The sequence below is a fragment of the Bacillus sp. FSL M8-0077 genome (genome assembly GCF_038050255.1).
Taxonomy (GTDB): domain Bacteria; phylum Bacillota; class Bacilli; order Bacillales; family Bacillaceae; genus Bacillus; species Bacillus altitudinis.
Genome location: NZ_JBBPAF010000001.1, coordinates 942,501 through 1,000,171 on the forward strand (window position 1 = coordinate 942,501; position 57,671 = coordinate 1,000,171).

Annotated in this window: 56 protein-coding genes and 4 tRNA genes (2 of these 60 cut by a window edge); 46 read left to right on the plus strand and 14 right to left on the minus strand. The window is 40.4% G+C overall.

All coding sequences use genetic code 11. The features are described from left to right. The 6 genes from NST57_RS04720 to NST57_RS04745 form a co-directional block, all read left to right on the plus strand. A tRNA-Cys gene (locus tag NST57_RS04720) sits at positions 1–18 on the plus strand; it begins 53 nt to the left of the window's first position. 13 nt (positions 19–31) lie between these two features. After that, positions 32–120, plus strand: a tRNA-Leu gene (locus tag NST57_RS04725). A 37-nt stretch (positions 121–157) separates the two neighbouring features. Continuing rightward, positions 158–239 (plus strand) — tRNA-Leu (locus NST57_RS04730). A gap of 235 nt (positions 240–474) precedes the next feature. Beyond that, positions 475–900: a hypothetical protein gene (locus tag NST57_RS04735; protein WP_341298152.1), complete on the plus strand. Its 426-nt coding sequence runs from the start codon at positions 475–477 to the stop codon at positions 898–900. 420 nt (positions 901–1,320) lie between these two features. Further along, complete coding sequence (locus tag NST57_RS04740) at positions 1,321–2,115, plus strand: phosphotransferase (RefSeq protein ID WP_341298153.1); 795 nt, start codon at positions 1,321–1,323, stop codon at positions 2,113–2,115. Positions 2,116–2,234: 119 nt separating this feature from the next. Beyond that, a complete protein-coding gene (locus NST57_RS04745; RefSeq protein ID WP_341298154.1) occupies positions 2,235–2,939 on the plus strand; it encodes a hypothetical protein in 705 nt (234 codons plus the stop codon). Positions 2,940–2,969: 30 nt separating this feature from the next. Here the strand turns inward: NST57_RS04745 and NST57_RS04750 are convergent, their stop codons facing one another. The 5 genes from NST57_RS04750 to NST57_RS04770 all read right to left on the minus strand — a co-directional run bounded on the left by NST57_RS04750 (position 2,970) and on the right by NST57_RS04770 (position 5,748). Beyond that, a complete protein-coding gene (locus tag NST57_RS04750; RefSeq protein WP_142154537.1) occupies positions 2,970–3,515 on the minus strand; it encodes a histidine phosphatase family protein in 546 nt (181 codons plus the stop codon). 69 nt (positions 3,516–3,584) lie between these two features. Then, positions 3,585–3,776 carry a hypothetical protein gene (locus NST57_RS04755; protein WP_142154538.1) on the minus strand — a complete coding sequence of 64 codons (192 nt, stop codon included), beginning with the start codon at positions 3,774–3,776 and terminating at the stop codon, positions 3,585–3,587. Positions 3,777–3,918: 142 nt separating this feature from the next. Beyond that, positions 3,919–4,173, minus strand: coding sequence for a hypothetical protein (locus NST57_RS04760; RefSeq protein ID WP_341298155.1), 255 nt, complete (start codon positions 4,171–4,173; stop codon positions 3,919–3,921). Between the two features lie 63 nt (positions 4,174–4,236). Next, positions 4,237–4,926: a DUF1963 domain-containing protein gene (locus NST57_RS04765; RefSeq protein WP_142154540.1), complete on the minus strand. Its 690-nt coding sequence runs from the start codon at positions 4,924–4,926 to the stop codon at positions 4,237–4,239. 18 nt (positions 4,927–4,944) lie between these two features. Continuing rightward, positions 4,945–5,748 (minus strand): DUF2262 domain-containing protein, encoded by an 804-nt coding sequence (locus tag NST57_RS04770; RefSeq protein ID WP_142154541.1) that lies wholly within the window; start codon positions 5,746–5,748, stop codon positions 4,945–4,947. A 533-nt stretch (positions 5,749–6,281) separates the two neighbouring features. Between NST57_RS04770 and NST57_RS04775 the strand changes: the two genes are divergently transcribed. Both NST57_RS04775 and lepB read left to right on the plus strand, forming a co-directional pair. Then, positions 6,282–8,225 carry a sulfatase-like hydrolase/transferase gene (locus NST57_RS04775; RefSeq protein WP_142154542.1) on the plus strand — a complete coding sequence of 648 codons (1,944 nt, stop codon included), beginning with the start codon at positions 6,282–6,284 and terminating at the stop codon, positions 8,223–8,225. Positions 8,226–8,381: 156 nt separating this feature from the next. Beyond that, on the plus strand, positions 8,382–8,948 hold the full coding sequence (gene lepB, locus NST57_RS04780) for a signal peptidase I (RefSeq protein ID WP_142154543.1): 567 nt from the start codon (positions 8,382–8,384) through the stop codon (positions 8,946–8,948). Between the two features lie 41 nt (positions 8,949–8,989). On the opposite strand, the gene NST57_RS04785 is transcribed toward lepB, so the two are convergent. After that, positions 8,990–10,282 carry a homocysteine synthase gene (locus NST57_RS04785; protein ID WP_142154544.1) on the minus strand — a complete coding sequence of 431 codons (1,293 nt, stop codon included), beginning with the start codon at positions 10,280–10,282 and terminating at the stop codon, positions 8,990–8,992. 265 nt (positions 10,283–10,547) lie between these two features. On the opposite strand from NST57_RS04785, the gene NST57_RS04790 reads away from it, so the two are divergent. The 8 genes from NST57_RS04790 (at position 10,548) to NST57_RS04825 (ending at position 15,996) form a co-directional block, all read left to right on the plus strand. After that, entirely contained in the window at positions 10,548–10,703 is a 156-nt protein-coding gene (locus NST57_RS04790) for an FbpB family small basic protein (RefSeq protein WP_038475053.1), read from the plus strand. A 669-nt stretch (positions 10,704–11,372) separates the two neighbouring features. Further along, on the plus strand, positions 11,373–11,585 hold the full coding sequence (locus NST57_RS04795; protein ID WP_008358673.1) for a hypothetical protein: 213 nt from the start codon (positions 11,373–11,375) through the stop codon (positions 11,583–11,585). 115 nt (positions 11,586–11,700) lie between these two features. After that, positions 11,701–12,447, plus strand: a complete 747-nt coding sequence (locus tag NST57_RS04800) for an ATP-binding cassette domain-containing protein (protein WP_142154546.1) — start codon at positions 11,701–11,703, stop codon at positions 12,445–12,447. Then, the gene (locus tag NST57_RS04805; protein ID WP_341298156.1) at positions 12,425–13,891 is read left to right on the plus strand and encodes a hypothetical protein; all 1,467 of its coding nucleotides are present in this window, start codon (positions 12,425–12,427) and stop codon (positions 13,889–13,891) included. The genes NST57_RS04800 and NST57_RS04805 overlap by 23 nt, the downstream gene beginning before the upstream one ends. Beyond that, positions 13,875–14,780, plus strand: a complete 906-nt coding sequence (locus tag NST57_RS04810; protein WP_142154547.1) for a PqqD family peptide modification chaperone — start codon at positions 13,875–13,877, stop codon at positions 14,778–14,780. Before NST57_RS04805 ends, NST57_RS04810 begins: the two co-directional genes overlap by 17 nt. Further along, positions 14,777–15,058 (plus strand): hypothetical protein, encoded by a 282-nt coding sequence (locus tag NST57_RS04815; RefSeq protein WP_142154549.1) that lies wholly within the window; start codon positions 14,777–14,779, stop codon positions 15,056–15,058. The genes NST57_RS04810 and NST57_RS04815 overlap by 4 nt, the downstream gene beginning before the upstream one ends. Before the next feature lie 80 nt (positions 15,059–15,138). After that, positions 15,139–15,795, plus strand: a complete 657-nt coding sequence (locus NST57_RS04820; protein ID WP_142154551.1) for a hypothetical protein — start codon at positions 15,139–15,141, stop codon at positions 15,793–15,795. Between the two features lie 127 nt (positions 15,796–15,922). Continuing rightward, a tRNA-Gly gene (locus NST57_RS04825) sits at positions 15,923–15,996 on the plus strand. Positions 15,997–16,092: 96 nt separating this feature from the next. Here NST57_RS04825 and NST57_RS04830 read toward each other — a convergent pair. Next, on the minus strand, positions 16,093–16,593 hold the full coding sequence (locus NST57_RS04830; protein ID WP_341298157.1) for a hypothetical protein: 501 nt from the start codon (positions 16,591–16,593) through the stop codon (positions 16,093–16,095). Between the two features lie 179 nt (positions 16,594–16,772). Here NST57_RS04830 and queG point away from each other — a divergent pair, with 179 nt between their 5' ends. The 9 genes from queG (at position 16,773) to NST57_RS04875 (ending at position 26,612) form a co-directional block, all read left to right on the plus strand. After that, positions 16,773–17,921 (plus strand): tRNA epoxyqueuosine(34) reductase QueG, encoded by a 1,149-nt coding sequence (gene queG / locus NST57_RS04835; protein WP_142156146.1) that lies wholly within the window; start codon positions 16,773–16,775, stop codon positions 17,919–17,921. Positions 17,922–17,982: 61 nt separating this feature from the next. Further along, positions 17,983–18,885 (plus strand): amidase domain-containing protein, encoded by a 903-nt coding sequence (locus NST57_RS04840; RefSeq protein WP_341298158.1) that lies wholly within the window; start codon positions 17,983–17,985, stop codon positions 18,883–18,885. Positions 18,886–18,928: 43 nt separating this feature from the next. After that, the gene (gene trmL / locus NST57_RS04845; protein ID WP_003211950.1) at positions 18,929–19,402 is read left to right on the plus strand and encodes a tRNA (uridine(34)/cytosine(34)/5-carboxymethylaminomethyluridine(34)-2'-O)-methyltransferase TrmL; all 474 of its coding nucleotides are present in this window, start codon (positions 18,929–18,931) and stop codon (positions 19,400–19,402) included. A 441-nt stretch (positions 19,403–19,843) separates the two neighbouring features. Further along, complete coding sequence (locus NST57_RS04850) at positions 19,844–21,739, plus strand: PrkA family serine protein kinase (RefSeq protein WP_017360374.1); 1,896 nt, start codon at positions 19,844–19,846, stop codon at positions 21,737–21,739. 140 nt (positions 21,740–21,879) lie between these two features. After that, positions 21,880–23,043: a sporulation protein YhbH gene (gene yhbH / locus NST57_RS04855; RefSeq protein ID WP_142154559.1), complete on the plus strand. Its 1,164-nt coding sequence runs from the start codon at positions 21,880–21,882 to the stop codon at positions 23,041–23,043. Positions 23,044–23,405: 362 nt separating this feature from the next. Continuing rightward, on the plus strand, positions 23,406–24,038 hold the full coding sequence (locus tag NST57_RS04860) for an HlyD family efflux transporter periplasmic adaptor subunit (RefSeq protein ID WP_142154561.1): 633 nt from the start codon (positions 23,406–23,408) through the stop codon (positions 24,036–24,038). A gap of 39 nt (positions 24,039–24,077) precedes the next feature. Then, positions 24,078–25,697 carry a DHA2 family efflux MFS transporter permease subunit gene (locus NST57_RS04865; protein WP_142154563.1) on the plus strand — a complete coding sequence of 540 codons (1,620 nt, stop codon included), beginning with the start codon at positions 24,078–24,080 and terminating at the stop codon, positions 25,695–25,697. A 17-nt stretch (positions 25,698–25,714) separates the two neighbouring features. Then, the gene (locus tag NST57_RS04870; RefSeq protein ID WP_008358701.1) at positions 25,715–26,239 is read left to right on the plus strand and encodes an NAD(P)H-dependent oxidoreductase; all 525 of its coding nucleotides are present in this window, start codon (positions 25,715–25,717) and stop codon (positions 26,237–26,239) included. A 13-nt stretch (positions 26,240–26,252) separates the two neighbouring features. After that, the gene (locus NST57_RS04875; protein ID WP_017360371.1) at positions 26,253–26,612 is read left to right on the plus strand and encodes a hypothetical protein; all 360 of its coding nucleotides are present in this window, start codon (positions 26,253–26,255) and stop codon (positions 26,610–26,612) included. A 115-nt stretch (positions 26,613–26,727) separates the two neighbouring features. Here NST57_RS04875 and cspB read toward each other — a convergent pair whose 3' ends face one another. Beyond that, complete coding sequence (cspB, locus tag NST57_RS04880; protein ID WP_003212277.1) at positions 26,728–26,928, minus strand: cold shock-like protein CspB; 201 nt, start codon at positions 26,926–26,928, stop codon at positions 26,728–26,730. Positions 26,929–27,139: 211 nt separating this feature from the next. Then, positions 27,140–28,231, minus strand: coding sequence for a diguanylate cyclase (locus NST57_RS04885; RefSeq protein ID WP_142154565.1), 1,092 nt, complete (start codon positions 28,229–28,231; stop codon positions 27,140–27,142). A 94-nt stretch (positions 28,232–28,325) separates the two neighbouring features. Between NST57_RS04885 and NST57_RS04890 the strand changes: the two genes are divergently transcribed. Beyond that, positions 28,326–28,706, plus strand: a complete 381-nt coding sequence (locus tag NST57_RS04890; RefSeq protein ID WP_341298159.1) for a hypothetical protein — start codon at positions 28,326–28,328, stop codon at positions 28,704–28,706. A 233-nt stretch (positions 28,707–28,939) separates the two neighbouring features. Here NST57_RS04890 and NST57_RS04895 read toward each other — a convergent pair whose 3' ends face one another. Further along, positions 28,940–29,353, minus strand: coding sequence for a spore coat protein (locus NST57_RS04895; RefSeq protein ID WP_142154569.1), 414 nt, complete (start codon positions 29,351–29,353; stop codon positions 28,940–28,942). A 152-nt stretch (positions 29,354–29,505) separates the two neighbouring features. On the opposite strand from NST57_RS04895, the gene NST57_RS04900 reads away from it, so the two are divergent. Continuing rightward, positions 29,506–30,012: a YhcN/YlaJ family sporulation lipoprotein gene (locus NST57_RS04900; RefSeq protein ID WP_142154571.1), complete on the plus strand. Its 507-nt coding sequence runs from the start codon at positions 29,506–29,508 to the stop codon at positions 30,010–30,012. Positions 30,013–30,168: 156 nt separating this feature from the next. Next, a complete protein-coding gene (locus NST57_RS04905) occupies positions 30,169–31,044 on the plus strand; it encodes a hypothetical protein (protein ID WP_142154573.1) in 876 nt (291 codons plus the stop codon). A gap of 29 nt (positions 31,045–31,073) precedes the next feature. On the opposite strand, the gene NST57_RS04910 is transcribed toward NST57_RS04905, so the two are convergent. Next, positions 31,074–31,718, minus strand: a complete 645-nt coding sequence (locus NST57_RS04910; protein WP_251185308.1) for a spore coat protein — start codon at positions 31,716–31,718, stop codon at positions 31,074–31,076. Positions 31,719–31,862: 144 nt separating this feature from the next. On the opposite strand from NST57_RS04910, the gene NST57_RS04915 reads away from it, so the two are divergent. The 3 genes from NST57_RS04915 (at position 31,863) to NST57_RS04925 (ending at position 38,817) form a co-directional block, all read left to right on the plus strand. Further along, complete coding sequence (locus NST57_RS04915; protein WP_341298160.1) at positions 31,863–35,234, plus strand: CheR family methyltransferase; 3,372 nt, start codon at positions 31,863–31,865, stop codon at positions 35,232–35,234. A gap of 77 nt (positions 35,235–35,311) precedes the next feature. Then, positions 35,312–38,218, plus strand: coding sequence for a 5'-nucleotidase C-terminal domain-containing protein (locus tag NST57_RS04920; protein ID WP_341298161.1), 2,907 nt, complete (start codon positions 35,312–35,314; stop codon positions 38,216–38,218). Between the two features lie 32 nt (positions 38,219–38,250). Further along, positions 38,251–38,817, plus strand: a complete 567-nt coding sequence (locus NST57_RS04925; protein WP_341298162.1) for a class D sortase — start codon at positions 38,251–38,253, stop codon at positions 38,815–38,817. Between the two features lie 34 nt (positions 38,818–38,851). On the opposite strand, the gene NST57_RS04930 is transcribed toward NST57_RS04925, so the two are convergent. Further along, positions 38,852–39,754, minus strand: a complete 903-nt coding sequence (locus NST57_RS04930) for an RluA family pseudouridine synthase (protein ID WP_142154586.1) — start codon at positions 39,752–39,754, stop codon at positions 38,852–38,854. 108 nt (positions 39,755–39,862) lie between these two features. Here NST57_RS04930 and NST57_RS04935 point away from each other — a divergent pair, with 108 nt between their 5' ends. The 3 genes from NST57_RS04935 (at position 39,863) to NST57_RS04945 (ending at position 42,730) form a co-directional block, all read left to right on the plus strand. After that, positions 39,863–40,204 (plus strand): DUF5365 family protein, encoded by a 342-nt coding sequence (locus NST57_RS04935; RefSeq protein WP_142154588.1) that lies wholly within the window; start codon positions 39,863–39,865, stop codon positions 40,202–40,204. Between the two features lie 307 nt (positions 40,205–40,511). Continuing rightward, positions 40,512–41,177, plus strand: coding sequence for an HAD family hydrolase (locus tag NST57_RS04940; protein WP_341298163.1), 666 nt, complete (start codon positions 40,512–40,514; stop codon positions 41,175–41,177). Positions 41,178–41,191: 14 nt separating this feature from the next. Then, complete coding sequence (locus tag NST57_RS04945; RefSeq protein ID WP_007497061.1) at positions 41,192–42,730, plus strand: bifunctional GNAT family N-acetyltransferase/carbon-nitrogen hydrolase family protein; 1,539 nt, start codon at positions 41,192–41,194, stop codon at positions 42,728–42,730. A 45-nt stretch (positions 42,731–42,775) separates the two neighbouring features. Here NST57_RS04945 and NST57_RS04950 read toward each other — a convergent pair whose 3' ends face one another. Next, entirely contained in the window at positions 42,776–43,192 is a 417-nt protein-coding gene (locus tag NST57_RS04950) for a hypothetical protein (RefSeq protein ID WP_142154592.1), read from the minus strand. Positions 43,193–43,358: 166 nt separating this feature from the next. Between NST57_RS04950 and NST57_RS04955 the strand changes: the two genes are divergently transcribed. The 11 genes from NST57_RS04955 to NST57_RS05005 all read left to right on the plus strand — a co-directional run bounded on the left by NST57_RS04955 (position 43,359) and on the right by NST57_RS05005 (position 56,873). Beyond that, positions 43,359–43,775: a VOC family protein gene (locus NST57_RS04955; protein WP_142154593.1), complete on the plus strand. Its 417-nt coding sequence runs from the start codon at positions 43,359–43,361 to the stop codon at positions 43,773–43,775. Positions 43,776–43,858: 83 nt separating this feature from the next. Beyond that, on the plus strand, positions 43,859–44,776 hold the full coding sequence (locus NST57_RS04960) for an AEC family transporter (RefSeq protein ID WP_142154595.1): 918 nt from the start codon (positions 43,859–43,861) through the stop codon (positions 44,774–44,776). 28 nt (positions 44,777–44,804) lie between these two features. Then, positions 44,805–46,397: a PucR family transcriptional regulator ligand-binding domain-containing protein gene (locus NST57_RS04965; protein ID WP_142154597.1), complete on the plus strand. Its 1,593-nt coding sequence runs from the start codon at positions 44,805–44,807 to the stop codon at positions 46,395–46,397. Between the two features lie 240 nt (positions 46,398–46,637). Further along, positions 46,638–47,975, plus strand: a complete 1,338-nt coding sequence (locus tag NST57_RS04970) for an aminotransferase (protein ID WP_142154599.1) — start codon at positions 46,638–46,640, stop codon at positions 47,973–47,975. A 163-nt stretch (positions 47,976–48,138) separates the two neighbouring features. Beyond that, a complete protein-coding gene (locus NST57_RS04975; protein WP_142154601.1) occupies positions 48,139–48,696 on the plus strand; it encodes a glycerol-3-phosphate responsive antiterminator in 558 nt (185 codons plus the stop codon). A 216-nt stretch (positions 48,697–48,912) separates the two neighbouring features. Beyond that, positions 48,913–49,728 (plus strand): MIP/aquaporin family protein, encoded by an 816-nt coding sequence (locus NST57_RS04980; protein ID WP_008349011.1) that lies wholly within the window; start codon positions 48,913–48,915, stop codon positions 49,726–49,728. Positions 49,729–49,743: 15 nt separating this feature from the next. Continuing rightward, a complete protein-coding gene (gene glpK, locus NST57_RS04985; RefSeq protein ID WP_142154603.1) occupies positions 49,744–51,240 on the plus strand; it encodes a glycerol kinase GlpK in 1,497 nt (498 codons plus the stop codon). A 139-nt stretch (positions 51,241–51,379) separates the two neighbouring features. Further along, positions 51,380–53,041: a glycerol-3-phosphate dehydrogenase gene (glpD, locus tag NST57_RS04990; RefSeq protein ID WP_341298164.1), complete on the plus strand. Its 1,662-nt coding sequence runs from the start codon at positions 51,380–51,382 to the stop codon at positions 53,039–53,041. A gap of 144 nt (positions 53,042–53,185) precedes the next feature. Then, complete coding sequence (locus NST57_RS04995; protein ID WP_341298165.1) at positions 53,186–54,931, plus strand: phospho-sugar mutase; 1,746 nt, start codon at positions 53,186–53,188, stop codon at positions 54,929–54,931. 149 nt (positions 54,932–55,080) lie between these two features. Beyond that, on the plus strand, positions 55,081–56,226 hold the full coding sequence (locus NST57_RS05000) for a GAF domain-containing sensor histidine kinase (protein WP_250027060.1): 1,146 nt from the start codon (positions 55,081–55,083) through the stop codon (positions 56,224–56,226). Continuing rightward, the gene (locus tag NST57_RS05005; protein WP_341298166.1) at positions 56,223–56,873 is read left to right on the plus strand and encodes a response regulator transcription factor; all 651 of its coding nucleotides are present in this window, start codon (positions 56,223–56,225) and stop codon (positions 56,871–56,873) included. Before NST57_RS05000 ends, NST57_RS05005 begins: the two co-directional genes overlap by 4 nt. 167 nt (positions 56,874–57,040) lie before the next feature. Here the strand turns inward: NST57_RS05005 and NST57_RS05010 are convergent, their stop codons facing one another. Continuing rightward, positions 57,041–57,289: a YhdB family protein gene (locus tag NST57_RS05010; RefSeq protein ID WP_008349000.1), complete on the minus strand. Its 249-nt coding sequence runs from the start codon at positions 57,287–57,289 to the stop codon at positions 57,041–57,043. 128 nt (positions 57,290–57,417) lie between these two features. On the opposite strand from NST57_RS05010, the gene NST57_RS05015 reads away from it, so the two are divergent. Further along, positions 57,418–57,671 carry the 5' portion of a YqzG/YhdC family protein gene (locus NST57_RS05015; protein WP_142154611.1) on the plus strand. It continues 130 nt past the right edge of the window, so only the first 254 of its 384 coding nucleotides appear in the window; the start codon lies at positions 57,418–57,420; its stop codon lies beyond the right edge, outside the window.

Consider the following 57,671-nt stretch of genomic DNA (forward strand, 5'->3'; position numbering starts at 1 on the left):
CAAATCCGGGTGTCGCCTTTTTGAAAAGACTGCCGGGGTGGTGGAATTGGCAGACACACAGGACTTAAAATCCTGCGGTAGGTGACTACCGTGCCGGTTCAAGTCCGGCCCTCGGCACCATTGTTTTTTATGATAAGTTGCGCTCTTTAATGATCATGCCGGTGTGGCGGAATTGGCAGACGCGCACGACTCAAAATCGTGTTCCTCACGGAGTGCCGGTTCGACCCCGGCCACCGGTATCTAGTTTTAGATATTCTTTATTATCGGGAATATTAAAGTTTAAAACGTCTTTCTACAATTTGTAGGAAGGCGTTTTTTATTTGTTGTTTAGCTGATTTTTCATACGAAAAAATTACTTCAAATCGTGTTCAAAGAAGATGAACTTTTACTTTATTGATGGTTACCTTATGATTAAACTAAAGGGGCAGGACAATTGAAGAAGGATTGGATGAATTGTACATAGGAGGTGTTGGAATGATTACGGTTAAAAATGCTGAAAGTTATCTTAAAGATAGCATCGGTGAAGATACCGATGAGATAAAAAAGGTTTGGGAAACATTTAAGGCTTTTTCAAAGGAGACAGTTGAGGGCGAAGAAGATAAAGAAATTTTATTTCAGTGTGGTGTCTATGATTTTACAGGAGAGGAACTATTTCATCTTGATTTTGTACGTCAGTTTACAATTTATGAAGAAGATGATTATTCTCACATGGAACAACTGCACTGTGAATTTTTATTTAAACCAACAAACGAGTTAAAAAAGTTAAAGGTGGTAGAAGAATGGTCAATGGATTATGACGATATAGATCATTTTTTTCATCATATTGAAAGTATTCATGAGTTTAAAATTCCATTGATTTTAAAGCCGATAAAATCAGCAATATATCAAGAAGAACTTTAATTCTTATTTCATTACGGCTGCTTTACTTTAAGAGGGTATACCTTGCCTTTTTGGAATCATTTATCACGGAGTGCCGGTTCGACTCCGGCCACCGGTATTAATTACAAGTTTCATGATTGGTTTTTACCATGAACCTAACGTTTCACCCTTGTGGTGAAACGTTTTTTTGTGGTTTAAATGAGTTATTTAGATGAAAATAGAATCCTATTAGAATAGAATGAGCATGTACTACTTTTAACAGAATAAACTTTAGATGATTTGCAACATTTGGTACGATACATTTAACCATATAAGGAAACAAAACGGATTAGCGCATTCACATAAAACTGGGAATTACCTTTGTGTAACTAAATGAATATTTGTGGGTACATCACATCTTTAGCTGGCATCATCATTGTGACCCAGTTTGGGGGAGAATTTATGAAAAAACAAAATGATCATGAAGAGTTATTGACAGGTGGAAATGTCTCGAACGTATATCGTTCGGGAGATACGGTTCGCAGAGAGGTAAAGTCAGACAATATGAATATACAAAAGCTGCTAAAGCATTTAGAAAAAAAGAATTTCTCCTATGCTCCAACATTTTTAGGGGTTGATGAAAAAGGTAGAGAGATCTTGTCCTTCATTGAAGGTGTGGCCGGTCATGATCCCTTAAAAGAATACATGTGCTCTCACAATGCTTTAAAAGAAATAGCGAAAATGCTTAGACTGTATCATGATGCTGTATGTGATTTTCCCATTTCAGACGATTGGGAACGAATGGACAATACGCCTAATAACATAGAGGTTGTGTGCCATAATGATTTTGCGATGTACAACATCATTTTCAACAATAAAAAGCCAGTGGGAATCATTGATTTTGATGTAGCTGCTCCTGGCCCAAGGCTTTGGGATATTGCATATACCCTTTATACATGTGTGCCCCTCAGTAGACTTTTTCGTACTGAAACAGGGGAGGTCGTAAATTATCATTCATTAGAACATGCAGGCCATATAAAGTATAGAGTCAAACTGTTTTTTGAAGCTTATGGTGAGGACATAGCAGAAGATTATGTGGATATGGTGCTGCTGCGTTTAGAAGGTTTATGTCAATACATGAAGCGAAAAGTGAGTGAAGGGGATAGAGCTTTTCAAAAAATGATTCATGAGGGGCACTTTGAACACTATCAAAAAGACATACAATTCATTCATGAGCACAGAAAAGAATGGGTTTGAGGATGCCAAGGGTTTTATAAAAGAAAAAGGACAACTCATCTTTTTACTAGTTTCATGTGGATGTTACAATTGGTTATAATAGTTCAATAGAATGAATGTAAAGAGGCGGAGTTGTTATCTTGCAAACGAAGACGATATTACAGACTATTATTGAAGATGAGCGATCACATGATTATCCGCTTTTTAGACAGTACTGTGTCAGGAAAGAACAGGGTCTGCGTAAAGATGCGTTAAAGGTTCTTCAGTCTTTTGTTGAAGAGATGAATAAGAACGAATTTACAGCACGGCGTTCATTTGTTGCTTGGCTGTTTGATTACATTGAACGTTTTGAGGATGGTCATCATTTGCTTGTGTATCCATTGGTAAATGGGGTGATCCACCCTGTTCTTCAAGAGTGGGAAAATATTGATCCAATGGATGCCAGACCGTATCGCTGGCAAGGCTTGTTTGTGCATCAGGGGGAAGGGCTGCCCTATTTATTGAAGGCATTAGAGATGGGAGGCAGCAAAGAGCAGCGAGTGATTGTTCAAATTTGCGAAACCTATTTCTCGGCTTTGTGGTATTCGTTTCATCATATACATGAAGATCTTTATTTAAGCACCTATGAGAAAGATCATGAGCGAATTCAAGGAATTCTAGATGTCATGAAACTGATCGAAGATAAAAAGGTTCAAACCAATGTTGAAAAACTAGCAGTCTACTATAACCAGCTTTTATCTGACTGGAAGGAATTTCAGCAGACGGAGACAAGAGGCTTTGTGAAATGGTGTGCGGAGCGTAAGAAGCCGTATGAGTGGGTAGAGGCCTTTTATTATCAACAATAGATGAGGAAACGGCAGAATTCATTCTGCCGTTTATTTATGCCATATGCGCTCTATTTCTACATGATCTGATTTGAAATATTTCAGGACATAGACATCTGGATTGCTTAGTTGTTCCCACTCCTTGAATCCAATTGCAGGATCGGCGTGTTTTAGAAGCAGGCTCATAATATTGCCATGAGTGGCGAATAAAGTATGATCTCTTCCTAATTTTATTTGTTCATAGAGTGCCTCTACAATACGATTCATCGCTTCTTGGCTCGATTCTCCGCCTTCACAGGTCATATGCAAGTAAGAAAAACTGAGCTTTAGTTTTTCATACCAATCCTTCATTGGTTGACTGCTTAACCTACGTTCAGAGAGACGCTTATCAATTTGTACCTTTATTTGTTTGGCATGAGCAAGGGGCTCAGTGGTTTGGATTGCTCGTTTATAAGGACTTGATATGATCTGATTGATCTGAATGCCGGAAAAAAGCTGTGCGAGCTCATGCGATTGTGTGATGCCTTTAGGCGTTAAAGACGCATCCTCGGATTGTCCATCTGCTTGACAGTGTCTGACGAAATAATATGTCTTCATAGGGTACACCTTCCTCTAAATATAAAAAAATCATCCAATATTGGATGAGGGTTCACGAAAGTTTAGGTTCTATTTGTTCGTGTCTGCTTCTTTGTATGGATCTATGAGTTTGGAGGTTAGGTCTAAGTTGAACAAAAAATCATCTACGGTGTCTGTGCCAAAGGGAAGAGTGGAAAAGTTAATTGGTATGCTGTCTTCTTGCGTTTCTGAAGTAATCGGCTGTTTGTGCTGCTTTTTTCTCCAGTTCTTAAACAAGCGCATGTGAGGACCCCTTTTCTATAAAAAGATGAATTTATACATAATATACGGGGAGAGTTGTCCGAGCGTCAATTGTTTTTTTTCAAAAGGATTTATTACATTTGTACGGAAAGAGCCACAGCTAAGTGCGGATCTTTCCGTTTTTTTACATGGCGCGGTGTATGGCTTGTTGTATCTTTCGCTCGCATCTGATGTTGTATGACTTCTTATGGAGTTTATTCGTCTTACGGCGGACTCCTTGATCATAAATGATCAGCTCTCTGCTCGTTTGATCACTTAATAACGCTTGAAACCAGCTGTATTTTTTTAGCTGTGCTGCATTCCGTGATATATCATCTTCATCTACCTGTAAAAAAGGGATATACAGAGCAAGATTGAAGATGTCTAAAATGAATCCCATATTACCGGCCCCCTTCATATCGTTTATTACGTTTAGAAAGGGGAATGGTTCCATTCAATCAGTTTAAAAACAATCCCAATGCATGAACCATTCTTTATTGTTTTTGTCATAATAGAAATACATCGTGCCGTTATCACCAATCATGAACCGAGGTTTTTCCTCTGAGGCGACTTGCAGCATGAATTCTCCTGACATCTGGTGGGGAGGAGATTGGATGTAAGCTCCGTATCCACCGATTTTTGTGAACGAGTAGTTGGAGTAATGCTCGAAGAAATGATCTGTCGCTTCTTCACTTTCATTGACTTCTGATAAGTCAACGTATGACCAAGCTTCCTCCCAGCATGGATAATCCGGTTGTTCTCCTTCGATCCACTCTATCTGGAAAGGTTTCATTCCTTTCACGTCTTCAGGGGTCTCAGCGATTTCTAATCCTTCCATTGATGAATATTCAATGAGTTTCCAGCCCTCACCGTTTTTGGCGATATCGATCGGAAGGGTTTTCTTGTTAATGAAAATTTGAATCATCTTACATTCATCAAAGCCGTTCATTCCCCCTGGTACTTCGGGTAAATACATTTGTAAAATGGGAATCATAGCTCCATCTTGATCTGCCGGCCACCCTTTATCACGTTGGATGAAAAAATGACCAGCAAACCAGCTGTACCTAGATGGATCAGGACGAAACCCGCCTATTTTGGCTACAATAGGTGTTTTTCCTAGTTGATTTAATTCGTCAAAAGCTTTGAACTTCATTTATCAGCCCTCCATTCTTTAGCCAGCAATGTGTGCATCTTGAAACGTTCCATTCATATTGCCAGAGACAATGATGACATGTCCCCAAAATAAATCTCCGTCATGATAGTAGGCTTCGAATTCTCCATTTGGGTAAGCATGGAGGCTTTCAAGTGAGATGCGGCTGATAAATTGATCCGGAGTGATTTCTTCTGAATTTTCAGCGGACTCGTCTTGTTCCTGCCAATCTTTGGCTAGTTCAATCAGCTGATTTGCTGCATATGACTTCATGGAGGCATCCCATGTTGTCTGCTCTTCTACGAGTTGTCTAGCCGTTTTCAGAGAGTCATTCATTTCTTCCTCTTCTTCGAGATTGAAGTAAAGAAGGCACTCCTCATTGCCCCACTTGATGGTTGTTTCAAATAAGTCTAGTCCTTTCACTAATTCAAAGGTACCCAGCTTGTCATCGTGGTAAAAGATTGGTTGTTGAGCTTCTTCTAATATTTCTTGAAGTTCCTTATCTTCAGTATCTGTATCAACAAGTGAAACGAGCATAAATTCACCTTCACCTTTACGTACTTGAAGTGTGACGATAGATTCTTTATGTAATTGCGCTTGTTTTTCTCGTAATCCCTTTTCATCTGTTAACCAGCACAGTCTCACTTTTTCGGTTATGATGCGGTCTTTTTCCTTCCATGCAATGAGCGGGATTGAAGCAGTCCAAATTGTTTCTTTTCCCGCTTTTCCTGCGCCGACTCCAGAAGGTCCTGTAACAGCCGTGATGTCTATCACTTCTTCTGAAAATCGTTGTTCAAATATGTTGATTTGTTTGTTTGATTTCATAGGATGTCCCCCAGCTTGATTTATTTGATGGAGCTATACCTTTATCACACCGTACATTGGCAGGGAAAATCAAGCTTTTTTTGCTAAAACTGTTTTTTAGGTTGATCGCAGCAGAGAGAATACATGGATTGCTGGAGGGTGAGTCACAATAAAAAAGCAAATTGCTTCGGATTTTGTATAAATTTGACTAAGTGAGTCGAAAAGCCTAGGTGATTCTTCCTTTTCTTTATAATTACTTTGACACGATAAGATGAAAAAAGTAAAGTAGTACTGAGTGATTTACAAAACCTTCATCATTCTCTGAAACATGAAGTGGCAGTAAATTTAATGTAAATGGATATTTTTCCTTTTATTTACTCATATTTTTTTTGAAACTTATGATGCTTCTTATTCGTTATATTAAAGGAGCACATGTAACCTGCGGAGAAAAGAGCATCGGAATGCTTGGTGCAGAAGATTTACATTTGCAAAATCAATGTAAATTTTTTATGATTTCATTTATATCAGATCGAAAATAAGAAAGAAGAGGTTTTATGAAAAAAATATTGATGAACAAATATAGCTTCTTTGTTTTGGCTGTTCTTTTATTTTGGGCAAAATCGTACACAGCCTACAAAATGGACTTTAATTTAGGAGTAAAGGGATCTTTTCAAGAGGGTCTTCTCTTATTAAATCCATTCAGTTCAGCCATCGTGTTTTTAGGACTTGCTCTCTTTTTGAAGGGGCGTAAATCGGCCATTGTCTTAATTGTCATTGATTTTATTATGACCGCACTTTTATATGCCAATGTAGCGTACTACCGTTTCTTTGATGATTTTTTAACATTCCCGACAATGAAACAAGCCGGTAATCTTGGGGGAGGTATGACTGGCGGTGTGTTAGCAAGTATTAAGCCGCATGACCTTTTGTACTTCCTTGATATCATCATTTTAATTGCAATTGTCATTTGGAGACCAGAAGTGAAGAAGTTCCAAATGAAAAAGACTTTCGCACTGCTGATTGTGGCTGCAGGTGTGGGACTGTTCTTCGTTAACCTACACTTAGCTGAAAAAGATCGTCCTGAATTATTGACGAGAACATTTGATCATAAGTATATTGTAAAATATTTAGGTGTTTATAACTATGCGATTTATGACGGCGTGCAAACCGCACAAAATGCAACGCAGGTAGCAAATGCGAGCAGTGATGATTTAACGGATGTTGTGAACTATACGACCTCTCACTATGCGAAACCAAATGCAGAATACTTTGGTCAAGCAAAAGGGAAAAACATCATCAAAATCCATTTAGAAAGCTTCCAGTCATTTTTAATTGACTACAAGTTAAATGGAGAAGAAGTGACGCCGTTTTTAAACAAGCTAGCTCATGGAAAAGAAGATTTTACGTATTTTGATAACTTCTTCCACCAGACTGGTCAAGGGAAGACTTCTGATGCTGAGCTGATGATGGATAATAGTATGTTTGGCTTGCCAGAGGGTGCAGCGTTTGTGACAAAAGGTGAAAACACCTTCCAATCACTTCCTGCTATCTTAGATCAAAAAGCAGGCTATACGAGTGCAGTGCTTCACGGGGATTATAAATCTTTCTGGAACCGTGACACGATTTATAAACATATGGGGATTGATCAATTCTTCGATGCATCTTATTACAACATGGATGAAGAAAACCTTGTGAACATGGGTCTGAAGGATAAGCCGTTCTTTAAAGAATCAATTCCAATGTTAGAATCAATGAAAAAGCCATTTTATGCACACTTAATGACATTGACCAACCATTATCCATTTAATCTAGATGAGAAAGATGCGACAATCGCTAAGGCAACAACCGGCGATAAAACAGTGGATAATTATTTCCAAACAGCGAGATACTTGGATGAGTCATTAGAACAATTCTTTAAGGACTTAAAAAAATCAGGTCTGTATAAAGACTCAGTGATTCTATTATATGGTGATCATAACGGTATTTCTGAGAACCATAACCGTGCAATGAGTGAGATTCAAGGGACAGAAATTACGCCATATCAAAATGCACAAAATCAGCGTGTACCGCTCATGATTCGTATCCCTGGTAAACAAGGCGGCGTGAATCATACGTATGGCGGTGAAGTAGACGTGATGCCGACGCTTCTTCATTTACAAGGCATTGATTCAAACGAGTTTGTCAATTTTGGGACAGATCTATTTTCTAAAAAGCATGATCAAACTGTTGCATTCCGTAACGGAAACTATGTGACACCAAAATATACCCTTGTAGATAATACAGTCTACGATACAAAAACGGGTAAAGTGGTGAAACAAAACAAAAAGACAGAAGCGATTAAAGCCCGTGTTGATAATCAGTTAAGCCTATCAGATAAAGTGCTGTACAGGGATCTTCTTCGATTCCATAAGCTATCTGATTTTAAACCAGTGAATCCATCTGATTATTTCTATGGTAAAACAAACAAAGAGACAGAAGCGGATTCTTCTGCTAACTAACTGAGTTTGGGGCAAGCACAGAAAGGTGCTTGCCTTTTTCTCTCTTACAGCTTGATTTGTTGGCAAAATATGTTTATATTTAGGGAGAAACAAGCGTGGCGTCAGTGCTCAGCTGGCGATAACTCATTTTGTCCTAGGGGATTTCAGGAGGAGCTTATGACAACAAATACAAAAACACAAAAAAAGAAATCAGAATTATGGGGCTGGATCAAAGCCATCTTAATCGCATTTATTGCTGTTTTTATCATTCGTAATTTTTTATTCGCACCGTATATTGTGAAGGGGACTTCTATGGAACCGACACTGCATGATACAGAGCGGGTGTTTGTGAATAAAACAGTCGATTACTTCGGCGATTATAAACGCGGGCAGATCATTGTTCTTGATGGGGAAGACCGCAGTACTCACTATGTGAAACGCTTGATTGGTTTACCTGGTGATAAAATCGAAATGAAAAATGACCAGCTATATGTGAACGGTCAAAAAGTGGCGGAGCCTTATTTAGCATCAAACAAAAAGGAAGCTGCCGCAGATGGCACCTTGCTGACACCTGATTTTGGTCCTCTTACAGTCCCTAAAGGAAAGTACTTTGTCATGGGTGACAATCGCCAAAACTCAATGGACAGCCGCAACGGTTTAGGTCTTTTTACAAAGAGTGACATTCAAGGGACAACATCGTTCGTGTTTTATCCCTTCCAAGATATTCGATTAATCAATCACTAATCAATAAAAAAAGCACACAGGCGTGTGCTTTTTTTGTTTGGTTAAGACTGACTTTTTGAAATTGCCTGTTCTAGATCTGCCAGAATATCTTCAATCGCTTCCGTTCCAACAGATAAACGAATAAGTTCTGGTGTAACCCCTGTGGCTTTTTGCTCTGCTTCACTTAATTGCTGATGCGTTGTGCTGGCAGGGTGGATGATGAGTGACTTAGAGTCGCCTACGTTTGCAAGATGTGAGAAAAGCTGTACGGAATCAATGAGTTTTTTTCCTGCGTCTTTACCACCTTTGATGCCGAATGTAAGGATGGCGCCTTGCCCTTTTGGTAAATAAGTTTGAGCCAGTTCGAAGGATTCATGACCTTCAAGACCTGGATAACTGACCCATTCTACAAGAGGATGATCTTGTAAAAATTGTGCTGTCTTAATTGCATTTTCACTGTGGCGTTCAAGGCGGAGGTGCAATGTTTCTAAGCCTTGCAAGAGTAAAAATGAGTTAAATGGAGATAAAGCAGCCCCTAAATCACGTAACAGCTGTACACGTGCTTTTGTGATATAAGCCGCTTCTCCAATCGCTTCCGTATACGTCAGGCCATGATAGCTAGGGTCTGGTTCCGTCAGTCCTTTGAACTTATCACTGTCAGCCCAAGGAAACTTGCCGCTGTCGACGATGACTCCGCCAATGGATGTGCCGTGGCCGCCGATGAATTTCGTTGCTGAATGGACAACAATGTCTGCACCAAATTCAATCGGTCTTAACAAATAAGGGCTGGCAAGTGTGTTATCCACAATCAGAGGGATATGGTGCTTGTGTGCAATGGCAGATACGGCTTCAATATGTAAAATGTCGCCTTTTGGATTTCCGATGCTCTCTGCATACACTGCTTTTGTTTTATCTGTAATGGCTGCTTCAAGTTCTTCAAGGTTTGACGAATCCACAAACTTTACTGTTATTCCAAGCTTTTTTAATGTATGAGCAAATAAGTTATATGTGCCGCCATACAGACTGCTGGAGGATACGATTTCGTCACCAGCTCCTGCAATGTTTAAAATGGAGTAAGTGGTTGCTGCTTGTCCTGAGGAGACCGCAAGTGCACCAATTCCACCTTCAAGCTCAGCGATCCGTTTTTCAAACACATCATTTGTCGGGTTCATAATACGTGAATAAATATTACCGGGTTCCTGAAGTCCAAATAAATTCGCCGCATGCTCACTATCTCTAAAACCGAAAGAGCTTGTTTGGTAAATAGGTACAGCTCTTGAATAGGTGGCTGAATCCAGTTCTTGACCTGCGTGAATGGCTTTTGTTTCTAAACGAAATTGAAGTTCTTCTGACATGTGTGTGTCCTCCTTTTGTTAGATAAAACCAACTACTTTAATAAGAAATATTTAATAAGACTATAAATCTTGTTTACTGCCCGGTCAATCATTTTTTAGATAAATCTGAAAAAACAATAAATATAGTTGACATGTCGGAATAGTATGTATTAACATAAGCATACTGAAAATATCAATAAGAATCGCTGATCGGTCAACCGAAGGCTCGTTCACTCAGGCATGAGTGAAGGGCCTTTTTTTATTTTAATCAGGAAGGAAGTTGAAGATGGAGAAAAAGAAAAAACGAAAAAAATACAGAAAACATTTGGATATCACATTAGACATTTTGATTGAGCGGAACAAATATGAGATTTACAGCAATCAAGAACGAATAGAAGCGATTTACGATCGTATTGATGAAAAACATACAAGGTTGAAATAATGATTGAATGTGAACTGAACAATGATGAATAACTGATGTGCCAAACGAAAGCTCTTCTCTCTTTTTGGAAGATAAGAGCTTTTCTACATATATGTTTTGCTTGTTTGATGTAAGAGAACTGGATAAATCATTTTAACCTCATAGATGAAAAGTAAAGTATCCACACTCAACAGGCGATTTTATAAAAGAGTGAGCTGTTGGCAGTTATGAAATAGGGCAAGGGCTTTTTTCCCAACAGGATTTCTTGTATATACATATTTTAAGAGACAAGAGAAGAAGGAAAATATGCTCACTCTTTTGTCGGAATTATCAGTTAATATGTCGTATTTGATGTGTTAACAACATATAATTAGGACTTTTTTATCTGATATATCGGGGGAATTCTTTCTATCTCAAAAAAATGAAAGATTAAATAGAAGAGATGATGAAAATGAACTATTTGAAAAAAGGCAGAAAAAAGATGGATTTATTGCCAATATATGGGTTTTATGGTTCTTATGTTGTGGTGAAAAATAGTAAAAAAGGGAGAATTTATACAGTTGAACATGAACAATTGAATAAAAAGTCACATTTTACACGAAAATATGTTCGGTCAAAAATGGGATCTTCTGTTGATGTTTGGAGTGTGACGCCTATGATACGATCATCATAAGCTGGGAGGTGAAAAGTATGACTTATGCAGCGCCGCAAGTTGACTATTCCACTATGGAACCTGCTATTATGGACCAAGCTTGGTTCTTAGTATTTATTGCTGTCCTTCTTGGATTGGGGGCAACAGTTGTTCTAGGAGCAGCAGTTTGGTGTTTAGCAAACGGCAAGGGTAGCTTTACAGGAGCCGTTCAGTGGGAAAGTGGCTTAAAAGTCCAAATTGAATGTAAGTAGCTATACTTAGGATTCATCTTTTTACTTCTTAGATAAGACACCAGGGCTAAACCGTCTGTGGCGGGCGGTTTAGCCTGATCTATTTTTAAAGAATATGCAGACACTTGGAGGTTATATGTTTACGATCGAGAATTTAACCAAGACGTATAAAAATAACGTGACTGCTGTCAATGATTTTCATTTGAAAATTGCCCCTCATCAAATCGTTGCTGTTGCTGGACCAAATGGATCCGGTAAAACAACGATGATTAACTGTATACTCGGCATCATTAAGCATACAGAAGGAACCATTCATATGAAGGACGTCACAAATGATGATCCATCATTTAAAAAACAAGTCGCCTATGTTCCAGATGATCTGCTGCTCCCTGAAGCATTGACTGGTGCTGAATATTTAGATTTTGTTTCTTCTATGTATGAATGTAAAACAATTCAAAGAAGAAATCAACTAATTGAATTGTTTGATATGGAATCAGCTTTATCAAGACCGATTGAAACCTATTCCCATGGCATGAAAAAAAAGACACAGCTGATTGCTGCCTTTATGCTTGAGAGTCAATTAGTGATCATGGATGAGCCCTTTAGAGGACTTGATATTGAAGCGGTTATAAACACAAAGAAACTGATGAAACGTTATGCCGAGCACCATGGTGCAATCTTGCTTTCAACACATGATATGCTTTCAGCGGAAGAGCTGTGCCACAAAATCGCCATTATTTCTAAAGGAAATAAAATGGATGAAGGGAAGGTTTCAGCCTTAAAAGAAAAGTATCAATCAAGCACATTGGAACAGGTGTTTCTGAAAGCTTCAATGTTAAGTGATAGGGGTGCACATTTTGATGAAATCATTAATCATTTCTAAAATGATGCTTAAAATGTGGCAGCAGGAGATGTATAAGCTCTTTGATACTCAAACGAAGCGAATCATTGTGGTCTTATTCTTTTTGTTTGCAGTCACAATGGGAGCCATCATCGGATACAGTTTTACGGGTGTCTTTATGAAGGCTTTCTTAAATGGAGATGAACGTTCACTTGGATTGTTGGTTGTGTCGATGGCGATCAATGCATCCATTTTTACAAGCTTGTTATTTGTGCTGATCAAGGTTAGAACACCTGAACAAGATCGTTTTTCTATGCAGCTCAGCTGGTTTCCGCTGTCTACCTTTCAAAAAAGTCTTGGTTACTTCATTCCGATGGTGACAGTTGTAACAGGGCTTGTTTTATTTTTCATCGGGATCTTGCTTTTACCTAATTTTATTGCACAAGGAATCGGTATTTTCTTTATTCTTACGTTCTTTTTGATGGTGTTGTTGCAATCACTCTTTGTCTTAACACTGCTTCAGCTCATTTACAACGTGACTTATTTACTCGTACTAAAATTAAAATTACCGTTGCAAAAATTTGCAGCGATATTTGTTTTATTAGCGCTAGTTGTAGCATATGGAATGACGCATTTCGACATCAACCAAATACAGCAATCATATGTACAGTTTGATTATCATTTGATGTATTTTACAGCGCCGTTTTTCTTAGCGGCACAAGGGATGTCTCCTGATGGGGTGAATTATGCGATTTTGATCCTCTTCATCCTATTATCTGCGGGAGGCGCATTTATTTCTCTTGCTTTAATGCCAATTATGGCTGAGAAAAAAGCGTTAACCTTTCTGCACAAACTGCCATTTTCATCTTCAAAAAAGTGGTCTCTCATTGTAAAGGAAATAAAGTCACAAGTGAGAAATGAAGAAAATATTTTAAACTTTCTCATCCTCCTTATTGTCATTTTATTTGTCCGTTATCAGTTTGCCTTCCGCTTTGAAGGAGAAGCTTTTTTTGTCCTATGTGCGCTAGCTGGATTAACAGCTTTTAATTCATTTGGCAATGACAAACGTATGATCGGGATGTATAAAACGTTTGGTCTAAGGCCGTGGGAAGTGGCTCTTTATAAGTTCCTCGGACTTTTGCTCGTTGGTGTGATCCAAATTGTTTTATTTATGATCACAACACTGACGCTCCCGGATCAAATCTGGATTGTGTTGATTGGCGCTGCTGTCTTGTGTAATGCAACGGCTCTCTTTTATGTGGTGGGTATTTTATTACCCCTTGATCGAAATAATCCATACACAGGCATTTTCTCGTTTGGAGCACTTATTTTAATCATGATTCCGATTGTATTTATTGGAAACTATGTGATTGGGGAATCGAGTCAAATGCTTCAGTGGCTGCTTGTGGCAGGATTTGAATGTCTGCTCATCTTTGCCATATATAAAGGTTTTTCATGGAGGTATTCACATGATTCAACTTCTTAACAATAAGCTAAAGATTGAGCGGGTGCCGGCACTTGCGCCATATGTGACTTTACAAAAAAGGCATTTGACTGATACGCAGTACGGAAGCTCACTTCCGATTAACGAAAGTGCATATCATATGTTAACGAAAGTGGATGGTCAAAGGACAGAGGCGAGTATTACGGCAGAGCTCGCCGATTTGTTTCAAGTCGATGAGTCTGTGATTGCTCGCGATTTTTATCAATTGATGATGGGGCTGAATCAGCATCACTTGCTGTCGATTCATTATCAATCACCATATCGAGCTGTCACAGCCTGCTGTCAATTTTTTAAACAGTATCAAGTAAAGATGAAAGAGCGGTTTGACTGCACGGGTCATTCATTTCTTCACATACTAGGCACGGCTCTGCTGATGGTGACGCGTAAAATCATCTTTTTCTGGGTGCTCTTTATGATCATGGCGGGAATCGCCTTTTTATTTATTCCTGATCCATCGATTGCAGCCATTGCGATTTATTTTACGATTATTTATTTCGGATTAATTACTGGAACCGCCTTGCATGAGGCGGCTCACGGGTATGCACATCGGAAGTTCGCCGGCCGGGATGGCCCTCAAGGCTTTTTTGCGAGCGATATGATGTCTGTGAAATTTGTGAGGCCTGTTTTAGATCCGTTTCAGAAAAAACAGGTGTGGATTACACTGCTTGGTCCGCTTTTGCCGGGGCTCATTGGCGTAGCCGGAATCATTGTGACTGTTTTATTTCTAGAAGAAAATCCGATTTCGACAGGGTTTTTCATTTTTTCAATCACGTATTTTATTCAATTGCTCTACCTTCTTCCGTTTATGGGGGATGGTAAGTCTATTATGAAGCAGTTATTGCTTGGTGGAATGGGAGGACAACGATCATGAACGTTCAGGCAATGAAACAAGGTGCAATTGTTGGTAGTTTCCTAGGTTTCTTAGGTTTTCCGATGCTGACCATTGGTGTTCTGTTCTATCACTTATTTCAATCAAAAACAAATAATGAATTATTATTTAATAGTCTTGCTTTTGAGATGGAAGGTTCGTCTGCATTTACGTTCCAAATCAAACCAAACTTTTTTATTTATATGGTTGTCATTTTTGCTGTCAGTTTTCTCATTGTGGCATTACTATCAGCCATGAAACAGAAAAAAGTGAAAGATTAGGAGAATTTCCCTAATCTTTTTTTGTATATTGAACCAAATTTTAGTATAATAGAAAATAAAAAACATCAAAGGGGATCTCAATGTTAAAAAAATGGAGTGTTCTTATATTCACTGTTTTTCTATTAGCAGGATGCGGTGAGAAGGCCGAAGAAACCACGCAAACCGAGAAGGCGGTATCTACAATAAACACGGAGTCTGCTACAAAGAAGCAAGTAACGATCGAACAAATGAAACTGACAAAAAAAGAAAAGAACTTACTAGAAGCATCAACCGCTAATGAAATGGTGGCTTTAACAATAAAAGGATTAACGAAGAAGGATAAGAGTATTACGTTTATCGGGAGTCATTACAAAAATGGCCGATTAGCTAATAAGGAAGCATCATCTGCCACCTTTACTTTACATCAGGATGGTACCGACCAAACGATGAATGTACTTTTACAATTAAGGCATGAGAAAGATACATATGAATCACAATTTAGTATGTGGTCAGACAACAAGAATGAGGGAATGACAAAAGCAACAGCAAGTTTTCCGTTCAAAGTAAGTGATTATGTTTTTTCTGCACAATCTGATACTGTCAAAGTCTCTTCTGGAGGAAAGGCACTGATTGCGTATACAGCGGCAATGGGGAAAGACGGAAATTCACCGATGCTTGAAGTGATTGAGAAAAATCCTAAGCAAGCGCTGAAGAATAAGTCACATGCCTATTTATTTTATATCCAGCTAGACAAATAACTATCGTAATATATATGGAGAATATGAAATTTTTTGACGAAAAATCTTCATATTCTCTTGACGAATTGTTAAGAAAGTTGTAACATAATAAAAGTCAACGCAATGACGTTGTCTCTAAAAGATTGATGCGGGTGTAGTTTAGTGGTAAAACCTCAGCCTTCCAAGCTGATGTCGTGAGTTCGATTCTCATCACCCGCTCCAATACATAATTTTGTTTATAACGCAGTATTTCGTTTCATAGATAAACGAAGTGTTGCGTTTTTTATTATGTCAGTATAATGTAAAAAGCACTGTGACCTACAGTGCTTTTTCAATGAGTTCATATTTACTTTCTCCACCATGTATTTGTATAAACATCTTCGTCAAGGATTGTATAAGTGCCTCACTCTTTTCCCAGGAAATAGATGGTGGGAAGAGAATGATTTGAAGAATGCTTTTTGTGTCTTGAGAAATTTGAGCTTTACTTGCTTGAGAAAATAACCCTTTAAGCTCTGCGCCATCCTGCCATTCAATATGACCAGTTTCATTTTTGGATAATGAAAGAGGCTCTTTCAATTGATCGGCATCTAATGTGAGGATAGGCAAGAAATATTTTAGTGAGAAAAATATCGACAAATCCTGTACGGAATTGGTCGAGTTAATAAATTGTTCTTTTTGAATATCAGCAAGAAGCGGAAGAAAGGGGACACCTTCTAGAAGATTCGTCCATTCTTTGATCGCTGGTACTTCTTCCAAAGTTTGATCTTCATATTCAAAAAACAAAGATTCTTGAAACAGGCGCAGTCGACCTTTTAACATTTGAGGGGATTTTCCTATCTCAATATGTGAATATTCAATCTGTCCAACATGGATAGACGGGCTTTGAGGTTGGGAGATTTCCATTTGTATCTTCACAGTGACTCACTCCAATCGGTCATGATACACTCGTATTATACTGAAAATAACTGAAGAAACAAAGAAAGGAGGTTTGCAAGGTGATTCATGTTGGACAATTAAAAGAAGAATTAATTCAATATGCGAACGAAATTGGTGTCGATAAAATTCGATTTGCAAGTGCTGATACATTTGATTCATTAAAGGACCGCCTCATCTTACATGAATCGTTAGGGTATTTGTCCGGTTTTGAAGAGCCTGATATCGAAAAACGAACAAATCCTGCTTTGCTGCTTCCAAAAGCAAAATCAATTGTTGCCATTGCGCTTGCGTATCCTTCCAAAATGAAAGATGCTCCCCGAAGTACAAAGGATGCAAGAAGAGGGATTTTTTGCAGGGCTTCATGGGGAACTGATTATCATGTTGTGCTGAAAAAAAAGCTCGACATGCTTGAAGAATTTTTGCGCAGTAAACATGAAGATATTCGGACAAAATCAATGGTGGACACAGGTGAATTGTCGGACCGTGCTGTAGCCGAACGTGCTGGCATTGGCTTTAGTGCAAAGAACTGTATGATTATCACACCAGAGTTTGGATCTTATGTCTATTTGGCTGAAATGATTACAAATGTTCCATTTGAACCGGATGAGAAAATAGAAGATCAGTGTGGAACTTGTAATAAATGTGTGGATTCATGCCCAACGGGTGCTCTTGTGAATCCAGGCCAGCTCAATTCTCAAAGATGTATTTCGTTTTTAACACAGACAAAAGGGTTTTTACCTGACGAATTTCGCTCGAAAATAGGGAATCGATTGTATGGATGTGATACGTGCCAAACGGTCTGCCCAATTAATAAAGGGAAAGACTTTCATCTACATCCTGAAATGGAGCCGGACCCTGAAATTGCAAAGCCGCTCTTAAAGCCGCTGCTGACAATCAGCAATCGTGAGTTTAAAGAGAAGTATGGTCATGTTTCTGGATCATGGCGAGGGAAAAAGCCTATTCAGCGGAATGCCATTTTGGCACTTGCTCACTTTAAAGATACATCTGCTTTGCCAGATTTGGTTGACCTAATGCATAAAGATCCAAGACCGGTCATTCGAGGTACGGCTGCTTGGGCAATCGGTAAAATTGGCGATGGGCAGCAGCTTTCTGAACTGGAAAAAGCCCTTGAGCGGGAAAGTGATGAAGAAGCAAAACAAGAAATCATCAAAGGGATTGAATTGTTACAAGCACCTTTAAATACTAAATAACCCCCTACTGAACATAGAATGAACCAAACAGAGATGTTAAAAAAAGTTTGGTGGTGTCTGTGTGAAACAATTATTAGAACAAACGTTAGAAGACAGACTGGCATATTTATTAAATGGCAGTACGATCAAACAGCCCCAGCTTATGTCTGATGTGGACGCTGTGGAGCGAAAGAAAGAGCTGTTTGCAAGAAGACAAGTTGAGATTGTCAAGGCGAAAGCAAAAGCAAAACTTCTCGATTCAGCTATTCAAGATGATGGAGCTCAGCAAGTACAATATCTCGCTCACTTCACTTATGTCTGTAAGGATATAGACGACTCTTTTTATTTAGAGGAACAGGTTGAGAAAAGAGAAGCGTTTATTTATAACGACATGCTTGTAAAAGATCGAATGATGTTAGAAGAACGACAAAAGGAAGATCTGGTGGATGAGCGCTTCCAAAACGAAGACCAATTTGGAAGAGCTTTTCACTATGACCGGCGTGCAGCTGTTCAATATGCTGAGACGTATTGGAATAAACGGAATCCAGCCTATAAAAATTTCGAAGATAACTGTACGAATTTTATTTCACAATGTCTGAAAGCAGGGAATGCGCCAACGAGAGGATATCCGAACCGTGGATCTGGCTGGTGGGTTCGTCCACATACATGGAGCTACAGCTGGACGGTGGCACATTCGATGAAAAATTATTTAGCGAATTCCAAAGCGGGGTTGAGAGCGAAGAAGCTCAAGGAACCGCAGGAGCTTCAAATAGGTGATGTTATTTGTTACGATTTTGAAGGTGACGGCAGGTATAATCATACAACCATTGTCGTTGATCATGATAAGGGCGGAATGCCTCTTGTGAATGCACAAACGTATGACAGCCGTATGCGTTACTGGTCGTATGAAGACTCAACGGCTTATACACCTAGTATTCGTTATACGTTTTTTCACATTTTGGACGATGCTCCGAAGGATAGTTAATGGTATAATATTGAGCGGAAAAGAAAATTAGAGGTGAACTTTTTTGGGACTTCATGTCGTTTTATATCAACCAGAAATTCCAGCTAATACTGGAAATATTGCGCGAACATGTGCAGCAACAAATACAACACTTCATCTGATTCGTCCGCTTGGTTTTTCGACAGATGATAAAATGCTGAAGCGTGCAGGACTCGATTATTGGAAGTATGCCAATGTCGTCTATCATGATTCATTAGATGAATTGTTTGAGGCTCATCCGAAAGGGCAATTTTTCTATATCACAAAGTTTGGGCAAAAACCGCATACAACGTTCGATTACTCGCAGCTAGATGAAGACTATTTCTTCGTATTTGGCAGAGAGACGAGTGGATTGCCAAAAGATTTGATTGAACGGAATATGGATCGCTGTCTTCGTTTACCAATGACAGAGCATGTTCGTTCACTGAATCTATCGAATACGGCAGCGATTCTTGTGTATGAGGCGCTTCGCCAGCAGCAATACCGAGATTTGATATAAGAACATGATAAAAGCCGAGATTCCATCTCGCTTTCAGTGAATATGTAAGTGCTGAAAATATGAACGAAATAAAAAGGATGTTCCGCTGATGGAACATCCTTTTTTTCATTTGCCAGGCTTGCCTTCGTAGCCAGCTGTGAAAATGGATACTAAAAACGTAATGATGACGCCCATCATAATGACCGTTCTCATATAAGCTCCCCCTTATCCCTTTGTTCCTTTGCTGCCGGTTTCATGTGTTGTGAAGTTCGCCTTGAAAAGCAGGAGATGAAGATCATTTTTCTCCTGTTTTTCCTTTATTATGAAGGGTCTTGCGGATGGTTGTCAATTCAGTTTGCCAATTCGTCATTTTGAAGAACGAAAGCATGTAATAGGACGCCTCCGCATAGATTGTAAAACAGTATCTGATTTCTAGCTTCAATCTTGAAAGAGGAGGTTCATATGGATATTTTAAAGAAAATTGAACAGCACAGAGAAGAAGAGCAGCGACTGAAATGGGAAGGCACATTCAGCGAATATTTAGATATTATTAAAGAAAATCCACTCGTCGCTCAATCTGCTCATTCTCGCGTTTATCATATGATTAAGGACAGCGGGATTGAAGAGGAGAATGGGGTCAGAACCTACAAATTTTTTGATCAGGAGCTTTTTGGATTAGAGGAATCATTGGAAAGGCTAGTGGAAGAGTATTTTCACCCTGCGGCTAAACGTTTAGATGTCAGAAAGCGTATTTTATTGTTAATGGGTCCAGTCAGCGGCGGGAAATCGACGCTTGTCACAAGGCTGAAAAGAGGGCTGGAAGAGTATTCACTAACAGATCATGGCGCAGTCTATGCGATTAAAGGCTGCCCAATGCATGAAGATCCGCTTCATCTCATTCCGCAAAATCTGCGGGAGGATTTCTATAGAGAATACGGCATACGTGTGCAGGGGAATTTATCACCTTTGAACTTGATGAGGCTCGAAGAGGAATATGGCGGCCGCATTGAGGATGTGAGAGTGGAACGAATTTTTTTCTCAGAGGACAAACGGACCGGCATTGGTACCTTCAGCCCGTCTGATCCGAAATCTCAGGACATTGCCGACTTAACAGGAAGTATTGATTTTTCAACGATTGCTGAATTTGGTTCAGAGTCAGACCCGCGTGCGTACCGGTTTGATGGAGAGCTCAATAAAGCGAACCGTGGAATGATGGAATTTCAGGAGATGTTAAAGTGTGATGAGAAATTTCTATGGCATCTTCTTTCATTAACGCAGGAGGGTAATTTTAAGGCGGGGCGTTTTGCGCTGATTAGTGCGGATGAATTGATTGTTGCACATACGAATGAAACGGAGTACCGGTCATTTATTTCAAATAAAAAGAACGAGGCTTTACACTCAAGAATTATTGTGATGCCGATCCCTTATAATTTAAAGGTGACAGAGGAAGAACGTATTTATCATAAGATGATTTCAGAAAGTGATGTCTCAGATGTTCATATTGCCCCGCATACGCTAAAGGTGGCTGCGATGTTTTCTATTTTGACAAGGCTGAAAGAGCCGAAGCGGTCTGATATCGATTTGGTGAAAAAAATGCGACTGTATGATGGGGAAAGTGTCGAAGGTTTCCAATCTGTTGATATTGATGAGATGAAAAAGGAATTTCATGACGAAGGGATGAGCGGAATTGACCCGAGATATGTCATTAACCGCATTTCATCCACCATTATTCGAAAGAATATGGAATCCATCAATGCACTGGATGTCCTCCGTTCCTTAAAAGAAGGACTGGATCAGCATCCATCGATCTCAAGTGAAGATCGGGAACGTTATTTGAATTTTATTTCTGTCGCACGAAAAGAGTATGACGATATGGCGAAGAAGGAAGTTCAAAAGGCATTTGTGTATTCCTATGAGGAGTCTGCGAAAACTCTCATGGATAATTACTTAGATAATGTTGAGGCGTACTGCAATAAAAACAAACTGCGTGATCCGTTAACAGGTGAAGAAATGAATCCTGACGAAAAGCTCATGCGTTCAATTGAGGAACAGATCGGCATTTCTGAAAACGCCAAAAAGGCATTCAGAGAAGAAATCCTTATTCGGATTTCAGCTTATGCGAGAAAGGGCAAACGCTTTGATTATAATTCTCACGAGAGATTACGAGAAGCCATTCAGAAGAAGCTCTTTGCCGATTTGAAAGATGTCGTGAAAATTACGACATCGACGAAAACGCCGGATGAGCAGCAGTTGAAAAAGGTCAATGAAGTAGTGGCGCGATTGATTGATGAGCATGGCTATAATTCTACAAGTGCAAATGAACTCTTAAAATATGTAGGCAGTCTTCTGAATCGTTAATAAATGAAGGAGGCATTATTGGCGCAAACCAGCACCGGTAATGTCTTTTTTAAAAATCATCGTCATTTCGCTGACGAGCAGCATACGATAATGGAATTGATGGTTACAAGAATTGTGCAAAAAGGTGAGGAGGGGGATGGATGTCCCGGCAAGAAAAAAGTCAGTTTATTGTGTCTCAGGAAGACTGGTCCCTCCATCGAAAAGGCTTTGATGACCAGCAGCGTCATCAGAAAAAAGTCAAAGAGGCGATTAAAAACAATTTGCCGGATCTTGTCACAGAGGAAAGCATCATCATGTCTAATGGCAAAGATGTGGTCAAAATTCCGATCCGTTCTTTAGATGAATATAAAATTCGGTACAACTATGATAAGAATAAGCATGTAGGTCAAGGAGAGGGAGACAGCCAGGTTGGCGATGTGGTCGCTCGGGATGGATCTGACAGTAAGCAAGGGCAGGGAAAGGGGCAAGGCGCTGGAGATCAAGCCGGTGATGATTATTACGAAGCAGAAGTTTCATTAATGGATTTAGAGGAAGCGCTGTTTCGTGAGCTAGAGCTGCCGAATCTTAAACAAAAGGAACTTGATGATATCGTTGTCGAAGAAATTGAGTTTAATGATATTCGCAAAACGGGGCTAACCGGTAATATCCATAAAAAACGAACAATGCTGTCAGCATTTAAACGAAATGCCATGACAGGACGCCCTTCCTTTTATCCCATTTATCCAGAGGATATTAAGTATAAGACGTGGAATGAAGTCACCAAACCAGAATCGAAAGCGGTTGTTCTAGCAATGATGGATACAAGCGGAAGTATGGGGCTTTGGGAAAAATATATGGCGAGAAGCTTTTTCTTTTGGATGACACGTTTCTTGCGGACAAAGTATGAGACAGTCGAGATCGAATTCATTGCCCACCATACAGAGGCGAAGGTCGTAGACGAGGAGCACTTCTTTTCTCGGGGAGAGAGCGGGGGAACTATTTGTTCTTCTGTCTATCGAAAGGCACTAGAGCTCATAGACGAACGATATCCTCCGTCACGATATAATATTTATCCTTTCCATTTTTCTGATGGTGATAATCTGACCTCTGATAATGCACGGTGCGTGAAGCTCGTTTCTGAAATTATGAAAAAAGCCAATTTATTTTGTTATGGTGAAGTGAATCAATATAATCGGCATTCTACGTTAATGTCAGCATATAAACATATTCAGGATGAGAAATTTAAGCATTATATTTTGAAGCAAAAATCAGACGTTTTTCTCGCATTAAAAAAATTTTTTCAGCAGGAAGAAGTTCTTTCTTAAAGAGAACATTCAAAAAAACCTTTCAGCATAAGGGCTGAAAGGTTTTTTGTGTGGAGAAGGAAGGGATCACCAGAAAAAAAGTAAAACTTTCTCTTTGACATTTCAATTTTCATTTATTAATATTTAATCTTGTTAAATATAAGTTTTTCAAAAAAGATGCCGATTGTCTTTTCTTCTTTTTCTGCTTTTTGCTCATAAGTGAACAATAAGTATAAATGGGCTGCACACCATTTTCAGCAGAGTAGAAAAAGGGGAAACAGGCAGCTCTATGAGCTTGTTTCATAATCTGTCAGATGATGGGCATTCTAAGTTTGCTAAAGCAGATGACACTATATTTTTATACATGAAAGGAGAAACAAAACATGAACAGAGGGCGTTTATTGCTAACGAATATTATTGGCCTTATTGTGATTCTTGCCATTATTGCCGGAGGTGCTTATTACTACTACGAAAGCACAAACTTCGTAAAAACAGACGAAGCAAAAGTGACAGGTGACATGTACCAAATTACAGCGCCAGCAGCTGGACAAATCAAAGGCTGGGACATCAATGAAGGTGACGAAGTGCAAAAAGACAGCACAGTTGCAAAAGTTGAAGGAGAAGCAAAAACAAACATTAAAGCAGTGGCTGATGGCACATTAGTCAAAAAAGAAGTACAAAACAACCAACAAGTGCAACCTGGGACAGTTCTTGGTGAAACGATTGACCTAAGCAAGCTATACATTACAGCGAATATTAAAGAAACAGACATTAAGAACGTTGAAAAAGGCGACAAAGTGGACATCGTTGTAGACGGCGATCCTGATACAACATTTGAAGGTACAGTTGAACAAATTGGTTATGCAACAAACTCAACATTCAATATGCTGCCAGCAACAAACTCAAGTGGTAACTACACGAAAGTGACACAAAAAGTAGCAGTGAAAATATCAATTAAAAATCCATCTGACAAAGTACTTCCAGGTATGAATGCTTCTGTCAAAATTTCATCTTAATGATGACTGATATCAAAAAATGAAAGGAGGTTGTCTGAGATGGCAAATCAACCTGCAGCGACAAAACAGGGAGCAGGCTCCTTGTCTTTACTGATCATTTTAATGGCCGGTTTGTTCGTAGCGATTTTAAACCAAACGCTTTTGAACGTAGCTATGCCCCATTTAATGACTGAATTTAATGTGAGTGCGACGACAATTCAGTGGCTTACAACAGGTTACATGCTTGTCAACGGTGTGCTCATTCCGTTATCTGCGTTTTTAATCACACGTTTTGGCCAGCGCAGCTTGTTCCTCGTGGCGATGATTTCATTTACACTAGGAACCTTTATTTGCGGTATTGCGCCAAACTTTTCTACGATGCTGATTGGCCGTTTGATTCAGGCAGTCGGTGGCGGTATCTTACAGCCGCTCGTCATGACAACAATCCTTTTTATTTTCCCTCCAGAAAACAGAGGGAAAGGAATGGGGATTTTTGGTCTTGCGATGATGTTTGCGCCAGCTGTCGGACCAACGCTATCTGGTTATATTATTGAACATTATTCATGGCGTATTATGTTTTATGGACTTGTACCAATCGGTGCGATTGTCATTATCGCGGCTTTCTTTATGTTTAAAAATATTGTAGAGCCTAAAAAAATCAAGCTGGACACTCTTGGTGCGATTCTGTCGATCGTTGGTTTTGCTTCGCTTCTATACGGAGTGAGTGAAGCGGGAAGTGATGGCTGGACAGATCCAATCGTTCTATCTACGATTATTGTTGGTGCGATTGCGATCATTCTCTTTATTTTCCAACAGCTAAAAGCGGATAATCCGATGCTTGATTTCCGTGTGTTTAAATACAGTATTTTCTCATTATCAAGTGTTATTAACATTATTATTACCGTTGCCTTATACACTGGGATGTTCTTACTACCGATCTACTTGCAGAACCTCGTTGGGTTTACTGCATTGCAATCGGGGCTATTAATGCTTCCAGGGGCACTTGCGATGCTCATTATGTCCCCAATTTCAGGGATCTTGTTTGATAAATTTGGACCTCGTCCACTTGCCATTGTGGGGATGCTGATTACGGTTATCACCACATACGAGTTTACAAGGCTGACGATTGATACATCTTATAGTCACATTGTGCTTATGTATGCAGTACGTGCCTTTGGTATGTCACTCTTGATGATGCCGGTCATGACTGCTGGTATGAACCAATTACCGCAGCATTTAAATAGTCATGGTACAGCGATGTCAAATACACTGAGACAAATCAGTGGTTCGATTGGTACGAGTTTGATCACGACGATTTATACAAATCGCACGACATTCCATTATTCCAATATGGCAGATCAAACAAATACCGCTGACCCATTCTTTATGAATTCATTCCAGGCGACTGTCTCTAATGTGATGCACCATATGGGCATGACAGCAGAAGCTGCTCAAAAATATGTGTCGACCCAGCTCTTTACGAAAGCACAAGTCGATTCCAATGTGATGGGCATCAATGATGCTTACATGTGGGTGACATTATTCTGTGCAGCTGGTGTGATTCTCAGCTTGTTCCTGCGAGATGTACGTAAGGATAAAAAGCGAAAAGAAAAGCAGGATAAGAAACAAGAAATGACATTGCTTCCAGCACCTAAGGAAGCAAACCAAGATGCAAGATAAGTGTGGAGGGACCGTACATGAAAATTTATGTCGTATACGATAGTGAAGGTGACCATACAAAAGCACTTGCAGAAGCGATTGCAGCTGGCGCAGGTGAAACAGAGCAAGCTGAAGTGTTCATTGATCATGTGAAAGATGCGGATATCCGCAAGCTTGATCAAATGGATGCAATCATTTGGGGCTGTCCAGGTCACTTTGGTACCATTAGTTCTGGATTAAAGACATGGATTGACCGTCTTGGGTATTTATGGGCAGAAGGAAAACTCATCGATAAAGTCGGTGCCGTTTTCTGTACCACTGCCACAACACACGGCGGGTTAGAAATGACGATGCATAATTTGATTACGCCAATGTTCCATCAAGGGATGCTTGTGGTCGGCCTTCCTGGAAATGTTCCAGAAAATGCGTTATACGGTTCTTATTATGGAGCAGGTGTGACGTGCCCGATTGATTCTGATGAAGTGATTTCTGCAGAAGGCATTGAGCTGGGGAAAGCATTAGGAAGACGTGTAGCATCAGTCACTGCGTCATTTAAGCGATAAGGAGAGGGTTCTTTTGGCGACGATTATTGTAGCGTTAGTAGCTGCTGTTCTAGTCATTATCGGATTAGTAGCGTTCAATGTGAGACACGCTTCGGCCGAGAAGGAAGAGATCAAAGAAGATGTATCGAATCATCCTGACGTGCCGCATAGCGAGCCAGAAGTTGCGGCGAGACCTGTAGAGCCTGAAGTGGAAGAAAAAGCGTCAGAGCCTTCTCAGACAGATGATGCTCCGTCAGGTGATGATTTCTATAGACAGGCGCTTCAAAAGTTTAAACAGCCAGAACCACCTGTCAAAGAAGAAGAACCAGAGACGAAAATGAATGATGATATGTATCGTTCTGCTTTGCAGAAACTAAAGCAGAAGGACAAATAAAAAGAGAACCTCTCGTCAGGTTCTCTTTTTATTATTGCACAAAAAAACCGCCAGCATAAAAGCCGAGCGGTTTTCCTTCACTCTATAAAGTGCTAAAAGAGCAGATGCTCTTAAATTACGCTTTGTTAACGTTAGCAGCTTGTGGTCCACGGTTACCTTCAACGATTTCGAAAGAAACTGCTTGACCTTCTTCTAAAGTTTTGAAGCCTTCGCCTTGGATAGCAGAGAAGTGAACGAATACATCGTCTTGACCTTCTACTTCGATGAATCCGAAACCTTTTTCAGAGTTGAACCATTTTACTTTACCTTCTAACATGAAATTTCCTCCTAAAGCGATCTTAACGCTTAAATTCACTATTCTTGCTCTTACACAAACTTCAAAGACGAAAACTCTTTCAAAACTTTCTTCTTAAAGATGATACGAACAAAAATAATTACCTTTACTTTACCAGTGTTTGCGGGAAAAAACAACTGTTATACGAAAACTTTTTTAAAAATAATTAACGCTAACAAAATGAGGAAAAAGCCTATGTTAAATGGTCTCTTTTTCGTTCAGAAAAGCTCACTTGGTTTCTGCCTGACTGCTTCGCTTTATAGAGCTCCTGGTCTGCAATAATCGGTAATTGCTTCATGTTTTCACTTGTTCCTGCATCATAAGCACATCCAATTGACACCGTAATGTGAATCGATGTTCCGTTTTGTAAATAAATCGGCTGATCCGCCATTTTTTTTCGTAAACGTTCCGCAATTTGCCATGTTTTTTCAACGGAACAATTCGGTAAAAGCACAGCAAATTCTTCACCGCCGATCCGCCCAATATAATCAGAACTTCTTGTGTTCTTAATCAGCCTTGTTCCGATTTCTTTTAAAACGATATCTCCCTCATGATGTCCATACTGATCATTGATGGTTTTGAAATAATCGATGTCTAGATAAATCAAGGACATTTGATGGATAGGTTGCTTTAAGTTCAGAGAAAAAGCATCACTTAATATCTCATCGAATTTCCGTTTATTTAAAACACCAGTTAAAAAGTCATAATGAGCTTGGAATTTATACAAATTTAACATCTGATACGCCTTTGTTTGATGCTCAATGACATAAAAGTTAAATAAACCGGCAATATACGAGAACATCCAATAGGTAGCATGCAGTTCAAATGATCTTTCATTGACGATGATGATAAATAAACTAGTCGCTATGATGTTGCTCATGGTAATAGATAACAGCATTTTTACGACGTGATTGATATGACGCTCAGCAATTAAAAAGGAAGCTGTGGCGATAAATATCATGGAAAAAATATTAATGAAAGAAGCAACATTGGCTTCGATTAATAATCGACCAATAATGATCACACAGGCTGCAATGAACGTTTGTGCAATGCCTCCATAAAATGCCGTTAAAATAAGGGGGATATGTCTTAAATCGATGATGGCTGGTCCTGCTTTAATAGAGAAAAACATTAAGAGGACACCGAGTAACCCAGAAATCATTCCTTTATAAATTTGTCTGAGCAGGGTGTCTTCCTTTTTTAAAAAATTCTCTTTAAACACAAGCATTAATAAATAATGGAAAGTGACAAGAATTGTTAAATTAATAAAGAGGTCTCTTAGCAAAATAAAATCACCTTTTTAAAATTACTAAAATTTGTTGCAAAAGAAAAGGGGAAACAAGATAATTAATAAAAATTTCACTTGTGAGGGGTTTAAAATGAGGAGAAAACAATTTCCAGATCGAACGGACTGGCTTTCTTTTTTTGAGACGAGGCCTGATGAAGGATTTGAACGGGATATGCCTATTGAATATCAAGATCTAACGTTTCGGTTTGAGAATGAGGAAGAGCGATTTGTGGTGACGATGTCTCTTGGAGTACAAGAATTTTCTTTGAAGGCTGTTCGAAAAAAGGACGCATCCGTTTTAGGAGTATATACCTTTAAAACTGTGCGACATGTAGAAATAAAAAAGGATCGGCAGCATGAAAAAGAGCTGTTGATCATATTAAATGGTGTGGAACGGTTTGTTATCACGATCGAAATCACCTTTTTGCCTTCCTTCTGCATCATGGTAAAAGAGCACTTTTCAGGAGAATAAACAGGAGCCTTTTTCAGAAAGGCTCCTCAGCGTGTAGACAAACCCTCGCATTCTGTGTCAGGTCTGCGTGCCGGTGCTCACGAATGTCAAATTCGCTCCGCTTCGGTACTCGTCCTTCCTAGACTGCAAAGATTTTCTAATACGCTGAAAGGCTGACAAAGGGCTAAAATAAAATTCATTTTAGCCCTTTGTCAGCAATTTATGGAGCCTTTTTTCAAAAAGGCTCCTTTTGTTTATTTGTGCTCGATGTCATTGAGCACTTGCTGAATAGATTCATCATCCATTACATTCATGACACTTTCATCGATGTGAAGAGACTGAGCGTAAGATTCTCTTGGCTGATGTGATTGGTAGGTTTTTGATGATGGTTGATGCTGGCTTGTTTCATTTGGCTGGACAGCGGTGAATGCCTGCTTAATCATTTGTCCTACTTCAGCCGTGCCTTTTGAGTCTTTACGTGAATGCGAATGGGACTCATGACGAGATGACTCATGCTGGTGTTGATCTTTGCCTTTCATCATTGAGGACAAATTCATGTGAGTCATGCTGCTTAGTCTTCTCCGTAATAGTGGTGAAAATAATGCAATGATGGCTGTTGATGCTGCGATCATTGCACCAGTACTCATACCTTTTCTCTTTTTAAACAAACGAATCCCTCCATTTGATCGTGATGATACTTCTTCATCATGTTTAGGATGACCAATCAAGGCTGATTTATGAATTCATTGCTGAAATAGAGGATGTATGCATAAAAAGTCTGCTGGATGAAAAACCTATGAGCAAAAGGAGGGAATAATTGATGAATAAGAAATGGATGCTATCTTTATTACTCGTTCCAACATTGATCACTGCTGGGTGTGGAATGAACAACCAAGGCGATGAACGAAGAGGAACAATGAAACGACAGTATGAAAATGTCACATATAAGAACGACAACATGAGACAGGATCAACCAAATGTGCAAACACCTCAGAAGGTGAAAGTGGCAGATAAGGCATCAGAGCTTGTTGCCAACATGTCTGAAGTGAAAACAGCGAACGTACTTGTCACAGGGAAAAATGCATTTGTTGCTGTTGTGCTTGAAGGCAATAAAAGCGGAGATGTAACAGACGATTTGAAAAAGAAAATTTCTGACAAAGTCAAATCGACCGATCAACAAATTGATAATGTGTATGTATCTGCTAATCCAGACTTTGTCGATCGTATGACAGGGTACGGAAAACGTATTAGAAGCGGAGAACCAATTTCAGGATTCTTCGACGAGTTTACTGAAACGGTTCGACGTGTCTTCCCTGAATCAAAATAACTACGACAAAAGCCGTATGTCATATGCGGCTTTTTTGTTTGGAACCGCACCTTGCGCACCTGACTGCATAAAGTAAAAAATATATCACCTCTTGTTGATCTTTGTTTTTTCATAGAAAGAGAAAGAGGTTGCAGGATGAATTCAGGTGGGGAGTAAATGAAAGCAAAACCGTCATTAATTCATAAAAAACTTGTAAGCGGAATGATTGCAGCAGGTTTGATTTTTTATGCGTTCACTGCGTACTTGATTTATGTTGCGTTCCAGCTGGCAGGGCAATATATAGAGCAGCATTCGTCGCCTAAAACGGTCTTAACAGAAGGACTCAATAAGCAAGTCTATGAACATATTCGAATCTACTATGCAGAGGATGAGGGCACCTTTGTCGATCTGACCATAGAAGCGCTGGAAAAGGCAAAGAAGAGAACGATGTCTGTGTTTCAGTATGAAGCTGATAAACCGCTAGATATCATTTTTTTTGATGATAAAGAGACGATTGAGCAATTCGCCGGCATCAAGCATATTACAGGTTTTTATTCTGATGTTGATCATATGATTGGATTATACCCAGATAAACGGGAAGAATTGTTGAAGAAAGAGACACTGCCTTTATACTTTTTCAACACGTTATTCATTCATGAGTATGCCCATTTCGTTTTCTATGAAAAGGTGCATGCATACAAGGTATCTCCTGTCGTCTTTCCCCTTTGGTTCCATGAAGGAACAGCAGAATGGACGGCCTATGATGTGCTGAACGCCACGTCTGAACGGTTTGACGTCATTCCTTTTAAATCTCTTCATTCTGATCAAGACTGGCAAGAATCTCGCACGACGTATGAGACAGATGTTTATTTACAAAGCTACTATATGATCTATGAGCTTGTGCAGCTTTATGGACGAGATGTCATACATGAGATCATGGAGGAAACGGCGAAAACTAGTCGTTTTGATAGAGGGTTTGAACAAGCGACAGGACAACGTCTCACAGATTTTGAAGAGCAATTTAAACTGAATTATCAAAGAAAAAACGGCTGACCTGTAAATAGGTCGGCCGTTGTTTTTATTTAATGAAGCGGTTTTTGCTGATTGACTTTGCTTGGCGGCATCTGCACTTGTCCCTGCATAGGGGCAAATGTAGACGTCATCGCCTGCATATCTTGAGCTGTAAGCTGTGGAACTTGATAATAGCTATGTTTGTTTTGATATAAGAAAATTTCATACGCCATTTCAATAAAGTTCGGAATTTGCGCTGCAAGCACACGTCGCACCACAGGGTTTGTGACCTCTAATGCAGTCATTGAGAGTAATCCAGCATGAGATTTCACGAGACCAAGCATATGTCCTGTAATTCCCGCATCTTTTACATCTTGTAATGACTGATTTGGCTTTTTAGGCTGAGATGGTTTTATTCCGTATGTCACCTGCGTCTGTTCTTTCATCATATAAGTAGATGTTTCTTCACTAGGCTTTTGACCAGTAGAAAAGCAATCTACCGTGACGTTGTACTGGGACAATACAAATTGATATTGTCGATCTAACATGTCGGATAATGCGGGATCTTGGATAAATTGCCGAAAGATCATGTATTGATCCAAAATATTAATGGTCCCTGCCAATACCTCATGTAAATCAAATAACTCATGCCCGCCATGATTGAATTGGGGCTGCTGGGCATGTCCTTGAACGTTTGTCTGCTGATCGTTTTGCATAAAGAATCCTCCTTCTGTTTATACAGTCTGTTTTAATGTGAGGAAGTTTTCCTCCTTTCATGCAAAAAACATTATTTACAATTAGAGGGTTTTCTTCCTTTTTGTCGAAAAAATGTATCAGACGAATGAACATGGGGGTACCAGATGCAGGACAAAATCATTAATCGTTTGATAGAAGACGAACATGTGCAGGCACCAGTGATTGGCATCGGTGTTTCGCCGTTTGAACAGCATCATCTTGAGGCTTTTTTTCAATCATTTCCGCATGAATTAAATGCCTCTTTTATTGTTGTGCAAAATCATGTGACAGGCGATTGTGTAACTGATTTGGAAGCACTTGTTTTACCGATTGGCTACCGGGCAAAGCCGATTAAGCATGGGGAGAAAGTCATGAAAAATACGATTTATGTTTGTCCGCAGCATGCGGCTGTGACATTGACAGAAGACAAACGGCTACACATAACAGAGCAGCATCCAACGAACATGGTGTGTGCTGTGAACTCGTTGTTTCAGTCACTTGCTAGTGTGCAAAAGGAAGAGGCCTATGCGATCTTTTTTCAAAAAGGCTATTGTGTAGGAAGTGGTTTGCTTCAAATCGTTGAGCAAGGCGGTACAGCCTTATCATGCAGTGAGACAAATAGCGGGTTTGATCGTATGTATCATCAAACATTTCAAGACCCTTCTGCACTGGCGTCATATATAGCCAACATCATCAACGTTCCGCATACAGATATTGCAGACCCTGTTTTGATCAGAATCATTGAACGTCTTGAAATGCATAAAGGAATTGCATTTTCAACCTATGAGAAGCGCAGGCTGCTCTCTGTCATTCAAAAAAGAATGAGGAGTGCGAACCAATCGATCTCCTTATTGTCCGAGTACGATCGTTTATTAGAGAGAGAACCAGATGAGCTTGACCGCCTGCATGTACAGCTTTTAAGCGGCACGACTTCCTTTTTTAGAGATATGGAAGCCTTTCGAGTATGTGAACATCACATCATTCCGTCGGTCATTGAAAATACAATGAAAAATGGGAAATCTCGATGCCGTATTTGGATTGCAGGATGTTCTACCGGTGAAGAAGCCTATTCTTTCGCGATATTATTTTTAGAAGAAATGAAACGAAGACAAGTGTCCATTGAACTTCAAGTGTTTGCAACAGACATCAACCGGAAAGCGATCCAAAGTGCAAGCAAAGGTGTTTATTCGCTTGAGTCTATGGCAAGGATGCCAGAAAAATGGAGGGCGCGATATTTCGAAAAAAAAGGTGACGCTTTTATTGTGAAGCAGTCGCTTAGAAAACATATTGTCTTTGCTCCTCACAATTTATTGATCGATTCACCTTTTATCCACCTCGATTTTATCAGTTGCCGAAATGTTCTGATGTACTTCCAGCCAGGAGTACAAAAACGAGTATTATCTCGATTCCAATATGCACTAAAGGATCAAGGGATGTTGATATTAGGACCAAATGAAACGGTGCCCAATATCCCTCGTTTATTTCATTTGTTAAATGAAAAGTGGAACATTTATACCCACTCAAACGTTCCTAAATACAATGCAGGTCATACGGAGTTAAAAGAACGAGCTGCCCAATATATGAAAGAAGTAGAGCAGGAGTATGATGCATGTTTCATCATAGACGATCACGAGAAAATCCTCGCGATATCAAACGGTGCCTATTCTTTCTTAGCGCATGCAGAAGTCTCAGATGAATTATGTGAATATGTAACCCCTGATTATATGAAAGAGATGCTAAGTCAAACCTTTCAAAAGGTGTGGACTGAAGAGACTGAGGTTGTCTTTCAACATGTCCTCATTTCGGAAAATGGCAGAAAGCAGTATGCTGATTTTACAGTGAAACATTTTGATCGCCGTTTTAAAGGAGTATACGTCATTCTCATTCGGATGAGTGAGAGAGGAAAAAATCAAAAGAACGGCAGGGACAACGGGATGTCAGAGCAGAATTCGGTTTATCAACAGCGAATTGTCGATTTAGAAAACGAGCTCAATGAGGTCAAACAAAAGGAGCAAGAAGCACGGGCTCAATTAAACGAAAAAAACAAGCAAATAGAAGTGCGCGAGAAAACAAACGAGCATTTTATTAATATCATCAACAACTTAAAGGTGACAAGAGAAGAACTGTACCGGCCATCTGTGAAGCCAGAACTTGCCACGCTGTTTGTGGACCGGGAAATGAATATTCGCTATCACACTCCTACAGCTGCCTCTTTATTCACTTCGGCACAAACCCGGCACCAGCAAACTTTTCAGTCGATGGTGAAGAAGCTATCGAAGGAAATGCTCTATCATGATATTCAATCTGTCATTTCAGATAGGCGCGTGATCGAACGTGAAATTGAAACGAACGAAGGAGAACAATGCACGGTTCATTTGACGCCTTTCTATGATCAAGATCGCGAGGGAGCAGTGATGACCTGGATCAAAATGACCGAAATGACGAAATTGAAGCAGGCTCTTCATCTTGCGGTGACAGCACTTGATAACAGCCATATTCATATTGTGGTTGCAACGGGAGAAGGCGTCATTCAGTGTGTCAACCAGCGCTTTTGTCAGTTTGTACAGCAGCATGAATATGACTTGATCGGAAAAGATATTTTTTCTGTCTATTATGCGTTGTGTCAATGTGATGATCTAGCGAAACAATGGGACGTGTGTTTAAGAGAGGGCAGCTGGACAGGTGAGTTGTATTTTCAGGACCTATCAGGGCGTGAACGATGGGAAAGAGTCTCTTTACACCGAATCGATGACCCTAACAAAATGCAGTCTACTGTCATGCGGATTTCAGAGGATATTACAAGTCAAAAACAGTCTGAGAAAATGCTGATGAAGTCTGAAATGCTGTCAGCAGTTGGACAGCTTGCAGCTGGTATAGCCCATGAAATACGGAACCCGCTTACGTCGTTAAAAGGCTTTTTACAACTGATGATTCAAAGTAAAAAGTATCAGAAGGATTATGCCGATGTGATGATGTCAGAGTTTAATCGGCTTGAATCTATTATTAATGAATTCCTTGTGCTCTCTAGAAGCAAGTCTGTTAAATTTGAGCCAGTGCATGTGAATCTTCTGCTCGAAGAAGTCATTATGGTCGTTGAATCGCAAGCGGTCTTAAAAGGAGTGTCGATTCAAAAGAATCTGGCTCCCTCTCTGCCTCATATTCAAGGGATTCCAAATGAATTAAAACAAGTGTTCCTTAACATTCTTAAAAATGGAATTGAAGCGATGGATGGAGTAACAGGTGTGATCCAAGTGACCTCATTATCGAAAAACGACCAAATGATGCTGATATTTGAAGACCAAGGCAAGGGCATACCAGAAGATGAGATTGGGAAATTAGGTGAACCTTTTTACACAACGAAAGAAAAAGGCACGGGTCTAGGATTAATGATGACCATTAAAATTATTGAAAGCCATGGCGGTACCATTCGTTTTGAGAGCAAAAGCTTTGAAGGCACCCGTGTGATTATTACATTTCCAATGAATGAAGCAAGATAAGTTTTACATGAAATCCATCTAGTCTCAATATTTGCTTTGTACACTAGGAGAGATGAAGTTCAAAGGGGAGAAATCTAATGAAACGTATGCAATCCATTCGAATGATCTGTTGTTTGATTTTGTTCATATTTACTCTGCAATCTTTACTGCCTAGTATCATGACAGCTGAGCCGTCTCATGCTTCTGAAAAGAAAGAGACTCTGTGGAAACAAACAAAGCCGATGAACATAAAAAAAGCCCGCAAACTGATAGGAGAAACGGTGACGGTGAGCGGTATCGTAACAGCAGATCAATCCGCTATAGGGAATGGGAAACTATCAACATATATTCAAGACAAAACAGCTGGTCTCAACATTTATTCTGCGCAGCCTCAGAATTTTCCAGAACTGAAAGCAGGCATGAAGGTCACGGTGACAGGCAAGATGACGACTTATAAAGGGCTCGTTGAAATTGTACCAGATCAAGATCGTCTGAAAATAGATGCTGTAAATCAGCCATTGCCTTCACCAAAGAAAGTTTCCATTAAACAATTGGAATCGGATCAGGCAGGCAAATATGAAGGAAGATTAGTGAAGGTAAAAGGCTATGTAGAACAGGCGCCAGATCAGCCGGCTGGCGGTGGATACAATGTGGCCATCATCGATAAAAAATATCATAGCACAGTCCTTAGAGTCATGGTTGGTACGGGTGCCATTGATCAAGTGAAGACAGGAAAATGGTATGAGTTTACTGGCGTTTTAAGCAGATACGATACGCTGCAGGTACTTCCAAGACATAAAACCGATGTCAAATTGCTGAAGCACCAGCCAAAGCCGCCAAAAATCAAGAAAGAATATGAGGCAACGGTAGATCGTGTTGTGGATGGAGATACCATTCATTTGAAGAAGCCTGTGCTCGGCACAACTAAGGTACGCTTCGTGAATATGGACACACCAGAAACCTACCACAAGCCAAAAAATGAATTAGATCAAAACCAGCTGCGTTTTGGACAAAAAGCGACGGATTATTTAAAAACGCTTCTTTCAAGTGGTGATCGAGTCACATTAAAGATTGGCCCGGAAGCTAAGGATGGATATGGACGTCTTTTAGCTCAAGTCAAAACCAAAAAAGGTCTGAATACGAACTTAGAGCTTGTGAAAAAAGGATATGCCCCTACTTATTTCATCTGGCCTGTTGGAGATGAAAAAGAGTATCAGATGTTCCAGCAAGCAGTGAAAGATGCCAAGGAAAAAGGGCTTGGTATTTGGAATGGAGAAGATCCTCTGCTAGAACAGCCGTTTGAATTTAGAGCACGTGAGCAGAAAAAAGGGCTCACACGTTATGTTGGTGATTCATCTGCAAAAACCTACGTATCACCTGACAGCTGGAATGAGATTGATGTGGATAAACGTATCTTTTTTGCTTCTAAAGAAGAAGCAGAGCAGGCTGGATATCAGGCTTCAGCCTCAGACCGTGAAGTCCCATTAACCATTTTAAGCATGAATGATTTGCATGGGAAAATTGATCAGCAATATGAGCTGGATGTAAAAGGTGATGGTAGCAAAGGAACATATGGACGGATGGATTATGTGGCGGCTTATATAAAACAAAAGCAAGCTGCGCAAAAAAATACACTGACAGTTCATGCAGGAGATATGATAGGCGGAAGCTCGCCAATATCTTCTCTTTTACAAGATGAACCAACCGTTGAACTAATGGAGAACATCGGCTTTGATGTTGGGACAGTCGGCAACCATGAGTTTGATGAAGGTGTAGATGAATTATTGCGCATCTTAAAAGGTGGAGATCATCCGAAAGGCACAAAAGGATACGATGGGCAGAACTTCCCGCTTGTTTGTGCAAACTGTGAATACAAGGATACTGGCAAACCACTTTTACCGGCCTATGAAATCATGGAAGTCGAAGGAATTCCTGTGGCTTTTATCGGAGTTGTGACAACATCAGCGGCAGGTATGGTCATGCCAGAAGGAATTAAAGACATTCAATTTACTGATGAAGTCAAAGCTGTCAATGAAGCAACGAAGGAATTAAAGCAAAAAGGGATTAAAGCGATCGCGGTTCTGGCTCATATGACCGCCTCTCAAAATGGTGATACCATTACTGGAGAAAGCGCAAGGCTCGCCAAAGAAGGTGATGACGAAATTGATGTCATTTTCGCTGGCCATAATCACGAAGTGGTCAATGGGGAAGTGAATGGAAAATTAATTGTCCAAGCCTTTGAATACGGAAAAGCGATTGGAGAAGTCAATATCATACTTGACAGGAAAACAAAAGATATTGTCAAAAAGAGTGCAAAGATCCAGTATATAGACCAGGCTGGTATTGAAAAGGATCAGGAGGCAGCGGACATTTTAGCTCGTTACGGAAAAGAAGTTGAGCCGATTATTAGTGAGGGTGTTGGAGAAGCAGGGGTCAAGATGGAGGGCGGCTATTCAAATGATGGTGATACACCACTTGGTAACCTCATTGCGGATGGCATGAGATATTCAATGAAAAGTGACTTTGCCATGATGAATGGTGGCGGCATCAGACAAAATCTCGAAAAAGGACCCATTACTTGGGGAGACCTCTTTAATATTCAGCCATTCGGAAATGTATTAGTGAAGCTGGACATCAAGGGGAAAGACTTAGTTGATATCATTGAAGCTCAAATATCTCCTCAATTTGGACCGGATTATAGCATTTCAGGCTTTTCTTATTCCTACGATCCGTTAACATATAAAGTAGTCGACTTAAAACTGCCTGATGGATCTTCCGTTGTTTTCGACAAAACGTATACACTCACAGTGAATAATTTCATGGCGACTGCCACTGGAAGTAAGTATGCGCCGATTGGCCGACTAGGGAAAAATCCGGAAACAGGCCCAGAAGATTTAGAAGCAACGGTCGCTTTTGTAAAGAGCTTCGAGGGAGCTTCTATTGTGTATCAAAAAGAGGGCCGAATTCAACAAGCGAAACAAGAAGAAAAGGCAGCAGCAAGCTAAAGAATCATCACCAAGGGCGAAGGAGTTAACGCATGAAAAAATGGCTTGCAGTGATTGTCATGTCAGCAGGAATTGTGGTGCTTGGCTGGGGAATTTGGCAAATCGCTTCTACTCACTTACAAACAGCACAATCGTTAGAGGAAGCAAAGAAGGTCGTAGAAACTGATCAAGGGATGACAAAGGAAAAATTTTCACCTGAAATGGGGAAAGCCTCTGGCATCCTGACCATTCCGAAATTAAAAGCCGATTTGCCGATTGTTGAAGGGACAGATGCGGACGACCTTGCCAAAGGAGTCGGTCATTATAAAGGCAGTTATTATCCTGATCAAAATGGACAAATCGTTTTGTCGGGACACAGGGACACAGTCTTCCGCCGGACTGGTGAATTGGATATTGGAGATCAGCTGAAAATCACTGTACCGTATGGTGAGTTTGTTTATGAAATCACGCATACGAAAATTGTGGATCAGCATGATACATCCATTATTACCTTACAAAATAAAAAAGAAGAGCTTGTGTTAACCACATGCTATCCATTTCATTTTGTCGGCAACGCACCAGAGCGGTACATTATTTATGCGAAAAGAGCATCTGTCTAACGTCAAAAGAGCCTGTATGATCAGGCTCTTTTTTCTACATATTGTCCATTAATTCAGCCATATCAGGTGGAAGCGGTGCTTCTATCGTCAGCTTTTCACCTGTGAATGGATGGTTCATGTCTACTTGTTTGGCATGAAGGGCGCATCTGTTTATCAGGTCACGCTTCCCGCCATATAATGTATCGCCAGCTAAAGGATGGCCGAGACTGCTAAGATGAACCCGGATTTGATGTGTTCTGCCTGTTTCTAATTGCAGCTTGACGGCCGTCATCTGTAAACGTTTATTGAGGTTCAAGACCTCATAATGAGTCTTGGCGCTTTGACCAGTAGGAGAAACTCTCCTTCTGACGGCATGGTGTTTATCACGTCCAATAGCTGCTTGGATCGTTCCTTTCTTTTTTTTAAACAGTCCTTGTGCGATGGCAAGATACGTTCTGTTAATCGCTTTTTTTGAAAGCATTTGATCGAGTACAGCATGTGCCAACCTGTGTTTGGCAAAAATGACGGTGCCGCTTGTATCTTGATCCAGCCTATGTATATGTCTGACTCGCTTTTCTTCTCCATTTGCTTGAAAATGGAAAGCGACTAGGTTCGCCAGCGTACCTGTTTGTCCTTTTTCATTTGGATGTGTCGGCCTTCCAGCGGGCTTTTGGACAACTAATAAATGCTCATCTTCAAAGAGCACTTCTAATTCACCGTATTCTGGCATCACATCACATTCTTCCGTCTCAAATAAATCAATGATGATCTGATCACCTGTACTCACTTTTGCAGCATGATGGGCAGGTTTTTGATTGAGACGGACTTTTTGTTGCTCCATCCAAAAATGGATAATCGGTTTAGAGGCAGACACTTCGTCTTTTAAAAATTGACTTAAGGAAATGCCATTTTGCTGCTCTCCTACTTTTAGGGAAAGCGTGTGTCCTTTTATGATCATGATATTCGTCCTCTCTTTGGGGATATATAGGAAACACTTACCTTGGCGTATGACTTTTTTTCTGTGATATTCTGAATGGAGCCATAACGACAGAGAGGTAGATGCCACGTGAGATTAATGAAAGCTGCTACAGCCCTTCAAGAGCAGGCAATTGAAGAAATATCAAAAGAAGTTGAAAATCTTTTAGTCCATTCTGTCAATGGAGAAGAGCAGGTAAAACAACCCCCGCTTACATTCATTGATGGTGTGTATAACGGGACAATGGATGATGCTTTTCGTATCTTATCAGGTCTTCAGCTATTACATACCATTATTTTAAAGCCGAAGCGTCATATCACAAAACGTGATCGTGAATTATTTGAACTCAACCGTGAACAAGTCAATGCGTGCGGCTTTTCTTTCCCGTTTGATTTAGATGATTTTGCAGGTCGTCACCTTCAAAATGCGTAAAAGTTGGTGTGAACTTCCTTGTTAACTTACAAGATCGTCGCACATACTATTTTTAAGGGAACGGAGAAACCTTCAAGATCTGTAATACCAATTCCGCTCTTTTTCAACAATGTCTATTCTCCACGAATCGGAGCGCTTGGATCCCTTGCAGAAAGAATCGAACATGACAGGAGCCTGACAAAACGATGCAGGCTCCTTTTATACATAATCATTTTAGCAGACATTCATCTTTGAAAGTCAATTTTATTCACGATATGATAGCAGTATGGAAGATATTTCAGACTTTCGGAAAAAAGGAGTGGCCTCTTTGTTAAAGGCGATTATATTTGATTTTGATGGATTAATTTTAGATACAGAAACACATGAATATGAGGTTCTGCAGGAAATGTTCTCTGAGCATGAATCGGAGCTGCCTCTGTCTGTATGGGGAAATGTGATTGGAACACAGGCAGGTTTTAAGCCTTTTGAATACTTGGAAGAGCAGTTAGGGAAGACATTAGATCATGAGGCACTCACAGAAGACCGGCGTTCCCGTTTTCAAAAGAGAATGAAGGACGAAGCAGCAAGACCTGGTGTAGAAGCTTATTTAGAAGCAGCAAAGGAGCTCGGGATTAAGATTGGACTTGCTTCTAGTTCAGATTATAAATGGGTGTCTGATCACCTGAAACAAATTGGACTTTTCGATTACTTTGAATGCATCCGCACGTCAGACGATGTGGAAGAAGTGAAACCTCACCCAGAACTTTATTTGCAAACCGCACAATGCTTAGGCGTTGAGCCAAAAGATTGCGTGGCATTTGAGGACTCTGTGAATGGGTCAATCGCTGCCAAACGAGCGGGTATGAAATGTGTCATCGTACCAAATAAAGTGACGAGCACACTGCAGTTTGAAGAATATGACGCGAGATTAGAATCCATGGCTGAAATCGAATTGCTCCAGCTATTCCATCAGCTTGAAAAAGAGGATCAGTAAGGGGGCAATACATCATGGCAGAAAAACTAGACTTAACGCGATTTGAAAAAAGAATGGTGATTCGAAATATTAGAGAAGAAGATATCGACCGAATCATCGCATTGCAAGAGGTATGCTTTCCAGGCATGGACCCTTGGAAAAAAGAGCACCTTGAAAGCCATCTTGAACATTTCCCAGAAGGTCAGTTCTGTGCGGAATTCGAGGGAGAAATTATCGGTTCATGTTCAAGTTTATTAATTAACTTTGATGAATACGATGATCGTCACACATGGCAGGACATCACAGATGATGGATATATCACAAACCATAATCCAGATGGCATGAATATGTACGGAATTGAAGTAATGGTCAGTCCTGAGTACCGCCGGATGAAAATCGGTCATCGTTTATATGAAGCAAGAAAAGACTTAGCGAGAAGATTAAATTTAAAAAGCATCATCATTGGCGGACGTATCCCGAATTATCATAAATATCAAGAGGAAATGACGCCCCGCCAATATGTAGAGCAAGTCATGCTGCACCAAATTTATGATCCTGTGCTATCTTTTCAGCTGTTAAATGAATTTAGCCTGATGCGAATCAATCCGAATTACTTGCCGGATGATAAAGCTTCCAGCACGTACGCAACGCTAATGGAATGGAACAATGTCGATTATCGCCCGCAATCGAAAAGATATTATAAATCGGCGTTTCCGGTTCGAATTTGTGTCATTCAATATGCAATGAAGCAAATTCATTCTTTTGAAGAGTTTATGAATCAAGTGGAGTATTACGTGGATGTGGCATCAGATGCGTCAGCTGACTTTGCCGTTTTCCCGGAAATCTTTACAACGCAGCTTATGTCATATTTAGAAGAGAGATCACCAAGTCTCGCAGTGCAGCGGATCACAGAATATACCGAGGACTACATTAATTTGTTTACGGATCTCTCGGTCAAGTACAACATTAATATCATCGGTGGTTCTCATTTCGTTGAAGAGGAAGGGAAAATCTATAATATCGCTTATTTATTTAGACGTGATGGAACGATTGAAAAGCAATATAAGCTGCATATCACGCCGAATGAAAGAAAATGGTGGGGGATTTCAGCTGGTGACCAAGTCCGGGTATTTGATACGGACTGCGGTAAAATTGCGATCCAAATTTGCTACGATATTGAATTCCCTGAACTTGCTCGAATTGCAGCTGACAAAGGAGCGAAAATTATTTTCACTCCATTCTGTACAGAAGACCGCCAAGGCTATTTACGAGTGCGTTACTGTGCGCAGGCGAGAGCGGTTGAAAATCAAATTTATACGGTCATTTCTGGAACGGTCGGAAACCTTCCGCAAACAGAAAACATGGATGTCCAATATGCACAATCAGCAATCTTTGCACCTTCTGATTTTGAATTCGCAAGAGATGGTATTGTAGGTGAATGCAACCCGAATATTGAAATGGTGGTTGTCGGTGATGTCGACTTAGAAATATTAAGAAGGCAACGTCAAGATGGGACGGTTCGTCAGCTGAAAGACCGAAGAAGAGACGTGTACCATATTGAATATAAGAAATAACCAAAACAAGCGCCCCGCAGTTATGCGAGGCGCTTGTTTTTATGTTTACATTTTCTTTAATGCCACTGTAGCAAAATGGGCAATACTTTTGGCAGCTAAAAATGGAACGTTTGAGTTGACAAGAGATTGATAAATCGTTTTTTCTACTTGTTTCCATGTAAGAGTAGGCTCTTCTAAAAGATTTTTTAAATCAGGTCCTACATGCTGGTTGAAAAACTGTTCAAATTGTTCACGTTTTTCTTGTCCGGCAATCACTTCTAATTTTTGTAGCCATTTTTCTTGTTTTTGGAAAGATTGCTCAATGTTTTGTTTAATGGTGTCTGTGGTTGAAGGTAGCTGAAAATCACTCTCTGCTGTCACCTGCTTCGTTTGAATAGATGCAGCATCAGCTGTCTGTGTAATAGGTGAAGCGAATAAAAGGACAGTTGTGGAGAGCATCAAAGATTTTGCGATTGTTTTCATTAAGAAAACCTCCTAGTTCATTTAGTATTGTGCACGAGATTTATTATACATTTTTGTTAAAAAAAGGTAATGAGACTTCCCGCTTATTTTTTCATGCGACAAAGGGATGCCAAATGAAAAGACGAATATACTGAATGGAAATAATGTTTTACAAAGGGAGAGGGATATGGGGCGACAATCTAAACATCTGTATATCAATTTGCCGGTAAAGCATGTGAATGAGTCAAAGGCTTTTTTTGAACAGCTGGGGTTTGACTTTCATCAAGAACTGACGAATGATCATGCTGCTTGTTTTGTGATGAATGAGACGATAACGGTCATGCTGTTATCACTTAAGCATTTCCAATCCATTTCAGAGAAGGAATTAGTAGATGCCAGAAATGGATCAGAGGTCATTATTTCTTTACAGGTCGAGACGAGGGAAGAGGTTGATGAGCTTGTAGAGCGTGCGATCGCAGCTGGTGGTTCACCGTTTAAGGAAAAACAAGACCATGATTTTATGTATGGCTGGAGCTTTCAGGATCGTGATGGTCATTTATGGGAAGTATTTTATATGGATGAGGAGAGAAGCGACCTTTCATAAGGGTGCTTCTTTTTTATTGATGATCAGTGGTATGATAAGAGGGTAAAAAATAAGGAATTCATCTAGAGAAAAGTAGGTGCTGCATGGAGTTTTTACTTGTCTTAATGCCAGTGTTCGGCATATTCCTTATAGGATATATTGGGCAGAAGACCATTGGTTTTGATATACATACGCTTTCATCAATGTCTTTATATTTAATGTCACCATTTCTTGCGTTTGAAACCTTTTATCAAAATAAAGTATCGATGGACTATGTGTACTTATCTATATTTGTCTTAGGGCTTTGTCTTTCACTTGTTTTATGTGTCTTCATTTTATCTCGAATTTACGGGTATTCGAATGAAACGTATTGTGCCATGATTTTGTCATCAGCATTTATGAATAATGGAAATTACGGCACGCCTGTTGTCCTTCTCGTTTTTGGAGCAGCTGGTTTAGATATTGCGATTGTGCTAATGGTCCTTCAGCAGCTCGTCATGAGTACAATCGGTATGTATTATGCAGCAAAAGGTGGAGAGGACGCGGGAGACTTGAAGGTCGTTCTGAAAAAAGTACTTCGCATGCCGGTTGCTTACGGGGCTCTTCTTGGTCTATTATTTCAGCTCATTGACCTTTCATTACCTAAAGAGCTTATGACAGGTGTTCAGCTTGTGGGGGATGCAGCGATACCAACGATTATGCTGATTTTAGGTATGCAACTTGCAGTGATTTCTTTTAAGCAAGTAGATTATCGTAATATTTCCTATGCGGTGCTGCTCAAGCTGTTTATTTCACCTCTCATCGCCTTTGGCTTTACACTTATTTTACCTGTAGATGATTTGGTGAAACAAATTATGATATTAGTTGCAGCGATGCCGACAGCGGCGAATACAACGCTGATGGCTGTGCAATTTCGGACGAAGCCTGAGTTTGTCTCAAGCACGACGTTTCTCAGTACGATTTTAAGTATTGTGACTTTACCTGTTTTATTATGGATTTTATCCATGCACCCTCTGGGGTAGGGGACGGCAAACAAAGGGGGACTTATGAATGAATGTAGATGTTCATTTTCAAGTAAGTGATGTGTTAAAAACGAAGCATTTTACGCATGCGAAAGTGTTAGCTGGGGAAAAGGGATTGTTTCGACAGGTAAAATGGGTACATGTACTTGAAGTGCCTGCTGTAGAGGATTTGTTAAATGGAGGCGAGCTGATCTTAACGACGGCCGCAGGCTTCCATAATCAATTGGAAGTCTTTCAGGCGTTTTTAAGGCAGTTGATTGACTCAGGTGCGGCCGGATTATGTATTGAATTTGTACCGCTCCGGTTTGATGTGCCGGAAGAACTGATTGTTTATGCAGAAGAACGTGATTTTCCGCTTATTTTGTTTACAAAAGAAATGAAGTTCGTCAATATCACACAGCATCTTCATACGATGATGATTGAACGTCAGTACCAGATGATGGCAGATTTAGAAACACTATCGTCAAAGCTGAATGAGCTTTTACTAACTCCTCATCCGCAGATGGATATTTTGGATCAAGTGTATCAGCACGTGAGAGGGATACTATTGCTGATCCCTGTTCAAGGTGAGCCGATTATTTTATGTGATTCTTCCCAACAAACAGAAGAGCTTGTGATGAATTATTTACATTATGCTTCATTACCAAAAGGATATGAAGTGACGCAAAAACAAGTCCTTGCACTCAAACAAACCTTTGCGGACCTTGTCCTCATTCATCAATCGAACACGCTCTCGGAATTTGAACTGCTTGTGATGGATAAAGGAGCGAATGCCCTTGCCCAGCAAACATTAAGAGAGCTGTATACAGAAGAGCTGAAGAAGACAAAAGAGAATGAATGGCTGCAAAAATGGTTTCATGAAGATCATACAGAAAGAGAGATCATAGAACACCTTGAGGAGACAGAAGGGCTGAAAAAACCGACCGGATGTGTGGTCATGCTCTTTCAAAAAAAACACCCAATAGAAGAAATCGCAGGGAATCTTTATTTTCTCGTGTCTTGCCGATCTATTTTTCAGCGTGCTGGTTTCCATTTGATAGTGTACGAGCATCAGGGACAAACCTTATTTATTTTACTGAATACAAGAAAAGTTGAGGACTGGAAAGAGCGTGCAGAAAAAGCGGCAAACGACATCACGCAATTATATGGCCGTGAGAAGCCCGGCGAGGCAGTGATCAATTATGGAATCGGTTCATATTGTGAGCAGTTTCAGCACATGAGAAAAAGTTTTCATGCAGCGAAAGAAGTGCTGCATTTAAAGAAAGTGATGCCGCTGCGGGTAGAAAGCCCATTTTATCAAGATTTACATATGCTTCGGCTGATGCCTGTTATGAAAGAAAGCGGATTATTAGAATGCATGGTGAAAGAGTATTTAGAGCCGGTGATTTTATATGATAAACAAAATAACGGCAGACTCTATCAGACGCTGAATATCTTTTTACAGACAAACGGTTCAAAAAAAGAAACGGCAAGCCAGCTCTATATTGTGAGGCAGACGCTTTATCACAGATTGGATAAGCTTCATGCTTTACTTGGTGAGGATATGATGCAAGCGCCGAAACGTCAAGCGCTTGAATTTGCGATCCTTGCTTATGAATTTTTACAAGGGAATCGCCATTAACGGTATATGTTAGATTTGCCAAGGGATCAAGTCGAGTGTCTCATGGTTCTTTTCAATCAGTTGACGATCTGTCTAATGTAATGTGTCTCGCCCCTTTTTTATAATGAGAGTAACGACACGGGTGGTCTTGTTTCAGTTTCATATGCCTCACTTTTATCCATATAATGAATGGAGAGGTCATATACAGGACCGGTTTCAGTTTCTTTTATGATGAAAACGGATACATGGAGGCGTGGGAAGATGAAAACACATAAGGCACAAGATCTTCAGGCGAAAGATGATCAGTTCATTTGGCATCATATGAAAGGGACAAACAAAGAAAATGAAAGTATGGTGATTCATGAGGCAGAAGGCGCATGGGTGACAGATATTCATGGAAATCGCTATTTAGACGGGATGTCAGGGTTGTGGTGTGTAAATGCCGGATATGGGCGTAAAGAGCTTGCAGAAGCGGCGTATAAGCAATTAAATACGATGCCTTACTACCCGCTGACACAAAGCCATGTGCCAGCGATTCAGCTGGCTGAGAAGCTCAATGAATGGCTAGGCGGGGACTATGTGATTTTCTTTTCTAACAGTGGTTCTGAAGCGAACGAAGCTGCATTTAAAATGGCTAAACAATATCATGCGCAAAAGGGAGAAAGTACACGCACAAAATTCATTTCCCGATATCGATCGTATCACGGCAATACAGCAGCAGCTCTTGCCGCAACGGGTCAAGCGCAGCGTAAATACAAATATGAACCGTTAGGGCAGGGCTTCATCCATGTCGCACCGCCTGATATGTACCGGCATCCTGAAGATCAAGAGAGCTTGGCAAGTGCTGATGCAATCGATCAAGCGATGACGTGGGAATTAAGTGAGACTATTGCGGGTGTCATCATGGAGCCGATGATTACAGGAGGCGGTATCTTAATGCCGCCAAAAGGATATTTGAAGAAGGTGAAAGAAATCTGTGAAAATCATGGGGCGCTCCTCATTGTGGATGAAGTAATATGCGGATTTGGCCGGACAGGAAAGCGGTTTGGATTTATGCATGAGGAAGTGAAGCCAGATATCATCACCATGGCAAAAGGGATCACAAGCGGATACTTACCGCTTTCGGCTACGTGTGTAAAACGAGAGATTTATGAAGCATATGCAGGAGAAGATACGTATGACCGGCTGCGGCATGTGAATACATTTGGCGGTCACCCTGCTTCCTGTGCGGTTGCGCTTGCTAACCTAGAGATCATGGAAAAAGAACAATTAGTGGAGCGGTCTGACACGCTTGGCCAAGACATGCTCGAACGTTTGCAAGAGTTAAAAGAGCATCCATTTGTCGGTGATGTGAGAGGAAAAGGCCTGCTGTTTGGGATTGAGCTTGTGCAGGATCAGGCGTCCAAAACGCCAGCTGATCCAAGTGTAGTCGGTCAATTGATTGCAGAATGTAAAAAGAGGGGATTGATCATCGGGAAAAATGGCGATACAGTGGCTGGCTATAATAACGTGGCACAGCTCGCACCACCGCTAAATATCACTGATGAAGACGCCTCTTTCATTATCCATACTTTAAAAGAAAGCATGGCACAATTATAGCAGAGAAATTTCTCTGCTTTTTTCTATGTCCAGAAAGGATCAGGTCTTGATTGATCTACTAGGCTGAATGGTCAATGGGCACATTAGGTGTATTGAAAAAAACATGCGATTCTATTACTGTAAGGAGAAGACAGAACCAATACACATTAGAAGGAGACGGCAAATGAGTTTTCATGATCAACCCATTCTACCTGCTGTTCGCAATATGAAGCAATTTGAGGAATTTTTAAAAAGTCCATTTATATATGGCGTCTTACTAGATGTTCACTTAGGGCGTCTTAAGGGCATCATGAATGAGGCGAATGCGCATCATAAAAAAATGTTTGTCCATGTCGATCTCATTCACGGAATCAAACATGATGAGTACGGAACGGAATTTATTTGTCAGGAAATGAAACCGGCTGGCATTATTTCTACTAGGTCTTCTGTCATAGTAAAAGCCAAGCAGAAAAAGGTATATGCCATCCAGCGAATGTTTTTACTTGATACAAGTGCGATGGAAAAAAGCATGGAGTTTGTCGGAAAACATCGTCCAGATTTTATTGAAGTATTGCCGGGTGTCGTGCCAGATTTAATTACAGAAGTGCGCGAAAGAGCTGGAATACCAATATTTGCAGGAGGATTTATCCGAACAAAAGAAGATGTAGAAAGGGCGCTTGCAGCAGGGGCGACAGCTGTCACCACATCGAATACAGAGCTTTGGAAAGCGTTCCAAAAGTGAAAAAGATAAAATGTGAAAATTGATTGACAACGTTTTCATCATCTGATACTATAGCACTAAGTTAATATCATGTGATGGAGAATCGGAGATCCACAACGACGCTTTACTAGGTGACAAATGACCCTTATGTAAAGTATGTTTGTTGTGGATCTTTTTTTCTGTATCTTTTCTACACATTTATAGGGGATGGCAACTGAACCAGAGGAGGAATTTTTCATGACACCATTTTGGGGTGAAGTCGTAGGTACAATGCTTCTTATTATTTTTGGAGGCGGTGTGTGTGCGGCAGTCAGTTTAAAGAAATCGCTCGCTTATCAGTCCGGCTGGATTGTAATCGCTTTCGGATGGGGATTTGCAGTAGCGATTGCAGCTTATGCCACTGGAGGAATCAGCGGTGCCCATTTAAACCCGGCGCTGACAATAGGTCTTGCATTAGAAGGAAGTTTTCCTTGGGCTGATGTTCCAATGTATATTGTCGGTCAAATGCTTGGCGCATTACTCGGAGCTATTATTGTCTTCTTACATTACTTACCACACTGGAAAGCGACAGACGATCCAGGTGCAAAACTAGGCGTATTCTCAACTGGTCCTGCAATTCCACATACTTTTGCAAACGTGCTCAGTGAAGTCATCGGTACATTTGTATTGGTGGTAGGAATTTTAGCGATTGGTGCAAATAAATTTGCAGACGGAGTCAATCCGCTGATTGTTGGTTTCTTAATTGTCGCGATTGGTCTTTCATTAGGTGGTACAACTGGTTACGCAATTAACCCTGCACGTGATTTAGGTCCAAGAATCGCACATGCCATTCTGCCGATTCCAGGTAAAGGTCCATCAAATTGGAAATATGCTTGGGTTCCTGTTGTTGGTCCAATTTTGGGCGGTGCATTTGGCGGTGTTTTCTATAATGCAGCCTTTAAAGCGAACGTCACACCAGCCTTTTGGATTGTAAGCGTTATTTTAGTTGTGGTATTGTTAGGACTCTATGTTTCTACGAAAAACCAGACAAATGCTGTAAATGAAAGTATGTAAGGGGAGGAAAACACCATGGCAAAAGAAAAATATATTCTCGCATTAGATCAAGGGACAACAAGCTCAAGAGCGATCTTATTTGATCAAGAAGGTAAAATTGCACATACAGCTCAGAAGGAATTCAATCAATATTTTCCGAACCCAGGCTGGGTAGAACACAATGCAAATGAAATTTGGAGCTCTATCCTATCAGTTATTTCAACTGCTTTAATCGAATCAGGAATTGAAGCAGATCAAATTGCTGGTATCGGAATTACGAACCAGCGTGAGACAGCTGTCGTTTGGGATAAACATACAGGCGCACCCGTTTACAATGCAATTGTTTGGCAGTCTAGACAAACATCCGGTATTTGTGAAGAGTTAAAAGCGCAAGGCCACGATGAAACATTTAGAAATAAAACCGGTCTTCTGATTGATGCTTATTTCTCAGGCACTAAAGTGAAATGGATTTTAGACAATGTAGAAGGTGCTCGTGAGAAAGCAGAAAATGGTGACTTACTGTTTGGCACAATTGATACATGGCTCATTTGGAAAATGACTGGCGGGCAATCACACGTGACAGATTATTCGAATGCATCAAGAACGTTAATGTTCAATATTTACGATCTGAAATGGGATGAAGAACTACTTGATATCTTAGGTGTTCCAGCTTCCATGCTGCCAGACGTTAAACCATCATCACACATTTATGGTGAAACAACAGACTATCACTTCTTCGGTAAAAATATTCCGATTGCAGGAGCGGCGGGAGATCAGCAGTCTGCGTTATTCGGTCAGGCTTGCTTTGAAGAAGGAATGGCGAAGAACACATATGGTACAGGATGTTTCATGTTGATGAATACAGGGGAAAAAGCAATTAAGTCGGATCATGGATTGTTAACGACGATTGCATGGGGCATTGACGGCAAAGTTGAATATGCTTTAGAAGGAAGTATTTTCGTTGCTGGCTCAGCGATCCAGTGGCTGCGTGATGGACTTAGAATGTTTAAAGACTCAAAAGACAGTGAAGCTTATGCTGAGCGTGTTGAGTCAACAGACGGCGTATATGTCGTACCAGCATTTGTCGGTCTAGGCACACCATATTGGGATAGTGATGTCCGAGGCGCTGTATTCGGTTTAACACGTGGTACTTCTAAAGAGCACTTTGTTCGTGCAACGTTAGAATCACTGGCTTATCAAACGAAAGATGTTTTAGATGCGATGGAAAAAGATTCAAACATCTCACTCAAAACATTGCGTGTCGATGGCGGGGCTGTAAAAAATGATTTCTTAATGGGCTTCCAAAGTGATTTGCTCGATGTACCAGTAGAACGTCCAGAAATTAATGAAACGACGGCACTCGGTGCAGCCTATCTTGCGGGAATAGCAGTTGGCTTCTGGAACGACCGTTCAGACATTGCAAAACAATGGAACCTTGACAAGCGCTTTGAACCTAAAATGGAAGAAGACAGCCGTGACTCGTTATACAGCGGGTGGAAAAAGGCTGTAAAAGCAGCTCAAGCTTTCAAATAAACAAAAAGTATGGTATACTTCAAGTAAGTTAATAGAACGGTTGGAGAACTGGAGAGACCGCAAGCACCGAAGTGTAGAAATACGCTTTGGGTGTTTGCGGTCTCTTTTTCTTTACCGTACAACATGGGAGGAACAAGAGATGACTTTTTCTAGCTTAGAAAGAGAACAAATGCTTCAGGACATGACAAAAAAACCATATGATGTGTTTATCATTGGTGGGGGTATTACGGGCGCTGGTACAGCACTTGATGCAGCTTCACGCGGGATGCGGGTTGGTCTTGCAGAAATGCAGGATTTCGCAGCAGGTACGTCTAGCCGCTCAACGAAACTAGTGCACGGCGGACTTCGTTATTTAAAACAATTTGAAGTGAAAATGGTCGCAGAGGTCGGTAAAGAGCGTGCCATCGTATACGAAAACGGTCCTCATGTGACAACACCAGAATGGATGCTACTTCCGATGCATAAAGGCGGGACATTCGGTAAGTTTTCAACTTCAATCGGACTTAGAGTATATGACTTTTTAGCTGGCGTTAAGCATAGTGAACGCAGAAGTATGCTAAGTGCGAAAGAAACACTTGCAAAAGAACCGCTTGTGAAAAAGGATGGCTTAAAAGGCGGGGGCTACTATGTGGAATACCGTACTGATGATGCACGCCTGACAATTGAAGTCATGAAAGAGGCTGTGAAGTTCGGTGCCGAAGCGGTCAACTATGCGAAAGTCAAAGAATTTATTTATGATAAAGGCAAAGTTGTTGGTGTTGTCATTGAAGATGTCACAACGCAAAAAACATACGATGTATATGCGAAAAAGATTGTCAATGCGACAGGCCCTTGGGTCGATCAGCTAAGAGACAAGGATCACTCAAAAGAGGGGAAACATTTACAGCATACAAAAGGAATTCACTTAGTATTTGACCAATCTGTTTTCCCATTAAAACAAGCAATCTACTTTGACACACCTGATAAACGTATGGTCTTTGCAATTCCAAGAGAAGGAAAAACATACGTGGGAACAACAGATACAGTTTACAAAAAACAACTGGAACATCCGCGTATGACAAAAGCAGATCGTGATTACGTGATCAAAGCCATTCAATATATGTTCCCAGATCTTAACATTACAGAGAAAGACATTGAATCTAACTGGGCTGGTCTTCGTCCACTTATTCATGAAGAAGGCAAAGATCCTTCAGAAATTTCTCGTAAAGATGAGGTATGGACATCATCTTCAGGCTTAATCACGATTGCCGGTGGTAAATTAACAGGTTACCGTAAAATGGCTGAACACATTGTGAATCTTGTACGTGATGGACTTAAAGAGGAAACTGGAAAAGATTTCGGACCATGTAAAACGAAACATATGCCAATTTCAGGTGGGCATGTAGGCGGTTCGAAAAATATGGCGTCCTTTGTTCAAGCGAAAATGGCAGAAGGAGCATCCGTTGGTTTGACAGAACCGGTTGCACAAAAATTAGCTGAGAAATATGGCTCAAACGTCAGCAATGTCTTCAAGCGTGTAGAGCAGCTTCAAGGGGAAGCAGACAAACGAAATATTCCCGCATATGTGTTGGCTGAACTTGTCTATGCGATCGAAGAAGAATTGGCTGTAACACCTGTCGATTTCTTCTTGAGACGAACAGGCAGCCTATTATTTAATATCAATTGGGCAAAAACGTATGCACAACCTGTTGTTGACTATATGGCAGATCGTTTTGGCTGGGATGAAGAGACAAAACAAAAACATCAAACTGAATTAGACCGATTATTCCATGAAGCAGTCGTACCGCTTGATGCTGAATAAGTAAAAAGCCGATCGTGCATCGGCTTTTTTTATTTTGTTCATCGTTTTTTCATATGTTCATGATATAACATGACATGAAGGATAATTCCATATAAAATAACAGTAGATGTTATTTTATTGATGATAAGAGCTGGGAGGACGACCATGAGTTGGAATACGAATTATGAGCGTTGGATCAATGAGAAGCACCTGGATACTGAACTAAGGGAATGGCTGGAGGCGCATCAAGATGATCATCAAGCGCTTGAAGACTGCTTCTACAAAAACCTTGAGTTTGGTACTGGAGGAATGCGCGGAGAAATTGGTGCTGGAACGAACCGAATGAATGTTTACACTGTTCGAAAAGCATCTGCTGGTCTTGCTGCGTATATTGCAGCACATGGAGAGGATGCAAAAAAAAGAGGCGTCGCCATTGCCTATGATTCACGCCATAAATCTCCTGAATTTGCGATGGAAGCGGCCAAAACACTTGCTTCACATGGCATTCAAACATACGTATTTGACGAACTGCGTCCGACACCAGAACTCTCTTTTGCAGTTCGAGAACTGAATGCCTTTGCAGGGATTGTTGTGACAGCAAGTCACAATCCGCCAGAATATAATGGCTATAAAGTATATGGAGAAGATGGAGGCCAAATGCCCCCATTTGAAGCAGATCAAGTTATTAAAGAAGTAGATGCCATTGAAAATGAATTAGCCATTTCAGTAGAATCAGAAGAAGTCTTGAAGCAAAATGGTTTGATTCGGATGATTGGTGAAGAAATCGATCAAGCGTATATGGAAAAATTAAAAACCATTCGTGTGCACCCTGAGCTTGCAAAAGAAGTCGATGTTAAAGTGGTGTTTACCCCGCTTCATGGAACAGCGAATAAACCTGTCCGAAACGGACTTCAAGCCTTTGGCTATGAGCATGTGACGGTAGTGCCTGAACAGGAAAAACCAGATCCGCAATTCTCGACGGTCACGTCTCCAAATCCAGAGGAGCATGCCGCTTTTGAATACGCCATCAAGCTTGGCGAAAAGCAAAATGCTGATATTTTGATTGCGACAGATCCAGATGCAGATCGATTGGGTATCGCTGTGAAAAATCACGATGGTGAATTTACCGTTTTGACCGGCAACCAAACAGGCGCCTTACTACTTCATTATTTATTATCTGAAAAACAAAAACTAGGTCAGCTGCCGCCTCGCCCCGTTGTGATGAAAACGATTGTGACAAGTGAGCTTGGGCGTGCTGTTGCCTCGGCATTTGGAGCTGACACGATTGATACGCTCACTGGCTTTAAATTTATCGGAGAAAAAATCAAGCAGTTTGAGGAAAGTGGAGAATACACGTTTCAATTCGGCTATGAAGAAAGCTACGGCTATTTGATCGGTGATTTTGCACGAGATAAAGATGCAGTTCAAGCGGCGTTATTAGCAGTTGAAGTCGCAGCCTTTTATAAAAAACAAGGGAAGTCATTATACGATGCTCTTGTTGATATTTTTAAGGAATTTGGATTTTACAGAGAAGGGTTAAAGTCATTAACCTTAAAGGGGAAGGTAGGAGCGGAGCAGATTTCTGCTATTCTTCATACCTTTAGATCAAACCCGCCAGCTTCTATCGCCGGTCAGCGCATTACGGTCATTGAGGATTATCAATCAAGTCAAAGGCACCTTGTGGCTGAAAAGAAAGAAGAAACGATTCATCTGCCGGCCTCAAACGTCCTGAAATATTTCCTTGAAGATGGCTCATGGTTTTGTTTACGACCTTCTGGTACGGAGCCTAAAGTCAAATTTTATATTGCTGTCAAAGGCACATCGTTAACAGACAGCGAAGAAAAGCTGAAACACTTATCAGAAGAAGTCATGAAAGTCGTCTATGACATTGTGGAAGAAACAGCTAAATAAAACATCACAAAGCCATCATGTCATGCATGATGGCTTTTTCTCAGTCAAAAGGATGAGAAAAAATCATCCTTTTTGAGAAAGAGCCGCATAGATGCTCATGGTATAATCAACTTATTGATAAGAGGCAGTAAAAGCCGGGGGTACACACGATGGGAGATTACCAAGAAAAAGTAAAAACATTAAAAACGTTAAAAGAAATTGCTGAAAAGCTAAATGAAGGGATGGAAATGAAGGAAACGCTTCATGAAGTGCTTCATATGCTTATGGAAGTGACAGGCTTTCAAACAGCATGGATTTATTTTATAGAAGAAGACGGATCGTATGAACTAATGGCAGAAGTGTGCTTACCTGAAGCGCTGGCAAAGGATCGAAAGCAATTGATGTGTCAAAACGATTGCTATTGCATCAACCGCTACACGAAAGGCTCACTGCAATCAGCTACCAATATCATTAATTGTAAGCGGATTGAAACAGCGATTGAGCAAAAGCTTGGAGATACAGAAGGAATTACCCATCATGCAACTGTTCCGCTCCAAGCATGTAAGCGTACGTTCGGTTTATTAAATGTGGCGGCAAAAGGGAAGGTCACATTTACACAGGAGGAGCTGAATCTGCTTGAAAGTATTGCGCTGCAAATTGGTACGGCTATTCAGCGTATGAAGCTTGTGCAAAATGAGCAGCAGCATGCACTGCTAGAAGAGCGAAACCGGCTTGCACAGGATTTACACGATTCTGTGAATCAAATGCTGTTTTCCGTGAGTTTGACTGCAAAGGCAGCCCGTCAAATGACAAGTGATCAAAAATTAGGTGAAATGATTGATTTTATTCAGCATTTATCACAAGATGCCCTCATTGAAATGAGATCACTCATCTGGCAGTTAAGACCAAAAGGACTTGAAAAAGGATTTACGACAGCAATTGAAGAGTATGCACAGCTTTTAGGTCTAAATTGTTCATTGTCTTTATCTGGCTGTATGGAAATAGATCATTCAAAGCACGAGACCTTATTTCGCGTATGCCAAGAAGCTCTCAATAATTGCCAAAAGCATGCGGGTGTTGAGAAAGTAGAGGTCAAACTGGAGCAATCAGGAGACACGTTTGGTATGAAAATTATCGATCAGGGAAAGGGATTTCAGTATGATGAACAAATGAGCCTTCCCTCACTTGGATTGAAAGGGATGGCTAAACGTATTCGTAGAGCAGGAGGTACATTTTGTATCAATTCTGAGCTAGGTAAGGGAACCACAATTCATGTGAAAGTCCCATTTTCTCAAGAAAGGAAGGGGTTGTCATGAGGGTAGTCATTGCAGATGATCATCATATTGTCAGAAAAGGGCTAGTCTTTTTCTTGCAAACCCAGCCAGATGTAGACATCGTCGGTGAGGCATCCAATGGGGAAGAGGCACTGCAGATAGTGAGGCAAACGAATCCTGATATTGTCTTGATGGATCTTTCTATGCCTGTGATGAATGGAATTGAGGCCACAAAGCAAATGACACTCGAGATGCCGGAAGTCCGCATTGTCATCTTGACAAGCTATGCAGATAAGGACTATGTCATCCCTGCTATCCAAGCGGGAGCGAAGGCTTATCAGCTCAAGGATGTAGCACCTGAAAAGCTTCTCACGACAATGATTGAGGTGCAAAATGGTACGTATCAATTAGATGGTCATATTACGACGTTTCTTATCCAGCATCTAACTGAACCTAAAGAGCAGAAATGGGCATTGATGAACGAACTGACCAATAGAGAACGTGATGTCTTATTTGAAATTGCAAAAGGGAAAAGTAACAAAGAAATCGCCTCATCGCTTTTTATTTCTGAAAAGACTGTGAAAACACACGTGTCTCATCTGTTATCAAAGTTAGAGCTGGCAGATCGAACTCAGGCCGCTCTATATGCGGTAGATTATCAAAAAAATCAGCCGAAAGAGCTGTTGTAAACAGTCATGGTGGACATTCCAAAAGACTTCATGAGTATGTCTCATGAAGTCTTTTCTTCTTTATGAAAGGCGGTTAGTAAAAGGCTGAAAAGAAAACAAAGAGCTAAAATAAAGTTCATTCTAGCCCTATGTCAACAATCTGAAAGGCAGAAAATCAGCCTTTTTCTTTATGTGTACATCGGTTCTGCATATGCTTCAGCAACGGCAGCCTCTGAAGCATGGTCGATATACTGCAGGAGCCCATATAAACATTTTTCAACATCTGCATCGTTCCGGTTAAATTGATACGCATGTAAGAAATGCTCAATACGTTTTGAGAGCAAATCATCTTGCGTACGGACCATAAGAATAAGTAAATTATCCCATTGCGAGCGATGCGTATAATAAAGTGCCTTATCATAATCTGCCACATTCATTAAACCTTCTCCTTTCCCTTGAGAAGTCCTCATTAGTTTGCTCGGATCAGGTCGACTTTTTCAGGGGAAAAGTTGGTGTCTGCATAAACAGGGTACCGGGAATTATAGGCTGAATAAATGCTTGATGTATGAAAAAGAACCAACCAGCAAAACCTAAACAAAATAGACATGAAAGTGAGAATGTTGAGATCATGCACTTGAAATTATGGATGCTTTTTGCAGCAGGAATTGTTTTATTCGGCAGTTTCATGATTCATCCATCATCACAAGCAGCCGTGCAGCCGGCAGAGAATTGGGAAAGACTTGCGTATACTGCTTTGCAAGAAGAATATGAAGGTGCCGCTTTAAACGATTATCATTATATTGGACGTACACAAGTGAA

Coding starts and splice junctions, on each gene's coding strand:
- NST57_RS04760 (WP_341298155.1), bottom strand. CDS start 4,173: ATGGGATTCATTTTAGACATCTTCAATCTTGCTCTGTATATCCCTTTT.
- NST57_RS04955 (WP_142154593.1), top strand. CDS start 43,359: ATGGGGCGACAATCTAAACATCTGTATATCAATTTGCCGGTAAAGCAT.
- NST57_RS04900 (WP_142154571.1), top strand. CDS start 29,506: ATGAATAAGAAATGGATGCTATCTTTATTACTCGTTCCAACATTGATC.
- NST57_RS04905 (WP_142154573.1), top strand. CDS start 30,169: ATGAAAGCAAAACCGTCATTAATTCATAAAAAACTTGTAAGCGGAATG.
- NST57_RS04870 (WP_008358701.1), top strand. CDS start 25,715: ATGAAAATTTATGTCGTATACGATAGTGAAGGTGACCATACAAAAGCA.
- NST57_RS05010 (WP_008349000.1), bottom strand. CDS start 57,289: ATGAATGTGGCAGATTATGATAAGGCACTTTATTATACGCATCGCTCG.
- NST57_RS04775 (WP_142154542.1), top strand. CDS start 6,282: ATGAAAAAAATATTGATGAACAAATATAGCTTCTTTGTTTTGGCTGTT.
- NST57_RS04915 (WP_341298160.1), top strand. CDS start 31,863: ATGCAGGACAAAATCATTAATCGTTTGATAGAAGACGAACATGTGCAG.
- NST57_RS04735 (WP_341298152.1), top strand. CDS start 475: ATGATTACGGTTAAAAATGCTGAAAGTTATCTTAAAGATAGCATCGGT.
- NST57_RS04970 (WP_142154599.1), top strand. CDS start 46,638: ATGAAAACACATAAGGCACAAGATCTTCAGGCGAAAGATGATCAGTTC.
- NST57_RS04945 (WP_007497061.1), top strand. CDS start 41,192: ATGGCAGAAAAACTAGACTTAACGCGATTTGAAAAAAGAATGGTGATT.
- lepB (WP_142154543.1), top strand. CDS start 8,382: ATGACAACAAATACAAAAACACAAAAAAAGAAATCAGAATTATGGGGC.
- glpD (WP_341298164.1), top strand. CDS start 51,380: ATGACTTTTTCTAGCTTAGAAAGAGAACAAATGCTTCAGGACATGACA.
- NST57_RS04910 (WP_251185308.1), bottom strand. CDS start 31,718: ATGCAAAACGATCAGCAGACAAACGTTCAAGGACATGCCCAGCAGCCC.
- NST57_RS04830 (WP_341298157.1), bottom strand. CDS start 16,593: ATGTTAAAAGGTCGACTGCGCCTGTTTCAAGAATCTTTGTTTTTTGAA.
- NST57_RS04805 (WP_341298156.1), top strand. CDS start 12,425: ATGAAATCATTAATCATTTCTAAAATGATGCTTAAAATGTGGCAGCAG.
- NST57_RS04785 (WP_142154544.1), bottom strand. CDS start 10,282: ATGTCAGAAGAACTTCAATTTCGTTTAGAAACAAAAGCCATTCACGCA.
- NST57_RS04820 (WP_142154551.1), top strand. CDS start 15,139: ATGTTAAAAAAATGGAGTGTTCTTATATTCACTGTTTTTCTATTAGCA.
- glpK (WP_142154603.1), top strand. CDS start 49,744: ATGGCAAAAGAAAAATATATTCTCGCATTAGATCAAGGGACAACAAGC.
- NST57_RS04980 (WP_008349011.1), top strand. CDS start 48,913: ATGACACCATTTTGGGGTGAAGTCGTAGGTACAATGCTTCTTATTATT.
- NST57_RS04860 (WP_142154561.1), top strand. CDS start 23,406: ATGAACAGAGGGCGTTTATTGCTAACGAATATTATTGGCCTTATTGTG.
- NST57_RS04850 (WP_017360374.1), top strand. CDS start 19,844: ATGGATATTTTAAAGAAAATTGAACAGCACAGAGAAGAAGAGCAGCGA.
- NST57_RS04925 (WP_341298162.1), top strand. CDS start 38,251: ATGAAAAAATGGCTTGCAGTGATTGTCATGTCAGCAGGAATTGTGGTG.
- NST57_RS04975 (WP_142154601.1), top strand. CDS start 48,139: ATGAGTTTTCATGATCAACCCATTCTACCTGCTGTTCGCAATATGAAG.
- NST57_RS04890 (WP_341298159.1), top strand. CDS start 28,326: ATGAGGAGAAAACAATTTCCAGATCGAACGGACTGGCTTTCTTTTTTT.
- NST57_RS05000 (WP_250027060.1), top strand. CDS start 55,081: ATGGGAGATTACCAAGAAAAAGTAAAAACATTAAAAACGTTAAAAGAA.
- cspB (WP_003212277.1), bottom strand. CDS start 26,928: ATGTTAGAAGGTAAAGTAAAATGGTTCAACTCTGAAAAAGGTTTCGGA.
- NST57_RS04740 (WP_341298153.1), top strand. CDS start 1,321: ATGAAAAAACAAAATGATCATGAAGAGTTATTGACAGGTGGAAATGTC.
- NST57_RS04950 (WP_142154592.1), bottom strand. CDS start 43,192: ATGAAAACAATCGCAAAATCTTTGATGCTCTCCACAACTGTCCTTTTA.
- NST57_RS04750 (WP_142154537.1), bottom strand. CDS start 3,515: ATGAAGACATATTATTTCGTCAGACACTGTCAAGCAGATGGACAATCC.
- NST57_RS04755 (WP_142154538.1), bottom strand. CDS start 3,776: ATGCGCTTGTTTAAGAACTGGAGAAAAAAGCAGCACAAACAGCCGATT.
- NST57_RS04960 (WP_142154595.1), top strand. CDS start 43,859: ATGGAGTTTTTACTTGTCTTAATGCCAGTGTTCGGCATATTCCTTATA.
- NST57_RS04930 (WP_142154586.1), bottom strand. CDS start 39,754: ATGATCATAAAAGGACACACGCTTTCCCTAAAAGTAGGAGAGCAGCAA.
- NST57_RS04815 (WP_142154549.1), top strand. CDS start 14,777: ATGAACGTTCAGGCAATGAAACAAGGTGCAATTGTTGGTAGTTTCCTA.
- NST57_RS04800 (WP_142154546.1), top strand. CDS start 11,701: ATGTTTACGATCGAGAATTTAACCAAGACGTATAAAAATAACGTGACT.
- NST57_RS04810 (WP_142154547.1), top strand. CDS start 13,875: ATGATTCAACTTCTTAACAATAAGCTAAAGATTGAGCGGGTGCCGGCA.
- NST57_RS04965 (WP_142154597.1), top strand. CDS start 44,805: ATGAATGTAGATGTTCATTTTCAAGTAAGTGATGTGTTAAAAACGAAG.
- NST57_RS04995 (WP_341298165.1), top strand. CDS start 53,186: ATGAGTTGGAATACGAATTATGAGCGTTGGATCAATGAGAAGCACCTG.
- NST57_RS04865 (WP_142154563.1), top strand. CDS start 24,078: ATGGCAAATCAACCTGCAGCGACAAAACAGGGAGCAGGCTCCTTGTCT.
- NST57_RS04795 (WP_008358673.1), top strand. CDS start 11,373: ATGACTTATGCAGCGCCGCAAGTTGACTATTCCACTATGGAACCTGCT.
- NST57_RS04790 (WP_038475053.1), top strand. CDS start 10,548: ATGGAGAAAAAGAAAAAACGAAAAAAATACAGAAAACATTTGGATATC.
- NST57_RS04770 (WP_142154541.1), bottom strand. CDS start 5,748: ATGAAATCAAACAAACAAATCAACATATTTGAACAACGATTTTCAGAA.
- yhbH (WP_142154559.1), top strand. CDS start 21,880: ATGTCCCGGCAAGAAAAAAGTCAGTTTATTGTGTCTCAGGAAGACTGG.
- NST57_RS04765 (WP_142154540.1), bottom strand. CDS start 4,926: ATGAAGTTCAAAGCTTTTGACGAATTAAATCAACTAGGAAAAACACCT.
- NST57_RS04920 (WP_341298161.1), top strand. CDS start 35,312: ATGAAACGTATGCAATCCATTCGAATGATCTGTTGTTTGATTTTGTTC.
- NST57_RS05005 (WP_341298166.1), top strand. CDS start 56,223: ATGAGGGTAGTCATTGCAGATGATCATCATATTGTCAGAAAAGGGCTA.